The organism is Sutcliffiella sp. NPDC057660, assembly GCF_042800035.1.
In the GTDB taxonomy this organism is placed as follows: Bacteria; Bacillota; Bacilli; order Bacillales; family Bacillaceae_I; genus Sutcliffiella_A.
In genome coordinates this window covers 56,151-113,821 of record NZ_JBHVHV010000016.1, presented here as the reverse complement: position 1 = coordinate 113,821, position 57,671 = coordinate 56,151, and the positions used below count along the sequence as shown (strand labels likewise).

The window sequence follows — 57,671 nt, the reverse complement described above, 5'->3', positions numbered from 1 at the left end:
TCCTGAATATCATTAAGCTGACGCTCCACCTTCTGGCACCGTTCTATCTCAGACTGCAAATACAGCAGCCTATCCATCGTCTTCAACTGCTCCGCCACCGCCAAATCAAACCTATCCATGCACATTCCTCCCAGCTCTAATCTCTTCCTATGTAACATTCTTTCCCCACTCCTCAAACCCTTTGACAACATCTGTAGACACATTAGAACTTTTGTCGATATAAAAAATTTTTCAATAGGGGGCCAGACCCCGGCAGGAATTTTCTCCTCGACCACGACGAAGGGCACTCCCCATCGGTAGGATAAGGAGTGCCCTGATTTGTTACATATTAAGAGTTTTGTTGGTTTTGTTGGTTTTTCTGCGCTTGAGATTGAGCGTTTTGTTGTCTTACTTGTTGAGCGTTAGTTTCGCTCGCGAACTCAGCACCATACTGTTGTTGTTGGTTTTGAGAAGCGTTTTGTTGTTTTACGTGTTGTACGCTAGTACCAGATGCAGTTTTACCTGCTTGGTTTTGTTGGTTGTTGTTTGCCATTGTTTATCACCTCCACGAATTTTAAGATAACCAAGAGGTGATAAAACTATGTCAAAAAATTTAAAAATTCTTTTGGTATATTTTAGACGAGTAGGGACCTTCCTCCGTCCACAATGATTGTCTGGCCACGAATCATGCTTGCCTGATCGGATAGAAGGAACAATACGGTGTTAACCAGATCTTCCGGCTCCACCATTCGCCCTGCAGGAGTATTTTTCTTCGCATCCTCCAGTAATTCTTCACGGTTCGGGAAATGCTTCAGTGCATCCGTATCCACCGCTCCACCTGAAACAGCATTGACTACAATATTCTTGTCTGCCAGTTCCACTGCCAGGTAACGGGTCAGCGCTTCGATTGCAGCTTTGGACACACCAACAGTCGTATAGTTCTTCAAATAGCGGATGGAACCCAATGAACTGATGCTGACAATTTTCCCTCCTCCAACAGCCTCCATGCGCTTAGCGGCTTCCTGCGCGAGGAAAAGGAGTGCCTTGGAGTTTATATTCATTGTCCAATCCCAGTGAGATTCCTCCAGCTCCATCACATGACGAAGAACACCTGATGCTGCATTGCTCACCAATAGGTCTAGGCGGCCAAACTCCTCATCGATCTTCACAAACATTTCCCTGATTTTCTCCGGCTGTCCTACGTTCGCTTTGACTATCAGCGTTTTCACACCCAACTGTTCGATTTCCGTAGCCGTTTCCTGTGCCGCCGTTTTGCTGCGGTTATAATTGATCACAATGTTATAGCCCTGCTTTGCCAGCTCAAGGGCAATCTTTTTCCCTATTCCTCTACTGCTTCCTGTAACTAAAGCAACTTTTTCAGTCATATACAATGCACTCCTTTATGTAAAAAAAACTTACGTAATATCTTTCAGTATAGTCTTATTTGTTTCATCGAACAATAAAGGGGTAGATTTTTAATAAGGCTCTTTTCGTAAAGTTTATTGCTTTTGACCGTAAAAAATCGGCTTTTGGATTTTTTACAGCATTTCGCCCCCTTTTATTCAAAGAGAAAATATATCTATTCCACGGGAAAAGAGCACGAAAGCAAAGTTTATTACGTGTTTACGTTGGATACGTCAAAAGCAACAATGTATGCGAAAATAGCCTTTAATAAAGAGGACCTTGAAAGATTCTCATCTATAGAGGAGGGACAAACCATGTACGTAGGCAGAGACATGACCGAACTATCCATGATGGCAAAAAAGGATTGGAAGGACAGCGAGTTGGCATATTTCCACCACTCCCTACAACAGATGGTTCCATATCTGAATGTGGAAGGACAGAGCATTCATCGCGAGATCGTTGAAGAAATCGAAGCACGCGGCGGTTTGACGCGGAATGAAGCGGATTATACGCATGGAACGAGAATGAGCTACGATTGAGCCTTTTTTTGCAGAATACGGCGGGCATTATTTGTTGCCAATGAGTGTTCGCCGTGCCATCTATGCACCTTCTAGCGATTTTTACGTAACTTCTAACGATTATTCATTACTTTCTAGCGATATTGTCCATGTTCTAGCGATTCCGCTTCCCCCCCAAAAAAAAGACCCGCCCCATCAAAGGGCAGACCCTCATAAAATCACTTTTTATACTCTTTCCACATGTTCTGATGCGAGACCGGGAAAGCATATTCCAGCATCTCTTCCTCCGTGACGAGCACAACATCCTTGCGATCCGCTGGCGGTGTTCCATGAAACCTGCCAACATACACGTTGATATCCCACACCAGGTGAGTAAAGACATGGCGGATATCACAGAGATAGTCCCCCATCTCCACTTCGAGACCATACTCTGTCTTCATCAGACTCTCAAGCTGCTGTTTGGAAGTACCAAGCTCGTCCAATTTAATGAAATTCGGAAAAGCCCATAAGTTAGCAAGCAGCCCTTCACTCGGTCTTTTATGAATCAGATATCGCCCGTCTTCATTTTTGAAAATCCCAGCAATGAGAGAGACCTGCTTAGCAGATTTCTTCTTGGACTTAATCGGTAGCTCCCTCTGGACTCCCTCATGAAATGCCCGGCAATGCTCCTGCACAGGACAAAGCATACAGGACGGCGATGTCGGCGTACAAACGATCGCACCGAGCTCCATCAGCCCCTGATTAAAGAATGATGGGTTATCGCGGGAAATCAAGTCCCTGATCACCGCTTCAAACAGCTTCCGCGTTTTCGGTTTGGCGATATCCTCTCTGATATGCAGCACACGGGAAAGCACCCTCATGACATTACCGTCGACAGCCGGCTCCGGCACTCCATAGGCGATGCTCAAAATTGCACCTGTCGTATAGGGGCCCACACCTTTTAAGGTTGAGATCTCTGCCGCATTATTCGGGACGACACCACCATAGCGCTCGTGGACCTCCCGAACTGCACTCTGCAGATTTCGTGCGCGCGAGTAATATCCTAGCCCCTCCCACGCCTTAAGCACCTTATCCTCAGCAGCGTTCGCTAAACTTTCAATGTTTGGGAACTGTTCAATAAAGGAATTAAAATAAGGAATGACTGTATCTACTTTTGTTTGCTGGAGCATGATTTCGGAAACCCATACCTTATAGGGATCCTGATCCTTTCTCCAAGGCAGATCACGTTGTTCCTGAATGAACCAATTGATTAGATCGTTGCGAAAGCCGGCAATCTCAAAACCCTTAAGCAACTCGTGTTGTGTTTGTTTGTTATCCAAAATAAACCTCCGGGATTAGCTTATAATTTTTAAACCGATGTATTGTATCGCACCTCTTCTTGTATCCATACATTGTGAGAGGTCATGGAATACTCCATCAATTGCCGAAGCCCTCAGCTCCTTCATTGCAAAATAATGAGACTCTGTCGGCAATAGAAAAGTTTCCGTGTAATAAGTGTTGCCGCTGTTCTGGTATGATATTTTCGTCCAGCGAATCTCTTTTGCACCAAGTTCTTTCATGACACCAATGACATTTTTCATCGTCGCTTCATATTTTTGTATGACAGTATCCTTTATAGGATATTCGATGAAAATTTGCAACGGTTTTGTTACCATGTTTGAAAACACCCCTTTTGTTTAACAATAACAAGAAAAGAAAGTTCGTACAGCAAGGTGAAAAGTCACACTATAAAGGAGGCCGACCATTGGATACTGGAACACATGTGGTGATGGGAATAGCACTTGGATCCATGGCGACCATCGATCCTTATGTTGCAAGCAATCCCGAAACCGCTACAGCGATAATGATTGGAGCTATCATCGGGTCGCAGGCTCCTGACATGGATACGATTCTAAAATTGAAAAACAATGCAAAATATATACGAAATCACCGTGGCATCACACATTCCATCCCGGCAGTTTGCCTTTGGCCACTTGCTATCACTGCTGGAATCTATGCATTCATCCCACAAGCGGATTTGCTCTATCTATGGATTTGGACATTTATAGCCGTAATCCTGCATGTTTTTGTCGACATTTTCAACGCTTATGGAACACAGGCGCTCCGTCCTTTTACACATAAGTGGGTGGCGCTTGGAATCATCAATACATTTGACCCGATAATCTTCAGTCTGCATATCGTTGGATTTATACTGTGGGGATTCGGTTTTCATCCAGGTTACACCTTCCTGGTAATTTACATCATACTTGTCGGATATTATGTGCTTAGGTACTGGATGCAGCAAAGGGTGATCCAGCAGGTGCGGAATGTGATTCCGAACATGACGAATACCATTATCTCGCCAACTCTGTATTTCAATCAATGGCATTTGGCCATTACGGCAAAAGAGAGCTTCTATGTGGCCCGTGCGGTGAAGAATCAAATCATCATTCATGATACGTTTGAAAAGGTGCCTTTACCTGAGACTGCCGTCATCGAGGCGGCAAAATTCGATGACAACGTCTCGGCATTTCTATCCTTTTCCCCTGTTTATCGTTGGGAGATGGAGGAATTCTCGGATCATTACGAAGTCCGCTTTATCGATCTTCGCTATCGAAGCAAGGACTACTATCCATTCGTTGCAGTGGTACAGCTCGACCTGGATCTCCATATCGTCAGCTCCTACACAGGGTGGATATTCAGTGAGGATAAGCTTAGAGAAAAGTTGGAGATTATTCCAAATTAAAAAGAATGACCCGATCCTACTCATTCCAGGATCGGGTATTTATTAATGGGAAATCGAATCTCCACCGGCCTCGAGCAAATGCTTGTACTTCGGGTTTGTCGAAAGGAACTCATGAAGTGTCTCGCCGTGACGGTCAATGATGCTCGCCACCATTCTTTCAGTCATTTCTTTTCCTTTATACTCATATCCGGCTTTTGCATAGGTGCTCTCAAAATCCTCCCACAAAAGCTCGACCCACGTACGGGCCTTTTCATACGTCAACGCAGGATTCTTCCCCAAAAGCTGCTCTGCCAGGCGCTCAAAATATTCTTCCAATAAAAACACCTCTTCTGGTTTCATTTGACTGTCCCTATCATCACATATTTCGGGGGTGAAAATCCAATATTAATGATAGGGGCCTGACCCTCACCGCTTTAAAGCGCTAAGAGGGTCTGGCCCCTATCTAAAGGGAGGCGATACGATTGAGGAACAAAGCGAAGAACTTTCCTAACCCGAATGACAATAAGTTTGAAGGGGAAGGCAGAGCAAAAGCCGAGTTTGCATCTAAACGCGCGAATGGGACGATCAACACACATCCTCAAGAGAGAATGCGTGCGTCCGGCGCAAGGGAAGATGGCACCTATTAGATTTCTTCTATCCTAGGAGGGACTTAGCATGGGCAAACAATCAGGTAGAGCCTTTTATAACAATCAATCCGCAACAAAAGCAAATCCGTTTCCACAGCCTTTTGCGAGCGTGAAGCATGCGTATAACCAAGTGAACGGCCAGACAACACAGGCCCAAAATACGCAGATCCTGGAAGTTCAGACCCGCAAAAGATCTTAACTGTAGGCTCTTTTCCTAAAGTTTGAATTTTTTGTCCTTGTTATAAGAACAAAAAATTCAAATAAAAAAAGCGAACAAACCGGAAAAGAGCACGAAAGTAAAGTATATTGCGTGTGTATGTTGCATACGTCAAAAACAACAATGTATGCGAAAACAGCATAACTGTAAAAGAGTAGCAAAAGAGGCATATCCCCTCTCTGCTACTCTTTTTTCATTAACATCGATATCGGCAGTCCCTCTTCGTCCCTGCTGACCACGTTTCCGCGAACTCTGTGCCCCCATGCAAACACACCATTCATATAATCTATTTCAAAGAATACACCAGGGTCCCCTTCAATTTCGTACATCTCTCCAGACTTGTAGTCATCCGGATTAAGCATATATGCTTTTGCCATTGTTATCTTTCGTTCGAGTACGGCAAATTCATTGACTATGCCGAGCTGCTCTGCTTTTCGCGCCTTTTCCTTCAATGTTGAAATCTCCTGATGCAGTTCATGCGGTGTCATTTGGCTGTATCGTTTATCCTGTTCCACTTGCTTTCCCCCTACATTTTCTATATAAAGTAAGAATAGCACGGTTATTTGGCAAAACAAAGCGAAATTGCCTCAGAAGGATAATACATAGAGGAGTGTTGCACAACATGAAAACCATTCTTATTACTGGTTCCGGGACAGGTCTGGGTAAAGAACTTGCACTTGGATATGCGAAAAAAGGGCATAAGATTATCCTGACAGGAAGACGGGAAGCGCCTTTAAAAGAGGTACAACAGCTTATCCTTCAAGGGGGAGGCCATGCTGAGGTCTTCACCCTTGACCTGACCAAGCATGAATCTATCCAAAAGGCAGTTTCCGCCATCATAAAAAATCATTCTGTATCCTTTCTTATCAATAATGCCGGCGCCGGCTGCTTTGGTCCTTTAACGGAGTTATCAATAGCGGAAATAGACCTTGCCGTACAGACCAATGTTCTTGGCACCATATATCTGACAAAAGAATTTCTTCCTCACCTGTTGGAACAGAACGAGCCGAAGATCATGAACATCATCTCGACTGCAGGGCAAAAAGGGAAGGTCAATGAAAGCGTGTATGTAGCAAGCAAGTTTGCCGTACGCGGCTTTACCGAGAGTCTTCAAAAGGAGCTCGAAGGCAGGGTTACCATTACAGCCACTTATATGGGAGGCATGGACACGCCATTCTGGGATGAAACAGACCACATCAAGGACAAGTCACGCCTGAAATCACCACAGCAGGTGGCCGAGATTATTATCAGTCAGGACAGTCAGTTGGAGATTAATGTGTAAGGAATCTTGAAAGTACTATACTAACAAAGAGGTCTTCAGTTAGATGAAGACCTCCTTGTTAGTATTCAGCCGCTTCGTTTTCCTCAAGCCACCGATCAATCAAATCCATTGTGAAGCCCTTGCGGTAGAGGGCTCCCTTCATTTTCATCTTATACTCATAGCCCTCAAGCTTCGCGTATTTGCGATGGTATTTGTCCGCCTGCTTGTTAATCGCGTCCCATTCTTCAGAATCATCCTCTGCAAGGGAAGCTTCCTCTATGGCCACCTTGATGACAGAAAAAGAATAGCCCTTTCTCATCAATGCCTGCTCCACCTTCTGGATCATGATTTTAAAGGCATCGTTTTTATATTTCGGACTGTATTTATGGACCAATTTTATCGCATGCTCAAGCTCCTCTTCTTCGCTGTATTCCATTAGGGCGTCTTCAATCGTATTTTTTGCCACCCCTTTTTCCATCAACTCCTGTGAAATGACCTGTCTTCCCTTTAAAGTGGTCTGGACTTGGGTCCGGACATAGGCAACTGCAAACTCTGCATCATTCAAATAGCTCTGCTCCTTCAGCTTGACGATGATTTCTTTTATGACAAACGGTTCGATTTCCTTTTCATTCAGATACACCTCTATCTCCTTCTCCGTTCTCATCCGGAAGGAAAGGTAATGTACAGCTGACAAATAGGCCTTATTGATCTGGTCGCTGTAAAGGATTTCTTCTATATCAAGCTCATCGATTTCTTTTCCTTTTACAAGCTGGAACTTCAGGAGTGTCGACTCATAAACTGCAAATGCGTATTCTCCGTCAAGAAAAATATTGAAGCGTTCCTTGTTTTTTTGCTGAACCGATATTTTCGTAATTTTTTGCATAGCGTTTTTCACCCCGTTTTTGGTATGTAGCACATTGGTACGTATTGAATAAAGGATATTTAGGGAAAAGGACTAATAGTATAAGTAAGATATTTTAGAAAGAGAGGATGAATGAGATGAAGATCGCGATTGCAGGCGGAACTGGGCTTGTAGGATCAGCCTTGACGGACTATTTAGTGGAAAAAGGACATCATCTATATATTTTAACGCGAAACAGCTCGAATAAAAAGCAAAAACCTGAAGTACGGTTCGTGGAGTGGCTAAAAGATGGCACCACTCCGGAAAAAGAATTGGAAGGAATCGAGGCTTTTGTCAATCTGGCTGGGGAATCCATCAACAGTGGACGATGGACCGATGATCAAAAACGCAGAATTGTCGAGAGCAGAATCTCCTCCACCAAAGAGATCAACCGTATAATTGGATCACTCGGAGAAAAACCGGGGGTCCTGGTCAACGCAAGTGCCATAGGTTATTACGGAAACAGCGAAGACAAAACCTTTACCGAAAGTGATACCACGCCAGGATCCGGCTTTTTGGCGTCAACAGTCCTTGCGTGGGAAAAGGAAGCGGAGCATGCCAGGCAGCTTGGAGTCAGAACCGTCTTTACCCGATTCGGGATCGTATTAGATAAAGAGGAAGGCGCCCTTCCAAAAATGCTTCTCCCTTATAAAATGTTCGTTGGCGGAAAAATTGGAACCGGTGAGCAATGGATGTCATGGGTGCACATCAAGGATGTTGTCGGTGCCATTGCTTTCTGTCTGGAAAACAAGGAATTGGATGGCCCCGTCAATGTTACTGCTCCCTCCCCGATGAAAATGAAGGATTTCGGGAAAACACTTGGGAGAGTGATGGGCCGTCCGCATTGGTTCCCGACTCCCGGCTTTGCTCTTAAAATCGCTTTAGGTGAGATGAGTGAGCTTGTGTTGGAGGGACAAAAAGTGCTGCCGAAAAAACTGGAGCAGTACGGCTATAAATTCTTTTATATTCATCTTGATGACGCTCTGTCCGACATATTACAATCAAAATAAAGACAAAAAAAGTAGGAGCTTCATAATGAATATAGTTATTTTTAAGCATGCAACCATCTATCCGATCACCTCACCGCCTCTATACGATGCAGATGTGAGAGTCGAAAACGGTAAGATAATGGAGATAGGAATCGGTTTACCGCTCCCGCCTGAAGGGGTAGTTATTGAATGTAGGGGGAAGTATCTGTTCCCCGGTTTTATTGATGTCCATACACATCTTGGCCTTTATGATGAAGGAACGGGCTGGGCCGGCAATGATGCCAATGAAACCATCGAGCCGCTAACGCCCCACATTCGGGCATTGGACGGGGTGCATCCCCTTGATCAAGGTTTCCAGGACGCGATCGGGGCAGGTGTGACAACCGTTCATATTATGCCCGGGAGCGCCAATGTGATAGGCGGCACCACCTCTGTCATCAAAACTCGTGGTGTTAATATTCAAAAGATGCTGTTGAAGGAGACTGCCGGATTGAAGGTCGCTTTTGGGGAAAATCCAAAGCGAATCCACAGTCACGGCAACAAGGATTCCATCACAAGAATGGGTATTATGGGCATGCTTCGTGAAGCGTTCCATCAAGCTAGGCACTACGATAATACGGATAACTTGCGAGTCAAGCCAATCATTATGGCATTGGAACGTAAGATTCCCGTAAAAATCCATGCTCACAGAGCGGATGATATCATTTCCGGTATCCGTTTTGCAGAGGAATTCGATCTCAGATTTACGATTGAACACTGTACAGAAGGGCATTTGATTGTAGACGAACTCAAAGACAGAAATTTGCGAGTCTGTGTCGGACCTACCCTTACCCGCAAGTCCAAGATCGAGCTGAAAAATAAAAGCTGGAAGACCTATCAAAGTCTCGCTGACAATGGTGTCGAGGTTTCCATTACCACCGATCATCCATATACTCCGGTTCAGTACTTGAATGTCTGTGCCGCCCTGGCAGTGAGAGAGGGATTGGATGAGCAAAAAGCACTGGAAGGAATTACGATCACGGCTGCAAAAAACATTGATGTAGCGGACCGGGTCGGGAGCATTGAAATTGGCAAGGATGCCGATTTGGTCCTATGGTCCCATCACCCTTTCCAATTCCTCGCAAAGCCTGTCGTGACAATGGTTGAAGGTGAAATAATTTACCAAAAAATTTAACAAAAAAGTAGTATCTTTTTCAAATAGAATCGAGTATGATACGTAAGTAAACAAAATTAAATCAACTAACAATTTGTTTCTAAAATGTTAGGGAAGGCAAATGGTGCGCCACCAGTTTTATCTGGTTCTAGTGGGTTCGATTCCCACCCCGAAATTTTTTGTAATTTAAAAAATTTCGAGGGTGGGCCAGTCTTCACGTTACGTGACATTTCTGCCCTCAATTGGAGGGATAAGACATGCTTAAAAAACGTGATACTCACGAATCTCAGACTCTTTATGAGTTGATGGTGCACCCTGAAGTCTTCCCTTTTGTGCGTCAAAAAGCGTATTCCCACGATGAGTTTGTATTCTTGACAAAGCAGACAATCGAAGCGGAAGAGCGCGGAGAATTGATTTCACGTACCATTCTTGATGAATGGGGCACTCCAATTGGGACAATCAATCTTTTTGATGTACAGGACGGAGCCGGATTTCTTGGAACATGGCTGGGCAAGCCATACCACGGCAAAGGCTACAATCAGATTGCAAAGGATCAGTTCTTTGATGAGCTTTTCTACGAACTGGATATCCAATCCATTTTCATGCGCATACGCAAAGTGAACATCCGTTCCATGAAAGCTGCGGAAAAGCTACCTTATGTAGTCCTGGCTAACGAAACGCGCAAAAGCCTCCTTGACGAGATCAACGGCGGCGAAGACATCTACAACCTATACGAAATCTCAAAAGATCTATATACCCTAAACAAAATGCGTACGCACCACGAAGTTGTCGAAGAGCATCAGCTCCGCGAAGCTTAGTTAACCATAACGGGGCCTGACCCTCAACGCTTTAAAGCGTTGAAGGTCAGGCCCCATTTTTATATTTTGGCTCTGTTACTGTCTGTGTTGATTTAAGAAGAATCTAACTGTTGATTGGAGCAAAAGGCGGAGACTCCTGCGGGAGATGGCGTTTAGTGGAGACCCCACAGGCGAAGCCGAGGAGCATTCCATCAACGCCCCGCGGAAAGCGCAGCCTTTTGCGGAAATCAACAGCGATGTTTAACAGAGCCTACATTTAATTAGTATATTTTCCCACACTTTAGAGGAAACTGTAGATAGTACATATTCTAAGGAGGGTTTTGAAATGGTTGAAAAGAAACGAAAAGAAAGAGTAAAAAACTCATTAAGCAGCATGCAGGAAGTGACCTACTCCAGAGAATTCAAAGCGGCTGATCGCGTTGGCGGCTATTCGCAGAAGCGCCGTTAAAACAAGTTAACAACCATTAACTCCCTCTTATCACGATAAGGTTTATTGGTGAAGCTACAGTGGAGGACATGAAGGGTATCTTCTTATGTCCATCACCGTCTCTGGAGGGATTCGAATGGGTCGTTCACGTGGACACAAATCAGGTGGTAAGAATAAATCTTCTCTTCCCCAAGTACCAAAAAACATGAAGACTGCAAACCAAGATGCTGAGTTTGCAAAAGAACACGGTGCAGATAACGAGATTTTAGAAGCTCAGGCCCGTGCAGCAGCTGCAGGCATTAAACGCAACAGCAAAAAGGATACATTCAAATAGGCAAGATGAAAGACGAAGGCACCACCCATCAAATTGGGTGATGCCTTTTATTTAATGTGTAGTCACGTGTTTGTTGTTCATTCCATGATCCTTGTCTTTTCGTCGCTCCTCCATTTTTTCCTTCAACACTCGAATTGCAAATCTATCTACACCGTAGAAGTGAGCCGCTGCACCTGCTGCCAGTAGGAGGATCGCTGCAGTGTATAGGATCGGGTTCGTGCTTACGGTACCGGCCAACAGGAAGTTCAAGTTCATGAATGCTGCTGCTATCAATGCCGGTACGGTCGCTAGGCCAAGGATGAGTGCTATTCCGACTAATACTTCCCCCCATGGGATGAGAATGTTGAACAAGGCTACGTTTGGCAATGCCACATTTTCAAGGAATCCGGCATACCATGCTTGGACTGCGGGGTGTGCTCCCTCCGCTTTTGCAATGGCACCGTGTAAGAATCCTTCTGCATCAAAGCTGCCGATTTTCGGAAGCCCCGCCTTCAACCATTGAATACCAAGCCAAACTCTCAAAACTGTCCATAGAATCGCCATTTGGGGTCCTCTTAACCATTTCATAACTCATTCCTCCTAAGGTTTTGCATGTGAATGTTTTCACATACATCTGTAAAAAAATATGAATTTGGTGATTAGCCGGCTAGCTGAAAAATTTTCCTAGAAAGTTTGTGAAATTCTTCACTTACTTTCTATCTTTACTATAATCCTTTTTTCCAGTTCTTACAATAGGTTTGAGCAACAGTTCACAAATAGTTCAAAATATTTATATATGTTAACAAATGTTGTCCACACTCTTGTGGATAGTGTTAATAAATTAGATAAGACCTATTATATCAATATATTTTAAAATTATGATTGTGAATAATATTTCGTGGAAAACAGAACTCTAGCCTGTTGATAATGTGGATAAACGTGTGTATATCTTATTTCCCAGCACTTCTGCTTGTTGATAACTCTGAGAAACGCTGTGAATGACCAAATTTACCCTTTCTCTAATGCTGCTTTTTGCCTATTTCTAAATAATTATAAATTTTCTAACTATTTTCCAGTGATACTAAAAATATATAAGCCAAACTAAGAGAGAGATTGCCCAATTTAAGGTAAAATAGAAGTATCCATTGAAATTGCAAACGGAGTGTTGTTATGAGCAGATTTATGATCGGACTAGATATCGGAACAACCACCGCAAGCGCAGTTATTTTCACACCACAGGGCGAGGTTGTTTCGGAATATGAATGCGCCTATTCCACCTATCATCCTAAGCCAAGCTGGTCGGAGCAAAATCCTTTGGAAGTGGAGAAGGCGGCACGTGAAGCCATTACCAATTCCATGCGGCAGAACAATCTCATTGCCTCTGACATTATCGGCTTAAGCATCTCAAGTCCCATGCATTCTTTATTATGTATAAATGAAAAAAACGAACCGATTTCACCGTTAATAATTTGGTCTGACAGCAGAAGCTATCCGCAGGCTGCCATTATGAATGAGACATATGGAAAAGGGATATATGAAAATACCGGTACACCCGTTCACCCAATGTCTCCCTTCGTCAAGCTGATCTGGATGAAGGAATCGCAGTATGGTCCATATTATGAAGCAAGCCGATTCGCATCCATTAAAGAATACATTATATACAAATGGTGCGGACAATGGAAGGTAGATTATTCCATCGCTTCTGCAACCGGATTATTTAATATCCATACTCTTGAGTGGGACAGTGAAGCTCTGACGATTGCAGGCGTCCACCCTACCCAGCTTTCAACTGTCGTCCCATGCACGGAGCAGGTTGGACCGTTAGCAGCAAAGGTCGCCGATGACCTGATGCTGACAGCTGAAACACCCATTATCATCGGCTCAAGTGGCGGCGTATTGGCCAATATCGGAATCGGGGCCATTCATGATACTGAAACAGCCTTAACAATCGGATCGAGTGGAGCGATAAGAAGATTTACAACAGAACGCAAAACAGATGATCAAAAGCGTACCTTTCAATATATTTTCACAAAAGAGCACAGCATTATTGGCGGTGCTTCGAACAATGGAACAGCTGCCCTAAAATGGCTTGCACGACAATTTTCCACCCTCACCAAAAGGGATACCATTGAGACGGCTGACCTGGAATCTCTGGCTGCCACATCAAGTGCTGGTGCGAACGGCCTTTTCTTTATGCCCTATCTAGCTGGGGAACGCGCGCCAAAATGGAATGCCAAAGCAAAAGGCGGCTGGATCGGGCTGACGCTTTCCCATAATAGTGCCGATATGATCCGTAGCGTGATGGAAAGTGTAATTTTTAATATGTATGAGATACAGGAAGCGTTAACAGAGAAAGCAGGGCCAACCAAGAAACTTCTCATCAGCGGCAGCTTTGTCCACTCCCCACTCTGGGTGCAGATGACAGCTGACATCTTTCATAAAACCGTCCTGCTTCCAAAAAGTGACCACGCAATCGCATGGGGGGCAGCGTGGCTTGGGCTCTATGCGCTAGGGAAGGTGAACTCCATGGATGAAATCAAGCAATATATTCCTATCCAGCAGGAGGTTCTACCTTCTGTAAAAAACGTCGTCATCTACGAGGAGCATTATCACCTTTTCAAGGAGCTCTACGTGAAAAATAAACCATTGTTTGCGGATTTGGATCGCTTGCAGCAATAGAATTTTTTAGCCTTTTGCGGAATTTCTTCCTGCTGAAAGGCTTTTTTGCGATTTTTGATGTGCAGTAGCAACTATAGGGTGACTAGGTTAAGCGGGGAAGCATTATTTGGTTGCTATATCAGCCGGATCACATATTTCCTCTTTAAAAACAAAAAATCGTATCAAACCGCCTCCATGAGACTGTTCGATACGATTCCCCTATATTATGCTTCTTCAACGCGGTCGCGCTTTTTGATACTTATTCCCGTAAACCCATAAAACACGCTGATCAACGGACTGAGCAGACAGAAGAATGCAAATGGCAGGTATTCCAAAACCGGCACTCCAAGTACACCTGCCATGAATACGCCACTGACTCCATATGGGATCAGGGGATTGATGACAGTCCCTGCATCCTCTAAAACCCGGGCGAGGTTCTTTTTGGAGATGCCCTGCTTTTCAAATTCCTTTTCAAAGGCATGACCTGTCAAAATGATGGACATGTATTGCTCCCCTATCGTGACATTCACTCCGATTGCGGTTGCAACAGCCGCGACGACCAGCTTTCCAGTTGATGAAATGAAGGATTGCAGCATCAGCATCACCCTATTGATGATACCAAGCTTCTGGATCAGTCCGCCCATGCTCAATGTCAATAGCACCAGGGAAACGGACCACATCATGCTTTGAATGCCACCGCGAGAAAGTATGTTATCGATGCTTTCCTCCCCTATTTCACTCTTATAGCCATTTTGCATCACATTCATGAGCTGCGTGATGGTCGTTTCAGGTTGAAGAATAAATGCCACTACTGTTCCAGTCAGAATACCAATGATCATGACAAAGATCGCCGGTACTCTTTTCATGGCAAGGCCGAACATGATCACTGCCGGCAGCAAGGCAAGCGGATGAACCAATCCGGCCGCTTTCAGTTTTTGTGGAAGCTCGGAAACCTCTCCCACCGCCCCGAGCTCAGCGGGTTTCCCGATAATGCTGAACAACACGACACATATTATAAATGCTGGAACCGTCGTCCACAGCATATGCTTGATATGGTCGAACAGGTCCACCTTGCAGACAGCCGATGCAATATTCGTTGTATCCGATAAAGGGGACATTTTATCTCCTAGAAACGCTCCTGAGATAATGGCACCAGCCACAATGGCCGGATTAAAGCCCATTGCCGTACCAAGTGCGATGAACGCAACGCCAACAGTCGATGCCGTCGTAAAAGCACTGCCGATACAGGTCCCGATGATTGCAGTCACGATAAACACGCTTGGTAAAAAGAAATCCACCGAAATGATTTGGCTGCCGAAGAAAATGAAAGTCGGAATGGTGCCGGACAGCATCCACACCCCTATCAATATTCCAATCAGAATAAATAGGAAAATCGGAATGAGCCCTTCCTTCAGGCCGCTTTTCAATCCCTCTTCAATAAATGTCCAGGACAGCTTCTTAATCAAAGCGTATACCATCAGCACGATGATAGCCACAAAGATGGGAATGTGCGGCTCCGCTTTAAATGTAAATAATGAAATCCCGATAATTAATAAAATAAGTGCAATAATGCCGATCGCCTCAAAACGGCGGATACGAAATGCTGTATGATGTTGTTCCATGTTGAATCCTCCAGTTGTTATAAAAATAGTTTGTCCTACATCTAATAGTTCACTCACATGATCAAGCCAATAAAAAAAGCCCCTCCATTCCCTAGAAACTAAGGGACGAAGAAACTCCGCGGTACCACCCTAATTAGCAAAAATACTTTGCTCACTCAGTAAAATCAATAGCTCCTGAAAACTATGTACGGTAATTCATCCATCACTGGCCTAGATTCACACTACCCATCTAGTCTCTGCTTGCTGCCCACATGATAGACTACTAAATACAAACGCTATCTTCCTATATTCCATTGCTCTACTCGGCTCAACTAACCTCTAAAAAAAGTTCGCTAACACACTTAAACGCTTAAACGCTTTTAGGTGTTAAAGTATATGTTTAAAGATATTATAGATTCTAGGGCTTGTCAATGGGAAATTTTAATAAGGTGCCTGACCCGCTCCGTATTAAAGCACTAAAGCATCACCCTCCCCGGACGCCAGAATTGACCAGTTTCTACAACCTCATTTCCTATTTTATAGGACTTTTCATCTATTTAGAGGATATGGATTGTTTATGGAGAACATAAAGGAGTGCAGATAAATGGCAAAGGGAGGAATAGATTTTTGTGCTTATTTTTCGGAAGTTCATCAATAGCATCAACAAAATAAATAATGTTTTCCTATTTTTTATGACTGTTCTGACGATCGGGGTCAGCACAATCGTCATGAGAGCATTGGAGCCAGACACCTATCCTAGTTGGTTTGATTCGTTGTGGTGGGTAATGACCACCATGACAACAGTGGGATATGGAGACTTTTATCCGACCTCTGTAGCCGGAAGGGTGTTTGCGATGGTACTATACATAATCGGAATCGGGATCTTGGGGGTCGTCATCGGGAAGATTGTGGATTCATTCAGTACGTTCAAACGATTGAAGGGGGAAGGAAAATTGAAGTTTAAGGGAAAGAATCATATCGTCATCATCGGCTGGTCCAAGAAGTCCGAGTATGCCATTAAGGGAATACTTAACAAACAGAAGTGCGAAGTGGTCATCATTGATGACTTGGAAAAAGAGCCATTTATTCACGACAGAGTTCATTTCATCTCTGGTGATGCGGCTACAAAATCGGTTGTAGATATGGCCAATGTACAGGAAGCAAAATCCGTCATCATTTTTGCAGACGATAAAATTGATAATCCCCTGCTTGTGGACGGGAAAACGATGATTTTGGCTGCGTCTGTCGAGCAGTATGCTCCTAACACGAAAACCATCATTGAAGTCCAAAAGGAAGAGCACCTAAGAAGCTTTGCCCATGTCAAAGTCGACGAATTCATCCTTTCCAATGAAGTGGTTTCCAATATGGCAGTAGATTTTTCCGCATAAAAAAAGGGCTGATCGATTCGCCCTTTTTTGCTTTTAAAAGATTTTTTATGACCTTGGCGAAAAGAGCATCACAGAGACACCGATCAGGCAGATTCCTGCTCCGATCCAATCGTAGAGGTCGGGGGCCTTTCTGTCGATTCCCCACCCCCATAATACGGATAGAACGATAAATACCCCACCATACGCAGCATAGACCCGTCCAAAAGTCGGAAAGGCCTGATAGGTTGCAATTATTCCATAAAGGACAAGCGCTCCGCCTCCGAAAACGGCCCAATACCACGGCTTGCTTTCCCGTAATGAGAGCCAGATCAGATATCCCCCTCCTATTTCCGCTAATCCTGCTAATAAAAATAAGATAATGGTGTTCAGCAAATACCAACACTTCCTCTATCTGGTTTCAAACTTTCACAAACACCGGCACCTTTAAAACAAAGCTTGTCTGCTCTTCCGTAGAATGGCAATAGATCTCTCCATCATGCTTCTCGATGAGTTTTTTGCAGATATAGAGTCCTATTCCAGTTCCAAGGTCCTTTGTTGTAAAAAATGGTTCAAAGATGGCATGAATCACATCTTCTGTTATTTTCGGGCCATTGTTGATAATTTTCAATTCAATAGCATGTTGCACTGCCTTACATTCAACTTTAATCAGCCGTAGATCTTTCTTTTGCTGAAGCGCATCAATGCTATTCAGGATAAGATTCAAAAATACCTGTCTGAGTTCATCCTTGTTGCCGTTAACGGTCAGCGTCGGATCGGCATCCAACTCAAGGGTAACGTCCCCACTCAATAGACTGGGATATAAAAACTCTGTCAGCTCCTGTAGCAAAAAGGACAGGTTGACTTCCTCCTTCCTGCTTTCAATCAAATCTTTTCGTGAAACGTGCAGAAATTGTGAAATTCGATAGTTCAATTGATCCAGTTCATGCTGCATGATGTCTAGATAAGGCAAATGAGGGTAATCATTCTGAAGCAGCTTCGTAAAACCAATTATGGCTGTAAGGGGATTACGAAATTCATGAACAAAACTTGAGCTCATCTGTCCCAAAATGGTGAGACGCTCCTTGTGGGTCTGATGGATATAGGAATTCTTTTCCTGGAGCTGCTGTTCCTTGATTTCTGTATATTTCCTCACAGTATGATAGGAAAATTCATCAAATAGCGTATTGATTTTCTCAAAAAGCGGACGCAAATCGTGGAGGTCGATTCCAGAATTTCCTACCCATCTGATAATCTCACTTTTCCCGATATTAACGTTATAGACAAACTCACTGATATTAACATTCGCCTCTACCCGTTCCCTTGCCAGTTTATAGGCAAGCTGCTTCATTTCTTCGTCTTTAAATGGCTCTATAAGCGCCATTTTAACAAGCTTAAACATCTGGGTACCGTTACGAATCACTTCTTCCCTATAAGGATCATCTTCGGAAACAACACTTTTTTTGCGCCAATTAAGTATATATTCTTCTGCGTTCTTTTCTAAAAATAATGTTAATTTTTCCGAAGCATCCATCATCAACCAGTCACCCTTTATTATTATTTTCTTTCTTACATCATAACAGAATTCGTGAAAATAATAGGACTTTTGTGCGCTGCTTCCCTACTTTTCTCCTTACAATTTCAGGAGTTTAGAATCATGATGAATTATTTGTAAAATTTGCAACTTAATTCTTGACGATGGAGTTCGGATATATTATTCTATATTCATAGCAGAAGAATTTACGCTGCGCTAACTAGAATACTCCAAAGGGGAGTAGCTTACAGTTATGTCGACAATACGTGATTAACAATCACCGGCTTAACTGGCAACCTAAACGTTGTTTGCGAGACCTTTGCCATAACGGTAAAGGGATAATACTGAATTTTTCAAACCTTTACCAGCATTTTGGTAAAGGTTTTTTGTCGTCTATAAGGAGGAGAAAAAAGATCTAGAATCCATTCAAACCGGGTATCTAACTATTATTCTATCTACATTTACTTTAAAGGAGAAAATGAATTAATTGGACATCGATTTGCAAAAAAGATTACTAGTTTGGTTGACTTTTATTGTCACATTAAAATTATTCCTTGTTTCGATGATGACGTTGGAGGCACATAACCCACCAAGAAACCTGTCATTACAGAATCCTTCTAGTTAAATGAACCTTGTTTTACATGATATGAAAAAATAAACCACTTTTAACGGAGGTACTTTTTACATGATAAAAAAAATGATGAGCTATATAAAAGGCGGTTCCCCGAACGTGGACCTGATCTTGAAAAAAAGTGAAATGAAGCCTGGTGAAACTGTCACCGGCGCCTTCCACGTGGAAAACGGATGGACCAGGCAGGAAATAAAAAGATTGGAATGTGACCTAGTGAAGGAATTGCAAGGAAACAAGGTGGTAACCGTAGATTCTGTCACGACCATCCTGATGTCTGAGATAATGGAAGCAAAGGAGAAGACAAAATATCCTTTTAGCTATCAGCTTCCTGAAGACCTCCTTCCTACATCAGAAGGGCTCACCTATCGCTTAAATACTAGACTTGTGTTAGAAGATGATATTAAGAGAAACGACCATGATGAAATTGTCGTACTTGGCTAAAAACAATTAGGAGGAAGATAGATGGACATCGGATTATTATTGGAATATGGATGGGTGCTGCTCATCCTGATCGGGTTGGAAGGAATTCTTGCTGCAGATAATGCACTAGTCATCGCAACGATGGTAAAGCATCTGCCGGAGAAACAACGGAAGAAAGCTTTGTTCTATGGCTTGGCAGGAGCTTTCCTGTTCCGCTTCGGATCTCTCTTCATTATTTCGTACCTGGTGCACATTTGGCAGGTGCAGGCGGTTGGAGCACTATACCTGTTGGGAATTGCCATTTACCATATTTTGAAAAAGCATGTACTTCAGCCGAAGCTTATGAAAGCGGCTGGTGAGAGTAAAGGATCAGGTTTCTGGATGACGGTTGTAAAAGTCGAGCTTGCGGACATCGCGTTTGCCATTGACTCCATACTGGCAGCAGTTGCCCTTGCGGTTATGCTGCCTGAAACCGGTCTTCCTACAATCGGTGGATTGGACGGCGGCCACTTTGCGGTCATCCTTGCCGGAGGAATCATCGGACTTGTCATTATGAGATTTGCCGCAGGCTTTTTTGTAGAATTGCTTGATAAGAGGCCCGGCCTCGAAACGGCAGCCTTCTTCATCGTAGGGTGGGTAGGTGTGAAGCTTGGAATCTATGCCTTGTCCCATCCCGAGCTTGCCATCCTGTCAGAAGGATTCTCCAAAGGGGCTCCTTGGAAAATCACCTTCTGGTCAGTCCTTCTTCTCATCGGTGTCACCGGATGGTTCCTGTCGAAAGAAAAGCCGAAGGAATCTGGTGAAGTCAAAAAGGTGGTCTGATCGTTTATCGCATGGCAACTTTAAAAAGAGGGCCAGACCCCAACCAGTTTAAATCGGTTGGGGTTTGGCCCTCTCAATCTATTACTTACCATGATGGAATGGACATTTCCCCTCGATCGGCTCTGAATCATCCCCGATGAAGTACATCTTCCACTCCCTATGCTCCGGGTCGCCGTAGTGACTGATGTTCGGATGCTTGGGCAGCTGATCCCATTTTTCCACGCGCTCCCTCACTTTTTCACGGGACATGGCACCTCCTTGGGAAGTACCTTCCAAGCCTTCAAAAATACGTCTGGGTTGAAAACCGAGAACCAGGCTGTTGCCAAGATCCCTTGTTTTACGCTGCTTGTATGCCGGAGCGTTTCCGAACACAAAGTATGGCTCACCAGCGAACGAAAAGGCCCACAGATGATGATCAGGGTCAGTCGGATAATCCTTTGGCCATGGCATGTCATCCTGTTGATGCAGATATTGCAGAATATCCCAGAAATATTGGCGATAATGTGGAATGGATTTTTCTTCATTTTCCGGCTCCACAAATAAAAATAGACCATGCCTGATGAGCGGTTTATCCGGGTCAAATAAGGCATTAAAATCCTTCAGCGTTTCAGGGAGATGCTTCCAATCGTGGTGTGTAATATACGAATAACGCAACTCCCCCTTCTTCTCTCCAGCCATCCCGAAATAGCATGGAAAGGTTTTGTCAGTTACAACCTCATGGAAATTCCTGTATTCACGAATGACCCACTCCGGTACAAGACTCGGATCTGTCATATTTTCTTTTGTTAATAGTTTACCTTTCGTCCCTTGAACTGCCGCTTCCATTTCATCACCTCAGGATTTAAGTTTATTGATACATACGAAGATACCCTGAAGGAATATATGCTAAACATCCATAAGGGTTCCAAATTAGATAAAGCTAGTAACTTAAGGTACAATGAAACGGAGGAAAGTTTTACTAATCATATAGAATGAAAATGGTTTATCTGAGTCTCAGACAGGGTATTAATAGTGAGGGCTATTCCATTACAAATAATAGAATACATAGATATACAGTAGAGGAGAAACCATTCATGGGCATTTTAATTGTGGATGACAATCAGGTGAATCTGTTTGTCATAGAAAATATATTAAAAAGAGCCGGCTATAAAGACTATCAATCTTTCACCTCTGCCAAAGAGATGTTCGATTATTTGAAAATTGATAGTTCGGGACCATTGGAGAAGCCGGTCGATATCATTTTAATGGATATTATGATGCCTGAGATCGATGGAATCGAAGCATGTCGCAGACTCCAGCAAATACCCCATCTAAAAGATATTCCGGTTGTTTTTGTCACCGCATTGGAGGACTCAAATAAAGTGGCGGAGGCGTTGGATGCCGGCGGGCTGGACTATGTCATGAAGCCCATCAACAAGACCGAGCTGCTTGCACGTATGCGTGTGGTGCTCAGGCTTAAGCATGAAAAGGACAAAAACAAGAAGCAGGCGGAGAAAATCAGGAACCAATTGGACCTCTCCATGCAGGTTCAAAACAGCCTCCTGAGCGAGCCTATCTTCGAGGATCACCTGACCGTGAGAGCCTCCTATATACCAGCCTATAAGCTGGCCGGAGATATGTATTACTGGTATAAAATTGATGATTCCAAATATGCCGTGATAATATTGGATATGATGGGACATGGTATATCCGCATCCCTTGTCTGTATGTTCATCTCTTCTGTTCTCCGCGACTCCATCCGGAATTGTGCAGACCCCGAATATGTGATGAGTGAGCTGAATCGTTGGATGTACGCATTGAATACTCGAAACCAGCAAATCCCTTACTATTTTACTGCCATTTATCTCGTGATTGATACAAAAGAGAAAACGATGGAATATGTGAATGCCGGACATCCCGCCGGATTCGCTCTGGTGGATGAGGATGAAGTGGTTGAGCTATCAAATCGGACATGTGCTGTCGGCTTTTTCGAAAAGGTGGATATCACCAAGACGACTATTTCCTACCAGGATTCCGTTCAGGTCCTTCTTTATACAGATGGTGTGGTGGAGACAATGGAAAAAGTGGGAATTAACCAATATCCGCAGTTCCTGAAATCTGCATCGAAGCTTTGGGACCTTCCAAATATACAAGAACCCATCAATCTAATTCTTTCAGAGGAGCTGCAGGCAGAAGCGGCAGATGACATGTGTGTTGTGTTTATACAGGCGAAATGAATATTACATAACCAAAAAAGCTGAGAGTTAAGGGAACAAACCCTTAGTTCTCAGCTTTTTTTCGATAGATTTTATCCATGGTATCAAACTCCTCAAAGCTCGGATGAACATCGGTCCTGAGGACTTCCTTGCTTCCAAGGCCAAGGAAACCGTCCGAACTCAGACTGTCCCGGAAAAGCTCGATGACGTTAAACTGCAAGTCCAGGTTGAAGTAGATCAGGACGTTGCGGCAGACTATGATATGAAACTCGTTGAAGGATCGATCTGTGACCAGGTTGTGCTGGGCAAAGACAATTTTACTTAACAGTTCCGGATGGAAATAGGCAAATTGATGATCAGTATGATAATACTCGGAGAAGGAATTCTTCCCCCCTGCCTGTATATAGTTTTTCGTGTAGGCCTGCATTTTGGAGAGTGGGATGACGCCTTTTTTTGCCTTATCCAATATTTTCTCGTTCATATCGGTCGCATAGATTTTTGTTTTATGACCCAGCCCTTCTTCTTGCAGGAGTATGGCCATGGAATAGGCTTCTTCCCCTGAGGAACAGCCTGCGTGCCAAACCCGGATTTCCGTCAGCTCTCTTAGTCTCGGAATCACTCTTTCCCTGAATGCCAAAAAGAATGAGGGATCGCGGAACATTTCAGTCACATTGATGGAGAAGTCATCCAGCACTTTGTTCAAATAGGTTTCATGATGGATGACTTTTTCCGTTAGTTGGCTGATATTGTCCAATCCTTCAAGACGCAGACGGTTCTCGACTCTTCTTGTAATGGATGAGAGCATATATTTTCTAAAATCGAAGCCTGATAACTTGTAGACGGCCTGCAGAAACAATTCAAGTTCTAAATCCTCTTTGTTCACGTTTTTTCCTCCAAAAAGCTCAATTCTTGCAAAAAGGAAACGGCTACCTCATCCAAAGATTTGTAACCGTTCCCTCGTATTTATACCTTAATTTTTTGCAACCCAAACGCGCATCGCAGAAAGTAGCTGATCTAATTTCAACGGTTTGCTGATATAATCGGAAGCGCCTACTTCCAAGCACTTCTCTCGATCACCTTTCATCGCTTTCGCAGTAAGGGCAATTATTGGAACGTCTTTATGTTTTTCCAGGTTGCGGATGGTCTTGATCGCTTTGTATCCGTCCATCACCGGCATCATGATATCCATCAGGATGATGTCCACATGCTCTGTTTCATGCAGGATATCCAAACACTGCAAGCCGTTTTCAGCTGTCAGGATGTTCATATCCTCTTTATTCAATGCATTGTTAAGTGCATAGACATTTCGATGGTCATCGTCCACCACAATAACTGTCTTTCCTTTCAGAATATTAGACAGGTCCTCCTCTGCCGGCACATAGCTTTGAGCTTTGACTTCCTCCGCTCCAGCAGCCATATTCAAGAGCCTGTTTTCTTCCTCTAAAAGTTCTGTGTCCGTACCTGAGGCCACTTCCTGCCAAGCTGCCTCCACTTCCTTCATCTGAGGCATCCCGTTTGGAAGGCTCGGAATAATAAGCGTGAAGGTACTTCCTTTGTCCTCTTCACTCTCCACTTGCACCACTCCACCAAGAAGCGTGGAGAATTCCTTGGAAATGGATAATCCCAGTCCAGTTCCGCCGTATTTTCTCATAGTAGCTCCATCCCCTTGATGGAACGCTTCAAAGATCAATCCAAGCTTATCCTCGGATATTCCAATGCCGGTATCAGTTACAGAGATTTTCAACCATGTCTCGGCTTCGACCGGAACTTTTGCACGGAGCAGGTCCCTTCTGTTCGCCTTTTCAATCTCCACTGTCACTTTCCCTTTTTCGGTGAACTTGAAGGCATTTGATAACAGATTCTTCACAATCTGCTGAAGGCGCTGCTCATCCGTATAGAAAACTTCCGGCAGGTTGTCCCCTTGGATTATTTTGTAGTCCAATTTCTTATGCTTGGCGATATGCGTGAACTGAAGCTCCAAACGGTTCACAAACTCCATCACATTTACCTCGCCAAACATGACCTCAAGCTTCTTCACTTCCACTTTGGAAAGATCCAATATGTCATTGATCAGGTTCAACAGATCCTGACCGGAGGAATTGATGACTCTCGAGAACTCTTTTTGTTCTTCTGTCAGATTCTCATCGATGTCTTCAGCCAGCATCTCTGATAAAAGCAGAATACTGTTCAATGGTGTTCGCAGCTCATGGGACATATTTGCCAGGAACTCAGATTTATATTTAGAGCTGAGTTGCAGCTGCTTCGCTTTTTCCTCAAGCTCCGTTTTCGCCTTCTGCAGGTCGGTTGATTTTTGTTCAGCATCACGTGAGCGCTCTTCCAATTGCTCATTGATCATGCGCAGTTCCTCCGCCTGCGTCTGAAGCTCCTCGGATTGTGCCTGAAGCTCCTCGGACTGGGATTGCAGCTCTTCTGTTTGGGCCTGTGATTCAAGAAGAAGTCGCTCAACTTCCATTCTTCCTAATATGTTGGTAATAGCGATGCCCAGTGTTTCCAGCACTTTCTTTAACAGATTCTTGTGTGTGTCGCTGAACTCCGTCAAGCTCGCCATCTCTATCACGGCAATGACTTCATCCTTTATGATGACCGGAGCGATGATGATGCTTTTTGGTTTTGTATTGCCAAGGCCGGTCGTAATTAATGAATAGCCTTCCGGAACGTCCTCAAGCAGGATGGTCTTTTTATCCCAAGCGCATTGACCTACCAGTCCTTCACGCAGCTTGAACGAATCTCCACCAACGTTCCCTGCACCATCTGCATAGGTCGCCACTTTGTTAAAGGTCGAATGCTTACCTTCTCCATCCGACAGATAGAAAGCGCCAAGCCTTGCATCCATTAACGGAGTCAATGTACTGATGAACTTCTCAGCGAGCGAGTCGATAGATACATTTCGGTGATATAGATTAATGATGTCACCCGAATTCGTCTGCACCCAGTTCTGTCTGCTGATCTCCTCGGTGTATTTCTTTTCTTTTACATGATAGTCCTCAATGGAGGATGCCATCGTGTTGAATGCATTCGAGATTTCCCCTATTTCATCCTTGATTGTGGTATCCAATCGTGGCAGGGAGGAAAGATTGTCATAGTCTATGTTTGTAATCCCGGATTTCACTTCATCCAGGCGTTTGTTTGTACTGCGAATGACCCAAAGTGTCGTACCAACTATCACAATCAAGGAAACTAGTACCGTTAGTAGTAGTGAGCCAATGAGCATTTCATAGGTTGTATTCGCTTCTTCCAGATTGTCTTCCATAATGCCTTCCTGCAGCTCTTTGAATTCAGAGATATTCTCCAATAGAATTTGTCTGTTTTCCAGTTGACCGCTATAAATAGCTTGAACTTCGCTATTTTGTGCACCTGCATTAATTTGGGCAACAATGTTTCGTTCCATTTCCCAATAAGTATCATAGTTTTCTTGGATCTCTGCTAGAAGCACCTTTGTGTCGTTTCTATCCAAAGTGGCACCAAGCTCTGTTATTTCGCGCCTCACTTCCTCACGATTGATTTGCAGGGAGGAAAGATTCTCCGCAATGTCTTCATTTTCATCTCTATTTATTACATACAATAGCTGTCTATCCGTCTGATAGAATAGCTGTCTTATTTCCATTGCTTTACTTACTTTATAATAGCGGTCCTCCACTATCTCCAGCATATTCGTTTTCATGGAATTGGCCATAATGATAATTACAGATAATAAAAATACAAGAAAAAAGACCGTAATCCCTAATCCAACAAATTGCTTTTTCCTAAAGCTCACCATAACGCCTTCTCTCATCATTTATTTCAAGTCATGTACATATGTCTCCATGTTCCTAATATAACAGGTGTTGGTAAATGGTGCTAATTTAAATTGGCACATTTGAAATGTTTATTTTGTATTTTCTCGTTAGCGTAATATTTCAAGGGCAAATACCGCTATGACGAGCTTTTTCATAGATTTCGGGTTGCAAAAAGCCCTTCAACGAGGCCATGACGAGCTTTTCCATAGATTTCGAGTTGCAAAAAGCCCTTCATCGAGGCCATGATGAGCTTTTTCATAGATTTCGAGTTGCAAAAAGCCCTTCATCGAGGCCATGATGAGCCTTTTCATAGATTTCGAGTTGCAAAAAGCCCTTCATCGAGGCCATGACGAGCTTTTCCATAGATTTCGAGGTACAAAAAGCCCTTCATCGAGGCCATGACGAGCTTTTCCATAGATTTCGAGTTGCAAAAAGCCCTTCATCGAGGCCATGATGAGCCTTTTCATAGATTTCGAGTTGTAAAAAGCCCTTCATCGAGGCCATGACGAGCTTTTTCATTGTTTTCGAGTTACAAAAAGCTCATCATCGATGCCATGATGAGCTTTTCCATAGATTTCCGGAGGAGAAACACGCTTCATCGACGCTATTCCACTCGTCCCTCCACTTCCACCTTCTTCAGATAAAACTCCGCGAGCTCTCTATTCCCTTCGAGTTCCTGCTTCCCTTTTTCGCTTATCTTATAAGTCCCTCTCTTCACTCTCTCAAACCAGCGGTAGTAGTTTTTAGTGAGAATCGAAGAGGTTTTGTCCCCTGTGCCCATTTCCTTAAGCGCCTTCGGTGACAAGGGGCCATATTGTTCAAGGTAGCAGGCGATCCTGATGCAGCTTTCCTTGTAAGCGGTCATTATCTTCGTTTTGTTGCTGCCGCCGATATTCGAATCCGAGCTGCGACCATCCATTTCCTTCAGGAGCGCTTCCCTTTTCTTTTTGTTTTGGCGCATACTTTTGCCGCGATCAAAAGGAGTGGGATGGAAAACAATCTCGGTTGTCTTGCGGTTCCCGGAGAAGGAGACGATGATCAAACCAAGCTCCAGCCGGCGGATAAGGTGGCATAAATCCGTCCAACGTTTCGTCCTTCGGTTGATATTGGGCTTTGGGATGGCGATATAGACAAGGTCTGTCAGCTTTTGCCGTTTGGTCGCCTGGATGAGCAGGTTCACATTCAGTGTGAGCTTCAGCTCCACCACGACGACCTCATCCCCTTTTACCATGGCGATATCGCAGTCGTTCACTTCCCCGTACACCTGATAGCCTTCTTTGACAAAAAGCTTCTGGATCGGTTTGTATAGGTCTGCTTCGTAGATTTTTTTCTTTTCTGCCATTTCTAAACACCTGCCAACCTTTTATATCTTTAGAATTTCTCGGATGTCCTCTTCTGTCAAAGTCGAGGACACCTTCTCCCCGGGGTCGATGATTTCTTCCACAAGATGTCTCTTTTTGTCTTGCAACTCATTTATTTTTTCTTCGATCGTGCCGTGGGAAACAAGCTTGATGACCTGGACTACATTGGTCTGGCCGATGCGGTGTGCCCGGTCTGCAGCCTGCTCTTCAACAGCAGGGTTCCACCATAGGTCATAAAGGATGACGGTGTCAGCACCTGTCAGATTGAGTCCTGTCCCTCCCGCTTTCAAGGAGATAAGAAAATAATCGCGTTCTCCCTGGTTGAACCGCTGGCAGTTTTCCACCCGTTCCTCCGATGGTGTCTGCCCATCGAGGTAAAAATACGGAACTCCTTGATAGGCCAGTTCCCTGCCGATCAGCTCCAGCATTTTCGTGAACTGAGAAAAGATCAGTACCCTTCTGCCGGAAAGCTTGGATTCCTCAATGATCCGCAAGAGCATATCAAACTTTGCCGATCCGCCACTATAGCCGTCCACAAACAGACCCGGGTGGCAGCAAATCTGTCTTAAGCGGGTCAAGCCTGCCAGAATCCGTATCTTATTCTTCCGGAGTGTGTCCTTATTCAAATGCTTCAGCGTATCTTCGCGAAGCTTGGCCAAGTAGGCAGCGTACAGCTTCTTTTGTTCCGGAAGAAGCTCTACGGATTCGATGCTCTCCAGTTTTTCCGGAAGTTCAGCCAGCACGTCCTCTTTCAGCCTTCGCAGCAAAAACGGACGAATGCGTCTGGCAATCTGTTTCCGCGTTAGATTGCTGTAATCACGCAGTCCCATGAATAGCTCCGGAAAAACCACATGAAAGATCGACCATAGTTCATCGATGGAGTTTTCCACTGGAGTCCCTGTCAATGCAAAACGATGATCTGCCTGCAGCCTTTTCACAGCACGCGCCGTCTGGGTGACAGGATTCTTGAATGCCTGCGCCTCATCAAAAAATATCGTATGGAAGCTCATGTTTTCAAACCACTTCGCATCTCTTCTTAGCAACGGATAGGAAATGATGACGACATCCATTTCCTCCACCTTTTTCAGGAGCTCATCTCGTTCTTTTTTCACGCCGTCGATGACAATTGCTCTGATTTCCGGAGCGAATTTCATCAGCTCGGCGAGCCAGTTGTACGTCAGCGAGGACGGGCAAACAATAAGTACGGGACGCTTACTGTTTCGGATACTCCCGAGCTCCGATTGGATGAATGTGATGCTCTGCACTGTCTTCCCAAGCCCCATGTCATCTGCAAGAATACCGCCAAAACCATAGTGCGCCAATGTTTTCAGCCATTTGTAGCCTTGTACCTGATAGTCCCGTAAAATGGATTCAAGCTGCGGTGGCACCTCAAAATCCATGCTGCCAGGGTTACGGATCTCCTCCAGGAACTGACGAAAGGATGATTCCGCTTTAAAGATACTCTGGTCATCAACAGTTTCAAGCAGCTTCAAGCCTTGGATAACCGGAACATTCAAGCCGCTTTCCAGGTCCTCCTCCTGAATGGGGACAGCCTGTAGAAAGCGCTGGATCTCCTCTATTTCCCTCGTTTCAAGTGACATGAGGGAACCGTTTTTCATCCGGTAATACTTTCGCTTCTCTTCAATGGCGTAAAGCAGTTCCTTGATCTGCGACTGCGGGATGCCGTCTATATCAAACTTGAATTCCAGCCAGTTCGTCCGCTCCTTTTTGACACGCACCCGGATCTTGGGTCTTGCAGGCTCACGGGCAATCCGGTTTCGGACAGCCGTTGTCGCATAGATCTGCACCAGCTTTTGAACTTTCGGCAGTTCATGATAGAGGAATTCATATTCAAGCTCTTCATTATGCAAGAAGAAGCCTTCCTCGGTCTTTGCAAATTCACCGTCCTCGAAGAATTGGAGAATACGTTCCTCTTTCTCCTTATCGCGCACTATTTTAGCGGCACCAATCGGGTCACGGGTTTCCAAAGGATTGACGATGATGTTGTCATAATGAAATTCCAGTCCTGCGAGCAGGCGGTTTTTCACACGATCCAAATATAGTTTGGCCACAAGCTTCGTCTTGGCCAGCTTTTGTAAAATGCTATCGGAAAACTGGACAGTTCCAAGCTTACGCAGACCTGGTACCACCTTTTCCAGAAACATCTTCAGCTGATCCTCGTGTATCGGAATGTGATTGGTACCAGATGCATCGAGCAGCTGCTTCAGCTCGAAAAGCCGCTTGCAATCATCTGTCTTCACCCTTATCAGCTTTCCATAACGAGAAAGAATCATGTCGTATGCGGGCAGCACCACCATTGCCTTCAGACCAGTGACAGACAGCCGATAGCCTCCTCCGTCTTTTTCTGCAAAAGTAAAATGCAAAGAGAGCGCTTCGTTCGAAACAGAGAGTTCGTCAAAGACTTGACCGTCCTGGTCCAACTTTACGCTAGGAGCTTTTTGGAGGTGAGGGAGCATTCTTTCCCATGCAGAACCTGTGATCGAGAGACCGTCACCGCTCTGCCCCTTATCATCCTCTGCAAGCTGAATAAGACATTGTAAAACAGCGTCCGTTTCATGATCAAAGCAATGCTTTCTCGGGTCATAATTACCTGCTTTAAAAGGAATCCCTTTTTCCACACTGTGCAGAAAATCCCAGATGTCCTCTATGGGTGTTCCACCCAGTTTCAGCTCCATCGCAAAGAGACGTTGTTCCACAAGCTTGCAAACAAACGTCACCTCCAGCACTTCCCTTTTTTCAAAATGACGCTGATACCCGCTTCTCGGTTTTGGGGTATCCTGAAAAAGCGTAAACACTCCTTCTGTCAGCGAATTCTGAAAAGTTGCATTCTTCCCCTGGTCGCCAATCGCAAGCAGTACACCCGCCACATGCTGGCAGTCCTTTTTCACCGAAGCAAGTTTCGGGCAGCTGCATGTCGCTACAAAGCCACCGTCCAACTTGCCTTCGATTGACACATGGAAATCCTCCACTCCACTTACAGTCGCTTCACATCGTTCGGGACTGTAGTATTCAATTGAAACCTTATCTGCGCGGTAAAAGGCTTCGCCCCTTTTGAAAGAGACGGTCCCGCACCGATCCTGGATAATCTTTTTTGTTAAAGTAATATTCAACCGTCTTGCCCCTTCTTCCATCTCGTACATTGTATTAGTACGATTGTAACATAGAGAGGAATTTTCTTATTAGTGTTATCCAAGAAAATTCTCCCGCCGGATAAATAGAAAAATATGTTAAAATGGATAAATATAGATATCGAGGGGGAATTGGATGGATAAATGGCAGCGGTTAGCTTTGTATGCTGGGTTTCTTGTTTTCTTTGCAGTAATCTTAATTGTCGGTTTAAGGTACCAAACGTACTTGTATTCCCAAGCAAAGGAGTATTACGATATACTCCCATTCTATCGATTTCGCACCTTTTTCTTTGTAGCGATTGGCATGCTACTTGCCCTCCCCCACCTCAATAGAACTCGCTCCAAATCCGGAAGATGGGGCTTTGATTGGCTGAAGTTCACCGTATTCGGCTTACCTTTATTCTATGCCTGGGTCGTTCCACTGTTATATTTCACTGAGTGGGCACCAAGCGTTAAACTGCCATTTGCCTCTTTTCTTCTTGGAGGGTATTTCGGCAATGTAGTATCCACCTCCTTTGATACCATCATCGGGGTGTTGTTTGGATATGTGATAGTGAATAGTGTGATAAAAAGAAAGAAGTTTTAAATCTGATTTTTTAATAAACACATTAAAAAAGAGAAAGTGAGCCACGTGCCTCACTTTCTCTTTTTCTATAATTCTTTCGAAGTAAAAGGGAGAAACAGCTTGATTCCCCGTTTATTGAACGGCAAAATTTTCAGGTCAGCCACCAGATGACTGATATAGGCTGCCAGACATGTATAGAAGACACCTTCAAATTGCAGGGAGGCCTCCAAATGAAAGACGATGAAGCCGAAGAACACTGTCCCTAATATGGAATGTGTGTAGCTTCGATGCGAAACAAAGGAGGCGATGATGATATATGCCCCAAACAGGATCATCCATAGCTCCTGCAGGGACACTCCTCCTATAAGCACACCGATTCCGGAGATGGTGAGCATATGCTTCTGTTTGATAAAAGAAGAGAGAATCAGCATCAAGGCACCGATCCCGATTCCCCTCAAGCGCTCCATATAGGTTCCTTCATATAGACTATACAAAATCATCAGCACTCCGATTACCTGCGCAACTGTCCTCGTCACCTTATGAGATAACGTAATTCTGCCACGCAGTGTCCCGTCTATATCCAGATCGGGGATCAAACCCGCAACTCCACCCAGTCCTACTAATATGAGTGATTCCATGGAAGTCGGTTCGAATTGATAGGTATTGGCTACCACAAACCCCGCTGCCGCTCCAATTGCTGTATGTGCTGTACCATTCACGTTTGTGTCCACCTTTAATAGAATAGTTATCTATCTATTTTACACCAAAACATTTGTTCTGTTTATGGGTTTTGGGGGAAATGGCACTTTAGTCCTTCTAAATCTTTCGATACTTCTTCAATGCGGCTACATTCACCACGCATAGTACTAACGCAATCGCTACTAAAACGAGTAAATCAAACTGGATCGCTTCCAACCCCTGGCCGCGGATCATAACCGCCTTCAGGGCGTCACCCCCGTAGTAAAGCGGCATGATCTTCGCAATAACCTGGAGCCATTCCTGTAGGGCATCCACCGGCAATAATCCGGCAAAGAAAATTTGCGGAACCACGACAACTGGTATGAACTGTACCATCTGCAGTTCTGAATCGGCGAAGGTGGAAAGCAATAATCCTAAACTTAATGCAACAAAAGCGATAAGTCCATTTGTCAAAAATACACACCAGATGCTTCCTGCTATTTGAATATCGAGCACATACGTACTGTAGGTGACAACAAGCAATGTCTGCAGGACGGCAAATATCCCGTAACCAAGCAGATAGCCGAGTACGATTTCATAACGCTGGAACGGGGTCGCAAGCAAACGGTCCAGCGTACCTGTCGTCCGCTCCCGTAAAAGGGAAATTCCTGAGATCAGGAAGACAAAGAAAAAGACAAAAAATCCGATGAGAAACGGGCTGATCGTGTCAAAAAAAGTGGTATCCTCCGATCCATGTACGTAAGTTTCATCCAGATCAAATGGTGCTGGAAGATCCCCGGACGATACCGCTCCCAGAGCAGCAGCCTTCCCAAGCACTTCCTTCACCTCTATCATGAAGCCCTGCTGTTGAATGCCGCGAAGCTTTGCTTTGATTGCCCCGACTGTGGTGGTGGCCGTTGCATCATAGGTGACAAGAAGCTTCGAACCGTCCCACACGAGGAAAGCATCGAGATCATCCTCTATGATCCGATCTTTGATATCCGTTGAACTCTCGTACTCTACAACCTTCATATCCACTTCTTCCAGCTGATCTACGAGGATCTCAGGCAAGGAAGCCGCACCAACGGTCGCTTCATTGTCCGCGTTCGTTTGAAAAAGGAAATAGACGAGCGTCAGAATCAGTAGAGGTGCCAATAGCATCAAAGCAAGTGTGCGTTTATCACGAATCAGCTGCTGCATGATCCTTCCTCCGATGGCAAAAGTACGCATCAGTCTTCACTTCCTTTCTTTTGCAGGAAAATGGCCTCAATGGAATCCGTTTGAAACCTTTCCTTCAACTCAGTTGGTGATCCTGTTGCTAATACTGTACCATCAAGCAAAAGCACAAGCCGGTCGCATCGTTCCGCTTCATCCATTACATGTGTTGTAACCAAAATGGACTTCCCCTGCTCTTTCAGCGATGTCAGCTCTGCCCATATTTCTTTTCGCAATCGTGGATCAATGCCCACCGTGGGTTCATCGAGTACAAGCAAATCTGGATTTTGCAATAGGGCCATGGCAAGACTAAGCCTGCGTTTCATCCCACCCGAGTAGTTCATCACGCGTTTTTTCATTTCTTTTTCCAAGTCCACCAACTTCATGGCAGCAACTATCCGGTCCTTCCTTTCATTATTTGGAACCTTATAAAGCTTCGCAAAAAACATCATCTGCTGCTCTGCACTCAGCTCCAGGTATAACGCATCGGATTGAGCCATATAACCGATCCTGCCCAGAACTTCCCTATCTGGCATCTTCTTCTCAAAGACGGAAACATTCCCCGCATCCACCATTTCCATGCCAATGATCGTCTTTACAAGTGTGGTTTTGCCAGATCCCGACGGTCCAATCAGGCCGACTATTTCCCCCTGATTCATTTGAAAAGTGATATCGTGAAGCACGACTGTTTTGCCAAAAGATTTCCCAACATCATTTATTTGAATAACACCCAATAGAATCCCTCACCTTCCCGGCTTTCTAAAAAAGGAACACTTGCTTATTCAACACTCTGTTCATTAATATTATAGATAGAGGTGCAAAAGTCCTTCAATATGTAGTTTTATGAGTTCTGTTGATTAATAGACATTCAATAGATTATTGTTCATTAAAGGTGGAGATAAAGTGGAGGAAAAACAGGATTTAAGAGTGGTAAAAACAAAGCGGGCTATTCGGGAAGCGCTCCTTAAGCTCGTAAAAGAAAAGGATTTCGCCAAGGTAAGTGTACGCGATCTTTGCGAATATGCTGAAATTAATCGGGGGACCTTCTATCTTCACTACCAGGATAAATTTGATTTACTCGATCGCATCGAGCAAGAGCTGCTTGATACCCTTATAGACCTGATGACAAAAAGAATGGCAAACAAAATGGAACATTTCGTCAGCCATCCGGATTTTTTGCTTCGATTTGCGACCGAGCTCTTTCGGTATGTAGATAATGAAGCTGAGGTTTTTAGTATGTTGCTTCTTGACTCTGTCAGTCCAACGTTTCCAAACAAACTAAAAGATGTCATACGCGGTAATTTTCTACGTGCCCAAAAGAAAGAATTCAACCCATCCACTCTCTCGATCCCCTTTGACTATCTCATGGCATACGCCACCAGTGCCAACGTCGGCCTGATGCAGCAATGGCTGGCAGAAGGCAGAAAAAATCCGCCGGAAAAAATGGCGGAGGTGCTTGTTACTATCACGATGATGGGGCCTGTTCGGGCAATGGGGTTTAAACATACTTTTAAAATGTCTTCAAACTCAAATAATCCAGAGTCTCATTGATGCTTTGCATGTCATAGATCCCTCTTTCCAAGAAGAAGCGGATTGCCAGGTCATATCTTTCACTTCCAGATAAGGAGTAGCCTGCAGCATTCAGGAATTCTTCCGCGTCATCGGAGTCAAGCTCCAAGGCCAAAGCAAGCGCAATGATCGTTGTTTTTCTTGGTTTGTAGTCTGGATTGGATCGGATTTTCGAGAAATGCTTGCGGTCCATTCCCGCTTTCTTATAAACATCAGCATCCTTCAGCTCCCTGTCGTCGATGTATTGAAACAGGAGCTCCTGCAAGGACGGTTTCTTGTGTTTTTTGATAAAATCATCTATTTCAAAAGAATGGCATTCCTCTAATATCGGCTCCGAATACTTGAAGCTAGATTCATATACCTCGATATGTAAATGAAATTCAATGTATTCCTTCAGTTCCTCAAGCAGCTTATGGTCGATCATTTTCTTGCCCTCCAAAATGTCGCTTTGCAGGCGACCAAATTATGGATATATCACGCTATTATTATAGCATGATGAATCTTAGGAGGATGAAAAATATGAAAAACAATTTAACGGAGATTATTTTCTTACTGGACAGGAGCGGGTCAATGTCAGGCCTTGAGCAGGATACGATTGGTGGGTTCAACACATTCATCAAAAAACAGTGCGAGCATGAAGGAGAAACGCTTCTGACCACCGTACTTTTTGATAGCCAATACGAGATCCTTTGGAACGGAGTGAATGCGAAAAGGGTAACCCTTACAGAAGAGGACTACTTTGTACGAGGGTCGACCGCCCTGCTCGATGCTGTCGGGAAAACCATACTTGATGTAGGCCACCGCCTTGCCAATACTAAAGCGGAAGATCGACCAAATAACGTCATCTTTGTCATCACTACAGACGGCGAGGAAAATTCCAGCCGCGAGTTCACCTATGCAAAGGTACGGGATCTGATCCACCATCAGCAGGAAAAATACAGCTGGGAATTCATTTTCATGGGAGCAAACATCGACTCGGAAAGGGAAGCCGGCAACCTTGGAATACGCAAAGAGCAGGCGTACAGCTTTGACGCGACTGAAAAGGGGATGGAAGTCATGTATGAATCAGTTTGTGAGATGGTGTCGGAAAAACGGATGAAAAATTAGTTGATTCATTTTAAAAGCCTCCCTAATGAGTGGCTTAGGGAGGCAGGTTAATATTACTCTATTAAACCTTGTGATATATTTTGAATATATTAATAAGTTTTATTAGTAGTTAAAAGATTCATTCGCAAACACTAGATCTACCAATGCTGGTGTTACTGAATGTTTGTAGATGATTTTAATCTTTGCTCCTGAAATAATATCATAATTGGTTGCAGTTCCATATGCCACCCTCAAGACAATCGGTTCTTTTTCTCCATCTAATAATAACTCTATCGATTTGTTATCTACTATCCCTGTAATGACAGCCCGGGATTTAACCAGTCCCGTTCCTTTAATTTTCAATCTTTGCCCAATTATTACATGTTCTGATTTTAAATTGTTATCATTCTTAATCTTTGTTGCGGTTGTATGAAACCTTTTTGCAATGCCCCAAAGTGTATCTCCAGGAGCAACCATGTAATACGCTTCTGAGACAACCTCTGTTTTGGGTGTTCCGCTTGTTACTTGCTCCTGACTTTTTGAAGGAATTGTCAATCGCTGTCCAACATAGATTTTGTCTGATGTCATCTTATTCAATTTCTTGATTTTTTCTAGGGATACTCCAAACTTGTTGCCTATAGAGTAAAGCGTGTCGCCTGAAGTGACTAGATATGTATTATTCAACGAAGTGTCATTTGATATGGTCAGATTTTGTCCAATCATTATACGATCCGTATGTAAACCATTTAATTTTTTCAGAGCGGCAACAGTAATTCCATACTTCCGGGCAATGCTAGATAACGTCTCTCCGGAAACCACTTTATGAGACATCCCCTCCACATAATTTGAACCAGGACTTTTTTCCTCCGGTATTAATAACTCTTGTCCCACTTTTATAAGGTCAGACTTTAGACCATTGGCTTCTTTCATCCCTTTAATGGTTACCCCATACTTTATAGCTAGTGAATACAAGGTATCCCCACTCTGTACTCTATGAACCAGGACATTTGCAGCCTCTTTCCCAGTAACATTCACTGTTACAAAGGCACTAGTAGCAAGCGTACCTGCAATGACATAGCTAGCAAATTTAAGCTTTTTCTTTTGTTTCAGCCTTACCCTGTGTTCATGAATTCTTTGTTTTCTCGTTTTAAACCTAGATGCCTCCACCGTACTTCCCCCTAAAATTTCCATGTATTGCATCAGTTAGCAAGTTTTGTCGAAATCACTAATTACTTCGATGCTAGTTGGTATTTTAGTAGGGTGAATTTAATAAAAGAGAAAATAGTATGATGTATTGTATTAATAAGTAAAATATTTGAGCGATTAGAATCATTTGGTGTTTAAAAGATGAAAGAGGCTCTCGTAAACCCCGCGTGTGGCTACTCTAGTGTGGAAGCAGAGTTTAACAGAGCCATTTATTAAAAGGCAATTTGTAACATTAGCAAATTATGGATATAATAATTACTATATTAATAGAAATGAGGACTTTCATGAGCATTTTTAAAAGTATCCTAAAAGGTGCAGGTAAAATGGCACTAGAAGCTGCATCTCAGAGTGTTTCAAATGCAAAGAACAATATGTATCAGCAAGCAAGTAAATCCGATGTGAAAATCGGTGGATATACGATCATGGAATGGGATTCTCAATGGCGTTATGCAGGTATACTATCCTCTTTAAACTTAACACCTTACAACAAATATGTAGGACTTTATAAAGCAACACTTGGAGGAAAAGTAGTTTACATCGGAAAAGCTACGGAATGGAATAATGGTGGATTTAGAAAGCGTTTATCCGATTATACACGTGAAAGTACCAGTGCCAGAAAACACGGTTCCGGTCAGAAAATGCATCTTCATCGAAATGAATTAAATATTGAGTTTCTGATTGTTGGTTCGAATGCATCTGCCGCAGAGTTCACCCCGAAGCTGGAAGCACTCATGATTGGAAAATATAATCCGGAATGGAATAAAGTGAAAAACTTCAATCTTTAGTACATTTCGTGCACAAATTTCGCTAAGTGGTGCAAAATTACTTTTTTGTGCGTAACAGCAAATAAGTGCATATTCTCTCTACACCGGAATAATCAACCATCCTTAGGTTTATCCAGATAAAACTAAAACAGGCAGGGAAACACTCCGTTTTCCTTGCCTGTTTTAATTTAGTGACCTTTAAGACGGACTCTTTTATTTAGCCCTAGTGGATATTCCTCTTCTTAAACTGCCCACCCTTTACATCATGCACATTCGCAATGGCGAGAAAAGCATTTTCATCAATACCATCAACGATACTTTTAAGTTTCGCTTCCTCAAGCCTAGTGATAATAGAGAAAATCACACGGCGGTCTTCCTGGGAGTAGGCTCCTTGTCCATCCAGGAAAGTTACCGCCCGGCCTAATCGGTCCATGATGGCATGAGCAATTTCCTCGTACTCGTCACTGATGATCAAAACGGATTTGGTTTCACTCATTCCTTGGACTACGACGTCCATCGTTTTCGCCGCTATGTAGTAAGTGATAAGGGAATACATGGCGGACGTCCAGCCGAATACAAAGCCCGCACTTGATAAAATAAATAAATTGATGAACATGACGATATTGCCTACAGAAAATGGCGTCTTTGAACTGATCAAGATGGAGAGAATCTCAGTACCGTCCAAGCTTCCGGAATTACGCAGTACGATTCCGACACCGATTCCAATGATGATACCCCCAAAAACCGCAGCCAATAAGGGATCTGTAGTGGCTGGTGTGGAATGATGAAAAAACACCGTAAAAATGGATGCGGCGACAATTCCATACGCACTTTGAAATGCAAACGTCTTACCAATCTGCTTATATCCTAAAAATATAAAAGGAAGATTTAATAAGACCAGGAAGATTCCAAGCTTTATCTTTGTTATTTCAGCCATCATGATGGAAATCCCGACAATCCCACCGTCCACCATCTGGTTTGGGATGAGGAATTTCTCGATCGCCACTGCAAGGAGTAAGGCCCCTAGAGTAATCAATACATAATTTTTCAGTATTTTTGCTGCTTGTACCCATTTGGATTTTTTCGTGTGAGGCAAAAGTGCTTCCCACCTTTCTTTGAAGCGGGGCCTGACCCTCACTGCATACTAGCAAGTGAGGATAACCACTCAATTATACTGCACGATTTAAAGCATACATTTATTTTGCACATTTTCCCATAAATCCGACTCCTCCAGATAATGTGCCATCTGTAATAGCAGGTCCTCCCTGCCCATTGCAGCCATGAACTGAACTCCTAGCGGCAAGCCTTCTTTTGTGATGTGCAGGGGCACCGACATTGCAGGCTGTCCTGTCAGATTGGCGAGTTGGGTAAATGGTACACGTTTGAGGCTGTCTTCTACCATCTGATCGATGATGCCCATTTTCTTTAACGGATTGGCAGTACCTATTTTCCCTGTTATTTGAAGAGCAAGCTTTTCGAAGGACTTCAGAGCATGCTCCCCAATTTTTGCAGGGGGAAAAGCAGTTGCAGGCGTGATGTAGAAATCATACTCCTCATGAAAATATTCCATTGCATATCCTGCTATGTCCCATTCCCTCATACTTAAAACAAAGTCCTGGGCAGTAATGGCTTTTCCAAGCAAACCCATCATATAAGTCGTCGGTTCCACGTCCCTATAAGAAGCTTTCCTTCCAAGCACAATTTCCATACTTGCAAGAGTGGCGCTGACCTCGGCGAAATACATCGTAAGAAAGCTGTTGGCAATTTTCTTTCCGTCCACAGGAGCATCCACTTCTTCTACTTGAAAACCGCATCTTTCCAGATAACTAACAGTCTTCTTTACAGCTTCCACGCATTCAGGATCGACGTGCGTACCAATCGGGGACTTTACCGAAAAAGCAATTTTCCTCTGTTTATCAAGTGATTTATCCATTGTCTGCAGATAGCTTCCAGCAAACGGAGGTGCTGTGAACGCAGCCCCTTTTTCCATAGCCTTCAGCTGATCCAGGACAGCAGCACTATCCCTAACCGAACGGGTCAGTACATGTTCTACAGCTGCCCCCTGCAAAAACCTGGCAAATCTCGGCCCAACTGGAGTACGTCCTCTTGAAGGCTTCAAACCAAAAAGCCCACAATACGCTGCCGGTATCCGTATCGATCCTCCTCCATCATTGGCCCCGGCAATCGGCACCATACCGGAAGCAACCGCAGCACCAGAACCCCCACTGGAACCTCCCGGTGTAAAATCATGATTCCAAGGATTTCTTGTAGGTCCGTACTCAACTGGCTCTGTATACGCCGTGATGGCCAGCTCTGGCACATTGGTTTGTCCAAGAAATAGAAAACCGCTCTTTCTCAAACGGATCACATACTCCGAATCTGACTGGGCTCTATAGTTGCGAAGAGCCTTGGAACCACCGGATTTGGGTTCATCTTTCAATTCTTGTGAGAAATCTTTCAGTAGCATGGGTACACCGGCAAATGGACCTTTGAAATCCTCTTTTGCCGACATTTTAGCCTGTTCGTACATCGTGTGGATAACTGCGTTGAGTTTGGGGTTATGCTTATCAATTTGCGAGATTGCAAGATCGACCAATTCTCCTGGGGTAACTTCCCTTGCTTTTACTAATGCAGCTAGACCAAGGCCGTCATATTTAACATATTCCTCCGTATTCAAAGCTCTCACCTCTATACATACTATTCTGTATAAGGGAAGGGTAAACCTGCTTTTTTCAATCTGACTGTTCATTCGTTTCAGGAACTCTTTCAAGATTCCTCTATTGGCTCTTCACCAATCCCAACACCACCAGAATAGCTCCAATCACCTGAATCCAGCATCCAATCATCAATATATAGTTTCCCCACTGTTCTGATCCTTTCAAAACGAAGAGCATACCACTGGAATCCAATAGGGCACCAAGGGAGATGGCGCTATATCCAAGCCCCTCCAAATCATTTTCCATCAACTCTAATATGGCTTTCGCTTCAAACGCTGCACCGAATGATTGAATGCCGCTCCCAAAAATATTGAGCTTTCTGCCTTCGGTTAACTCTCCATTAAACTCAAAGCTAGTCGCAATCGCATTGGTCGCATTCCCTCCAGCCTGCAACCAGCTTCCGGTGATGCCCTGCGTTTGGCTTTCTCCAGCCTTCAAAGACTCCTTATCTCGCGCAATAGCTTGAAGCGAATTTCCAAATGCTTCAATACCGTTACCCTTTATGATGAATCTCTTCCAATCCTCCTTAGAAGTTACAGTGAAATTCGTCTGCCCATAGGCTGTGGAAAGGGTTCCTGCAAGTACAACGACCGCTCCGGCAACTAGCAGTTCTTCAGCATTAGTATCCAAGACCCTCACCTACTCTTCACGTTTTTAGCAGTGTATTCAATGGAGACTCTTTGCGCTAAGGTAATCAATCTTCCACCATTATTTCCGCCCTCCCTACACCACAGCCCATCCCTAAACATACGCTACTATACCAAGATTCATATATTTCAGCTTGGACTTCTGGTCTTAGAAAGGAGCTTGTATAGATGGAACTTACAGCGGCGCATTGGATGTATCTTGTGGGTACGGTCGTCATAATTTTCACGATGCTCTTCCGGCAAAATGTCGTAGTACCCGCCATAGTAGTCACGTTTTTGGTGGGGTGGATTTTCAGTGGTTCGTTCTCATTTGGTCTTCAGACAATATTCAATGCCAGCTTGATCGCTGCAGGAGAGCTATTCAACATATTCCTGATCATTGCGATTATGACCGCCCTGCTTCATTCGTTAAAATCGTTGGGTACGGATGAACAGATGATCACCCCGTTTCAAAAGGTCATGAAAAATGGCCATATTTCCTTTTGGGTAATCGTTTTTGTCACTTACTCCATTTCCCTGTTTTTCTGGCCGACACCTGCCGTCCCGCTCGTTGGCGCATTGCTGATCCCTGTTGCAATAAGAGCTGGGCTTCCACCAATAGGTGCAGCAGTTGCCATATCACTCGCAGGTCAGGGGATGGCACTGTCCTCGGACTATATCATTCAGATTGCTCCTTCCTTGACTGCAAAAGCAGCCGGGGTGGACCTGGCTTCCGTGGCGGACAAAGCATTTGTCCTTTCACTAATCACAGGATTGACAGCCATCGTTCTGGCCTACCTTGCCATTCGCAAATTGATTTCCATTCCTTCCAATGATCATCTTCTAAAATGGAACAGCATAGAAAGTACGTCAAGAGGCACCGAAGATGATTCAAATTCCATTTCGGTATCAAGAAGTAAATACAGTACCCTTTTTGCAATCCTGGTTCCTGGTACCTTTCTAATAATCATTGTCTATATGATTCTCGCAAAATTTTCCGACGTCCTGCCGTCACTTGAAGGGGGCGCCGGAGCAGCACTGATTGGGGGCGCCTCGGTCATCCTACTGATTGGTGCCACCTTTTTCAAGCAGGCGCGGACCTCACTCACAAATGTAAGCGACCACCTTGTCAAAGGCTTCGTGTTCGCTTTCAAAGCCATGGGACCCGTCATCCCGATCGCTGGATTCTTCTTCATCGGCAGTGGCGAATTGGCATCAAGGATTTTTGGAACCCCGGCAGAAGAAACACCGTCCTTCCTATTTGACCTGATTCTCGCAGGGCAATCCTATATTCCGGAGAATGCATTTATCGCGGGCTTTGGCATTCTTCTAGTCGGAATGATTACCGGATTGGATGGCTCCGGGTTCTCAGGCCTTCCACTGGTCGGCGCATTATCCGGTGCACTTGGTGACAGTGTCGGCGTGGATCCTGCCACCTTAGCCGCTATCGGTCAGATGGGTGCCATCTGGGTCGGAGGCGGAACACTGATTGCCTGGTCCTCCCTCGTAGCGGTTGCAGGCTTTGCGAAAGTACCGGTGATGGAGCTTGTAAGACGGAGCTTTGTACCGGTTATTGTGGGGTTGATTGTGGCTACTGTACTGGGATTGTGGATGTTTTAGGGAATTAAAAAAACAATCGATATTGTATGAAATTTTTTTAAAAAAGGCAGCAAACAGAAAGTAGTAAACTGTTTGCTGCCTTTTTCATATCTTAATATTAATTAATTTTCAAACGTGGCAAAGTAGTGATGTCAAAAAGTAAACAAAAAACATTGGGAATTTTTGTAGTATGTGGGACTTGTCGAAAAACCAAGCATATCGTGGGAGATTTATAGGTAGTCCAGCCAGTTTCTTTTATTATGAAGCACCCTCAAGATGTTCACTGTCTGGAGTTCTTCTTCTATAACAAAGAAAACACAATAGTTCTGCACTAAAAGTCTTCTAATAGCTTTTTCGGCAAGATTCTCTTCATTTATAAACGGATACCTAAAAGGATACATTTCCAGGTTGAATATTCCTTCTGTTATTTCAGCAATTATATTCCGGGCAATATCAGGTTCATAAACCTCATTGCAATAATACTGGACTATTTCTTTCAAATCATATTCTGCAGGTTCAGTCATCAGGATTGAATATTTTATCATTCCTTCATTTCCTTTTGGATGTCATGTATTACATCGCGAAAAGGGCGGACTCTTTTCTCTTTTAATGCGTCTAACCCCTCCCCCAGAAGTTTATGAAGCTCAAACCGGCCAACCAATTTTTCATAAGTTTCCATGCTCATAACCGCAAGATCACCTTGTCCGTTTTTAGTAATAAATACAGGTTCATCATACTTATGGCATAATTCGGATATTTCATTATACTTATTTCTTAAATCTGAACTTGGTCTAATATTAGGCATCATTGTCACCTCCACATTTTTTTATATCATTATTTTATCTTAATATTGATATATATTCAATTTGGAGGAATGATTCGTCTGAAATATAATAAAAGGCTTAGAGGATAATTGTCCAATTGCGGGCGAGAAGTTTTAATATGGTTTGAAGTTTTATTTGAAGTGCGGGATAAATGGGAAACAGAAGTATGCGTCTATTAGAAACCGGAATAATTTGGAGAGCAAAATGCAACTATTTGAAATTTGCAGTATTTTAAACAATAAATGCTATTTTGGTTGTTTTCAAGGTGAAAATAGGCCTTCTTGGCAATGATTTTAGAAATTCAGACAGATTCGCAAGATATACTTCACTCTTATAGTCCCTTTAACAGGTTTGTCCCCACAGCGAAATATTGTACTGTGGGGCAGGCACCTTCCTAATTGTTTCTACGGTTGTTTTCATTCATATAAATGGCATGCTACAAAATGCTTCTCTTCTACCTCTATCCAGGATGGTTCCTTCCTGGCACAGATATCCATTGCCTTTGGACAGCGTGAATAGAATCTGCAGCCCGCTGGAATGTCAGTGGGACTCGGGACATCTCCCTTTAAGATAATTCTTTTACGCTGCCGTTCAAGATTTGGATCTGGTAAAGGTATTGCTGATAAAAGTGCCTCTGTGTATGGATGAAGCGGATTGTCATATAGGCTTTCACTGTCCGACAACTCCACCATTTTCCCCAAATACATGACCGCAATTCTGTCACTGATATGCTTGACCATGGATAGATCATGGGCAATGAATAAATAGGTGAGCCCTTTCTCTTCCTGAAGCTGTTTTAATAGATTCACAATTTGCGCCTGTATCGATACATCCAGAGTTGCTATCGGCTCATCTGCAACGATAAAATCAGGGTTCACGGAGAGCGCCCGGGCTATCCCGATACGCTGCCTTTGTCCCCCGCTGAATTCATGTGGATAGCGATCCGCATGTTTACGATTCAAACCGACTTGCTCCAAAAGGTCTGTTACCTGTTTTCTGCGCTGTTCTTTCGTAATATCGGGTTGATGGATCAATAACCCTTCTGCAATGATTTCCTCTACAGTCAGCCTGGGGTTTAAAGATGAATACGGGTCTTGAAAAATCATCTGCATCTTTTTTCTGTATTTTTTCACATTTGATTTTGACATCTTGGTATGAAGGTTTTCATTTTCAAAAAGGATCTGGCCTTTAGTCGGGGAATAGAGCTGAACCATGGTACGGCCTACGGTTGATTTGCCGCAACCGGACTCCCCGACCAATCCAAGTGTCTCCCCTTTGTAGATGGAAAAGGTCAATCCATCAATCGCACGCAATACCCTGCCTTTACCGACTTTGAAATGCTTCTCAAGTTCTTTCACTTCAATTAGTACTTCCTGGGTACTCATGAATGATTCCCCCCTACCGTTTCAAGTGCCAGATCATCAGGTACCCTTTGATCCTGGAGCCAGCATGAAACCGTGTGATGATCAGATACGGACGTAGGTTTCGGGCTGAAATAATGACATACCTTCATCGTATACGGACATCTCGCAGCAAATGGACATCCTGTTCCCAGATGGGCCAGATCCGGCGGAGAGCCGGGTATTGGTATTAAAGCTTCCGATCTTCCAACATGGAGCTTTGGCATCGATTTTATCAACCCTAATGTGTATGGATGCTGGGCATTGTAAAAAACCTCATCCACCGACCCCATTTCCACGATTTCACCAGCATACATCACCGCCACCCTATCTGCCATGTTTGCAACAACTCCAAGATCATGGGTTATCAGGATGATTGCTGTTCCAGTCTTTTGCTGCAGATCACTCATCAGATCCAATATTTGTGCTTGAATCGTTACATCAAGGGCAGTTGTCGGCTCATCCGCAATCAATATTTTAGGATTGCAGGCCAACGCCATCGCAATCACCACACGCTGCCTCATCCCTCCAGAAAACTGGTGGGGATAGGAATCGATTCGCTCATCCGGGTTAGGAATGCCTACCAATCTAAGCATATCGACGGCTCTTTGCTTCGCTTCCTTCTTTGAGACATGATGATGTTTTTGCAGTCCTTCTATAATCTGCTTGCCTATTTTCATCGTAGGATTCAAGGAAGTCATGGGGTCCTGGAATACCATGGAGATTTCAGACCCACGGATGCTTTGCATTTCCCGAACCGATAAGTTTAAGAGATTTTTATCTTCATAGAAAATCTCACCTTGGGGGATTTTTACATTATGCTTTGGCAGTAAACGCATAATCGACTTCGCTGTAACAGATTTCCCGGAACCGGATTCCCCTACAATGGCTAATGTCTCTCCTTTATGCAGGGAGAACCCGACTCCTCTGACAGCCTGTACCTCGCTTTTCTGAGTGCGGAATGAAACTTGCAGGTTGTTCACTGTAAGAATTGGCTTTGTCATATGGTCCTCCCTATTTTCTCATTTTTGGATCAAGCGCGTCTCTCAGTCCATCTCCCAGCAGGTTAAAGCAGATCATGATCGCCGAGATGATGATTGCCGGGAAAAATAATTTATATGCAAAGAATCTCATCGCCTTGTATCCGTCCTCAATCAACACTCCTAAGGAGGCAAGCGGGGCCTGCAATCCAAGTCCGATAAAGCTTAGAAACGCTTCAAAGAAGATTGCAGTCGGGATGGTGAACATGATGGTAACAATGATCGGTCCCAAGACATTTGGAAATAGATGCTTCCAGATCAACCTTGCATTTGAAGCCCCTAACGTACGGGATGCCAGCACGAATTCCTGGCTTTTAAGCTGAAGGATCTGCCCGCGGACAACACGTGCCATCCCAACCCAGCCAGTTATCACCATTGCAAGAATGATAGAGGTGATACCCGGTTCCAATATAAGAATGAAAAGGATGATCACAATTAGATTCGGGATACCGACCAGCACTTCAATGATCCGTTGCATGACAGTATCAACCCTGCCTCCGTAAAAAGCAGATAGTCCTCCATACAAAACTCCGATCACTAAATCCAGAAAGGCGGCAACCAAGGCAATATAGAGGGATATTTGAGTCCCTTTCCACACCCTTGTCCAAAGATCCCGTCCAAATTCATCGGTGCCGAACCAATAATTTGTCGTAATATTTCTCGCTTCATATTGATTGACACCATTCACATCCTTGCCGTCAAAACCTAACCATTCCAAACCAGGCAGTTTTGGCGGCAGGTTCGTATGGGCGATATTTTGGTCTTTATAGGAAAATTCATTCAAGGATGGACCTATGATTGCCATAACAGAAATGAAAAGTAGGAGAATGACGGCAATAATTGCTCCCCTATTTTTTAGTAATCTATGAAACGCTTCTCTCCAGAAGGTTACAGGTGGTCCGGCAATTTCCTCCTGTTTACTTGGATCAAGAGGCGCCCGGACGAACAGGTCGTCTGTTATTTCCTTTGGTACAACATCTAATCTTTGGATGGAGCTTTTATTAGGTGAAACATGAGTGGTCGAATTGGTATTCCTTTCGAGCTTCATGCTTGTTCCCCCTTCCCAAAGCTGATTCGAGGGTCAAGGATTCCATATAGAATGTCCACGATGAATACGACAAAAATAAATAAAGCGCTATAGAATAAGGTGATTCCCATAATGACACTGTAATCAAGAACCAGAATAGATAAAGTGAACTGTTCTCCCAGCCCGGGAACTGCAAAGATTTTTTCGATTACAAGTGTTCCTGTCATGATACTGACTGCCAGCGGTCCAAGCATGGTCACAACGGGAATCAGCGCATTACGTAACACATGTTTTGCAACGATGCTTGCTTCGCTAATTCCTTTTGCCCTGGCTGTTATGACATAATCCTGACCGATCACTTCGAGCATTTCGCTTCTGATAAATCGTGCTACCGTCGCAATAACTGTCACCGATAGAGCCAATGAAGGCAGTAGCGTGTATTCATAGCTCTCCCAGAGTGCCGGGGGCAGCCAACCAAGTTTCACCCCTATGTAATACTGAAGCAATGCCGCAAAGACGAAGGAAGGAATCGACATACCAAGGACTGCAACAGTTACTGATCCGTAGTCCAGTATGGTATTATGCCTTAATGCGGAAACAATCCCAAGAATCAAACCTGTTATTGTTCCGAAAATCAGTGCCTGGAATCCGATAAGTGCAGATGGTCCGATTCTATCGATGATCATACTGTTTACTGTACGCCCTTGATATTGAAAGGACATACCTAAGTCCCCTTGAACCAGATTCCCTAAATAGCGGATATACTGGATGGCAACCGGCTGATCCAGTCCATATTTGGCATTCAATACAGCAAGCTGGTGATCTGTTAATTTTTCCGGATTACTGTATGGTGTTCCCGGAAGGAATTTTACAAGAAAAAAAGTGGCAGTAACAACGACAAATAGTGTGATAAGCATATAAATAATTCTTTGGAAGAAAAATCTTTTCATTTTTAACCACTCATTTCTTTACATACTTTTATGATTGAAAGGATCATATAAGAGCTTAATAGAGTTGAAATTCTTCTATAAAAAAGGGTAGGATGCATATGAATATACACCCTACCCCGAACCTGCTCTATACTGGATGACTATTCAATGTAAGCCCATTTGTATGTGAAGTCAGGACCACTTGGATGTTTGATAAGACCTTTGATCTTACTGCGTTGCAGGATTGCTTCACCACGCTGATAAAGCGGAACTAATGCGGCGTCTTCTTCAAGCAGCAATCTCTCTATCTCCAGAAGCATTTCATAGCGTGCACTTAGATCCGTTTCCAATCTCGCTTTACTGACGAGTTCATCCAAATCAGGGTTATGGTAGTCCATACGGTTGGCTGAGCTTCCTTTTACCCACATATCCAGATATGTCATTGGATCACTGTAGTCCGGTCCCCACGTAGATAAGGAAATATCATACTCCACCGCTTTTTCAATTTCGAGGCGTTGTGCAAATGGGACAGCCTTCAATTCCAATGTAAAGCCTGGCAGATTATCTTGGAGCTGGGCCTGCAGATACTCTGCAGTTTTCTTCATTTCTTCCGAATCGGCAATATTGATCGAAACTGTCAGATCCTCTGCTCCAACCTCTTCAAGTCCTTGTTTGAAGAGCTGTTGTGCTTCCTCAGCAGTTCCCGTATTAAAATCACCATTCAACTCCCGGTAATCTTTTTTATCCGGTGAGAAATAGAATCCTTCCGGAACAACTCCATATAACGGAGAGGAACCATCTTTTAAAATAACATCCGTTAAGCCTTGACGATCAATGGCCATGCTGATCGCTTTTCGGATATTTTTATTTTTCAGTGCCTCGTGATTATGATTAAAGCGAAGGAACACTATTCCCGCCTGCTTTGTAATCTTGAACTCTTCGCTATCCTTGTATTGATCTACAAACGAGGTGGAGAGCTTCACACGGTCAATCGTGTTACTCTCATATAGATTGGCAGCAGTTGTCGAATCTTTTACCACATAAACATTGATGGTATCGAGCTTTACACTGTCAGCATCATGGTAATCTGGATTCTTTTCAAATTTCCAGCTTTGCTCTTGTTTCCACTCCACTAATTTGAAAGGACCATTTGATAGGATATTTTCAGCTTCCAAAGCGTATTGGTCACCTTGCTCTTCCACAAATTTCTGGTTTTGGGGAAGGAAGGTCGGGAACGTCAATAATGTTTCAAACAGAGGGTTCGGATTCTCAAGTGTTACTTCAAGCGTCTTCTCATCAACCGCCTTAACGCCCAGTTGATCTGCAGCCATTTCTTCATTCATGATCGCTTCCGCATTTTTCACACTCGCAGTCACAAACATAAAGTTATATGGGCCTGCTGTTTCGAATACTCTTTTCCATGCAAATTCGAAATCCTGTGCAGTGACAAGTTCCCCATTACTCCAAGTTGCATCACGTAGTGTAAAAGTATGTACCATTCCGTCGTCACTTACGTCATGCTTTTCAGCCATTGCAAGTATTGGTTGATGGTTTTCATCTTGTCGATATAAACCTTCGTTGTTATTATTCAAAACATCAAACGCAATTGCATCATGGGCCTGGGTAGAATCAAGGGTCGGGATATCAGCAGTGGCACTGATATTCAGCACCTGTTCACTGGCACTTGCTTTTTCCCCATCTTTCTCATTTTCCGTTCCTGTTTCTTTTGAAGAGCCGAAATTACAGCCTGCAAGAATGGTAGAAAGCATCAATACGAATAGGATAATTGGTAAAAGGCCTCTCTGTTTCATCATCTTCCCCCTTTTTATAATTTGTAGAATATACTATTCTATATCTAGTAGTTTACTTTATTCTGGTATTTCGGACAACTAGATATCTTAATTTTCTAAATAATATAAATATTAGGATTATATACCTAGACCTAAGGAGCTATAAAATGGGATTTAAAAAAATATTGTTTTGGCTGCTTTCATTACCGCTATCTTATTTCGCCATCTCTCTTTTCCACCAATCATATAATCTATTGAATTGGGTCGACTTTCTTTTCATACTTGGATTGGTCCTACTAGTCACGGGTTGCTTGATGTGCGTAGTGGCAGGAGGCTTTTTCTCCTCCTTCATTCATAGCTGCAAGGTATTCTTTGCCTCCATCAGTAAAAAAGAACAGATCATTTCAGAGATTGAAGGAAAGAAAGAACGGAGTAATATCAGCTTCCGAAAATCCTTCTTCCCCTCAAAACTAATGATTATTTTAGGCTTTGGCTACTGTATCGTAAGTCTGTTTTTGTCAATTTTGATTGTGAACAGTTGAAATCTTTGAGCAATAGTCCAAGAAGTTTTGGTAGGCAAATCCTTTTACCATCTCTTCGGAGTAATGCTTTAATAGGGCATTTATAAGATTTTGATACTTGGAGGCGTCTTCTAGGTCTTTCACATACGTATTAATTCCATCAAAATCAGAGCCCAGACCTACTTGTTTACTTCCACCAAGACTACAAAGATGATCAATATGATGGATCAAATCGGATAGATCTGCCTTCCCATCTTTTTTCACAAAAGGTGGACAGTATACAACGTGAACCATTCCACCTTTTGTGAACATCGCTTTTGCTTGGTCGTCATATAGGTTTCTTGGATGATCACAGATCGCTCTCGCATTGGAATGGCTCGCGATCGGGTATTCAGCAAGCACCATCACATCCCAAAAGGCTTTTTCGCACAAATGGGAAACATCCGTAAGCACGCGGTTCTCATTATTGATCCGGACAATTTCTTTACCGAACAAGGTTAACCCCGCACCACGCGGTTCACCTGCACCATCTGCAGCCAAATTGGCATTATTCCAGGTCAGGCCTACCGAACGAACTCCCAATTGATAGAGAATACTTAGTTTATGTAGATCGTTTCCGATTGCGTCCACTCCCTCAAGTGTCAGCACGGCACCGATTTCGCCTTCTTTTAACAGGGATATATCTTCCCATTGCTTGATATGTTTCATTTCTGGATTCTTCGCAAGTACTTCCTTATAGAAATAATCAATTTGATCCAATGCCGCCTGGAATTTCTGTTCCGCTTTCATTTCAGGATAGACAAATACGGCATAGCATTGAACCCATACTTCCCCTTTTTTCAAGCGCTCTACATTTGTATCCAATTCTTCAGCATTTGAATAGTTTAACTTTCCCTTTGATTCCCACAACTTTAATAATGCATCACAGTGCAAATCGATGATTTTCATTTTCTTCTCTCCCTCCACTTTTATTAACAACTTTGGACAAATCGATTGAAAATATTTTTCGAAATACTATCACCATGTACAGCCAATGGCTCCGGGTGCCATTGGACACCTAACACAAACGAATGCTCCACACTTTCAATGGCCTCGATGATACCATCCGATGAGCGGGCTGATACGATAAAAGGCTTAGGAACATGTCGAACAGCTTGATGATGATAGGAATTGACTTTAAATTTCGCTTGCCCTGCGATATCCCCCAGTAAACTATTTTCATTTGCCATGACATAATGAGACAAATGGGTACGTGTTGCTTTTTGGGAGTGTTGCAGCAAAGGTTCATCCTTTTGACTATAAATATCCTGATACATGTCTCCTCCAATAGCAATGTTCAGGATTTGAATACCGCGACAAACAGCAAGGATCGGCTTATTGGCAGCCAGCATTTTTTCTATAATCGCCAGCTCAAAGCTGTCTCTCCCAGGTGAAATCATTCCTAAATTAGGATGAGGCTCTTCACCGAACAGCATGGGATCAATGTCTCCTCCCCCTGCCAAAACAAGCCCATCGATCTTATCCGCCAGCTGCGCAACATCAGAATCCACCCCTATTGGTAAAATAACTGGTATTCCACCTGCCTGGATAATGGATTGAACATAATCATTTGAAAGACTATACTTGTAATCCAGCTCCACGTGAGAGGTAATTCCAATAATCGGTTTTTTCCCCATAATCAACCCTCTTCCCTCGTTTTTATTAATTTTATTCATTTAAGGAAGGTGCATGCCCCCACGTTGCGGATCAAACACCAATAATCTTTTTCATCACATGAAACTTCCTCGTAATCTCAAACCCATTCTTCTTATAAAGATGCCCTGCTGTCGTCTGCTCGCCCGTCCAAAGGAACCAGGCTGTGTGAAGACTTTCCGCTCGCATGCTTCGAAGGCAGTCGGCCAGAAGGATCTTCCCAAGCCCTTTCCCCTGCTGATCCGGATCGACGCCAAACGGTCCAAACCGATCTGGCACTCCTTCATACCCGCCATACATACAGAAGCCGACTACCCGGCCACCATCCCGGGCAACGAGAATCCTATCCAGTGGCAGACCTTGCAGAATCCCCTCGCGGATGGCGCGTCCCCAATCCGGATTGAACTTCTCATTGGCAAAATGAATCACTTCATAGAGGTCCTTATCTTCTGCTTTTGTGAAAGTGTATCCCTCTTCCTGCCTGCTTCGCTTCAATGCTTTTACAGACTCGGAAATCTCGTACCCTAGCAAGCTTTTATCCATGGCGACAGGGGAATAGAGCCTTGCAAATCCTTGACTCTGCAGGAAATCATATGCTTCCGGATAAGCCTCCTCATCGATTCCAGGTAAAATGTAATTTGGAGCATAGGAGGAAAAGAAAATATTGGAGCGCCCATCATTTTTCAGAAAAGCGACCGCATCCTCCATCAGTCTCCTCCCCACTCCTTTTCTCCGCACATCAGAATCGACAAAAAAGAACGGGATCCAGCCATTGTCCGGCTCAAGGTCAGTCCCATACATCGGCAGCAATCTTTGTACCGCATACAAACAGCCGACAAGCTTTTCACCTTCAAAAGCCAAACGAAGGCCGAGCGGATCAAAGTTTGCATCAAGCAGCACAAGATTACGAAAACGTTTGGAGGTAATCGGATCCTTTCCAAGAATTGCGTTCCACAACTCCACAATCTGTTTTTCGTCCCCCGATTGATAATACCGATAAGTTGCCATTTTCATATACGCCTCCTCATAGATCGAACCCCGGAATGGCAGGGCCTTTTCTTACGTTTAATCCTGTAGGATATTTCAGTGTCTGCGCATACTTTGTACGGTTCACACAGCCTCGTACCGTACAAAGTGCCTGGTAGTAGTCATAATAGCGGAACGACTTGGAATTCATCACGAACCAATACTGGGACAGCGCTTTAAGATATGTATCAAACTCCTCCGACACATCCACAAATATATCCGGCACATAACCCTCCATGTCCTCCCAGTTCTCACTATGAAAATAGTTATAAAAATGGGCAGGCAATCCGTCGAGATCGAAACCTGGCAGCCCCGTCTTCAACTGGGCTGCCAGAACAATCTGCGCACACAGGGCGTGATCGGGATGAATGCTGTTCTCCCAGTGGGTAATCACCGTTTTCGGCTTCAGCTCGCGCATCAGCGTCGCAACCCGTGTCACAATCTCATCATTAAAGGTAAGCTCTGCATCCCTGTAATCCAGCGTGATTGTTTCCACTCCGAGAACAGCAGCCGCTCTCTCCGACTCCCTGATTTTCTGCTCCCTGTATTCCTCAATCGAAATTCCTGGAGGATTCCCCTTTTCCCCTGCAGTCAAATGGACAAATGTCACCCTATGACCAGCCTTTGCATACTTGTGCGCAATCGCACCCGCTTGTATTTCAGCGTCACCGCAATGTGCACCTAGAACGACTAGATTCATAATCTGCACTCTCCTTTTTCTTTCGTTATACTAAATATTCCTTGTAAAAGAGAAAAGTCCTTTAATAAAATCTAGGGGCCTGACCCTCAGCGCTTTAAAGCGCTGAGGGTCAGGCCCCTTCATTGTTGATTACGTTATTCCACTGGCAGTTCCATCACATATCTGCCAAACCCATTCTCACTTTCGCCATCATAGCGAATGACGTTACTTTCCGGTAGTGAGTCTACAGCATCCACAGAAGAATTGAATGATACATCCACTGCTCCGCCCACTGGTGCGAATGTCCAGTTGCCGTCTGCAGATGGATCGATGGTTCCAAGCTCACGGATATAGTCGATGATCGCCTGACGGTTCTCGTCTGGATAAAGCTCCACTCCCGTGTTATTTCTCACGCCTGGGAAGGCTCCGCTTGCTCGATAGTTATTCGTTACGACGATAAATTCCTGAGCAGGATCAATCGATGCACCGTTGTATTGCAGATTTTTGATACGGTTTGCATCCGCGTTGATGACTTTTCCATCCTTGTCGTATTTCGCAGGCTCTGTTACGTCGATTTCATACGTTACACCATCAATGACATCATAGTTGTAGGTCGGAAAATCATTGTTGATCAGCTGCTGTACACCAGAGTCACTTGGATCGATCTGCTTGAACTGGCCCGCAGACATCTCCAGCCACTCCGATACGTCAGCACCTGTGACTTTAACTGTAGCAACTGTGTTTGGATACAGATAAAGATCTGACACATTTTTGATTGCGATTTCCCCTTCAGGAATATACGTGTAGTAGCTCGCACCGTTTCTTCCGCCCGCTTTAAAAGGTGCACCTGCAGACAGGATTGGTGTATTTTCATCCGCTGTTCCCTGCAGTTGCTTTTCGATATACCATTTTTGAGCGTTTGTTACAATCTGAATGGATGGATCATCCTGCACAAGGGCGAAGAAGCTGTGGATATCAGCTGTTGTTGTCCCCACAGCCTGACGGACATAGTTGACCGTTCCTTCATGCGCTTCTTTTACCGCAGCCAACACAGCAGGATCGGGATCAGCCAAACTGTTCTTATCCTTATCCATGATCGGCTTCAGACTGGACACTGAATCCTTAACCTTCCAATCACCTTTCACCCTGGAAATCGTCAGGTCCATTACACCAAGCTGGTTGCCCCAGTTACCAGGCATCACAACAGGCACGCCATTGATGGTCCCTTTTTCGTTATCAACACCCGGCAGATCCTTGAATCCGCCAGGGAAAGTGAGATGGCTATGTCCAGTGATGATCGCATCCACACCTTTTACCTTTGTTAGATCATATGTCGCATTTTCTTCCATCTCCGCATACCCCGCATCACCTATTCCCGAGTGGGCAAGAACGATGATAAGGTCCGCACCATCCTTTTTCATCTTAGGTATGTTTGCCTCCACAGACTTTACGATATCCTTCGTAATGATTTTACCTTCTAGGTGCGCCTTGTCCCATTGAGTGATTTGCGGTGCCACCACCCCGATCACGCCTACGCGAAGCATCTTTTTCTTCCCTCTTTGATCGACCACCTTCTTCTTGATGATATGGTAAGGCTTTATGTATGTTTTATCGTTTTTCGGATTGTTGTCCCCATCATATTTGAACACATTGGCACTTACATATGGGAACGGTGCATCATCAAGCACCTCTTCCAAATAGTCCATCCCATAGTTGAATTCATGATTTCCTAAAGTCGCGGCATCATAATCCAACAGCTCCATCGCTTGAAAAACTGGATGCATTTCCCCGTCCTCGAGCACGTCCACTTTCGCTTTGTAGTCACCAAGCGGGTTGCCCTGGATCAGGTCCCCATTATCAAACAACAAGGTATTTTTCGCTTCTTCTCTTGCCTCTTTAATCAATGTCGCTGTCTTTGCCAGACCGAACTCATTCGTTTCCGCATCCTTGTAATAGTCATAGTTGACCAGATGCGTGTGAATATCCGTTGTTCCCAAAATTCTCAGTTCCACATCATGCTTCCCCTCCTTGTCCTTATGGCCTTTAGGTGCAGCATCTACTGCACTTCCTATTGCAGGAATAGCCAGTACCGATAAAGCCATCGTCCCAGCCAAAACATTTTTTCCAAGCTTATGAAAAGTCTTTTTCAAGGTAAAACAGCTCCTTAGAATGTGTAATAGTCATACACTTCTAATTATAGATAAGATTACTATTTACAAAATAATCAAATAGAACCGAATTAATTTCCATAATTAATGATTATCCCGGAAATGTAGGAATAAATGATTATTTTTGTAAGCGCACTGATAACAAAAAAATAGATATTTCTAAAGGAAGATGTACAAACATATCTTCGTCCAAGTGAATAGCTTGTTAGTAGCTAATGTGAAAGGAGTGGCCGCATGATTAAAGTTTGGAGAGTATTGGGTGAAAAGAATCTCGTCGCAGAAGAAATATTGAAATGCAAAAAAAAATTCGAAAAGAAATGCGAAAAGAAACGCGGAAAAAGATGCGAAAAGAAATGTGAAAAAAAATGCAAAAAGAAAAAAACCAAAATGAAAATCTGGAAATGCATGTTCCATTAATTTTTAGTGGTATTAAAATACTTTGAAAGCGGCCTGACCCTATCGCTTAAAGGAGGTGGGGGCCAGGCTACTTTTCTATATCACTTTTCCGCTCAAGGCGTCGACATATCTTTTTGCGGACCGCTGTACTGCTCCGTGGGCATCCTCCTTCACCACACGATGGAAGGCATTGTACAATCTATCAAACTTCAATTCTTTCGTTTTGGCTGCTATCTTTTCCACTGAGGCGGCGGGGAGGGGTATCAGGTTCGGATAGCTGTACATGAAGCTGACCCAATTGCGATCTGCCACAACTTGTATGACATCGCCCGTAAGCAAGATCCCTTTGTCTTCATTTCCGGTCCTCCACTCAAGCACCGCTCCCCCCTTGAAATGTCCACCTAAACGATACAACGTAATGCCAGGGGCCAATACCAGAGATTCTCCTGACCAGAAAACAATCTGTCCACTCTGACGCATCACCCACTCCCTATCGTCCTCATGGATATAGACCGGCACATTGAAGGTTTCTGCCCACTCCACTTGGGTTGAATAGTAATGCGGATGCGACAGTGCAATGGCATCAATCCCGCCAAGTGCTTCTATCTTTCTAACTGTTGCTTCATCTAAAAAAGTGATGCAATCCCAAAGGACGTTAAAACCATCTCGTTGCACAAGGTATGCAGTCTGTCCGATGCCAAACTCAGGCGAGGTTTTTATACTGTACAAGCCTTCCTCTTCGTCTTGGAGCACATTTTCATATCCCTTTTCTTTCATTTCTTCCAATGTAGTCCATGACTGTCCATCAGGGCTGACATACTGCCTTTCTTCTGTACATATATCACAGGAATCCGGGTGATGTGACATTCCTGTATACTGGACTCCACATGTTTCACAAATGTAATTCGTCATCATAAATCCCGCCTTTTCAATTTTCTAATTATGTAAGCCGTTTTCGCAGAACTTGTTGTCAAGATACCAAGCCTCAGAGAGACAAATTTATCTTCCGCAAAAGCTTCAATTTCTCTGAAAATAGCCTTAATAAAAGAATAAGGGGTTTGCAAAACGATTGCTTCCGGAAATGGATCGAACTTTTGTAAGACTTTCGATGTATCAAAACGAAACCTGCGACTCGTTTCAAACGTAAGTTAGAAAAAAAGGGGCGATGTTGATGAAATATCTATATATTGGCGTTGGGCTATCTGCTATCGGAGCGTTGGTGTCGTGGTTCTTTTTGGGGTCAGGCCAAGCATATCTTATTCCGGGAGGCCTTGCTGCATTTTTTCTCGGA

The 57,671-nt window shown here is 43.8% G+C and carries 60 protein-coding genes (2 of these 60 cut by a window edge); 22 read left to right on the top strand and 38 right to left on the bottom strand.

Annotated elements, in window-relative coordinates:
* The 3 genes from ACFVAD_RS18590 to fabL form a co-directional block, all read right to left on the bottom strand.
* Positions 1-119 carry the 5' portion of a YgaB family protein gene (locus ACFVAD_RS18590; RefSeq protein WP_386643494.1) on the bottom strand. 133 nt of this gene lie to the left of the window's left edge, so 119 of the gene's 252 nt are visible here — the first part of the coding sequence; its start codon is at positions 117-119; the stop codon falls past the left edge of the window.
* Between the two features lie 209 nt (positions 120-328).
* A complete protein-coding gene (locus tag ACFVAD_RS18585; RefSeq protein WP_386643492.1) occupies positions 329-532 on the bottom strand; it encodes a gamma-type small acid-soluble spore protein in 204 nt (67 codons plus the stop codon).
* Between the two features lie 82 nt (positions 533-614).
* Positions 615-1,364: an enoyl-[acyl-carrier-protein] reductase FabL gene (gene fabL, locus ACFVAD_RS18580; protein ID WP_386643489.1), complete on the bottom strand. Its 750-nt coding sequence runs from the start codon at positions 1,362-1,364 to the stop codon at positions 615-617.
* Between the two features lie 333 nt (positions 1,365-1,697).
* Between fabL and ACFVAD_RS18575 the strand changes: the two genes are divergently transcribed.
* Positions 1,698-1,922, top strand: coding sequence for a hypothetical protein (locus ACFVAD_RS18575; RefSeq protein ID WP_204414744.1), 225 nt, complete (start codon positions 1,698-1,700; stop codon positions 1,920-1,922).
* 197 nt (positions 1,923-2,119) lie between these two features.
* On the opposite strand, the gene mutY is transcribed toward ACFVAD_RS18575, so the two are convergent.
* On the bottom strand, positions 2,120-3,220 hold the full coding sequence (gene mutY, locus ACFVAD_RS18570) for an A/G-specific adenine glycosylase (RefSeq protein ID WP_386643486.1): 1,101 nt from the start codon (positions 3,218-3,220) through the stop codon (positions 2,120-2,122).
* Positions 3,221-3,235: 15 nt separating this feature from the next.
* Positions 3,236-3,556: a hypothetical protein gene (locus ACFVAD_RS18565; RefSeq protein ID WP_386643483.1), complete on the bottom strand. Its 321-nt coding sequence runs from the start codon at positions 3,554-3,556 to the stop codon at positions 3,236-3,238.
* 89 nt (positions 3,557-3,645) lie between these two features.
* Here ACFVAD_RS18565 and ACFVAD_RS18560 point away from each other — a divergent pair, with 89 nt between their 5' ends.
* Complete coding sequence (locus ACFVAD_RS18560; protein ID WP_386643479.1) at positions 3,646-4,626, top strand: metal-dependent hydrolase; 981 nt, start codon at positions 3,646-3,648, stop codon at positions 4,624-4,626.
* Between the two features lie 42 nt (positions 4,627-4,668).
* Here the strand turns inward: ACFVAD_RS18560 and ACFVAD_RS18555 are convergent, their stop codons facing one another.
* The gene (locus ACFVAD_RS18555; protein WP_386643476.1) at positions 4,669-4,965 is read right to left on the bottom strand and encodes a YfhJ family protein; all 297 of its coding nucleotides are present in this window, start codon (positions 4,963-4,965) and stop codon (positions 4,669-4,671) included.
* A 122-nt stretch (positions 4,966-5,087) separates the two neighbouring features.
* On the opposite strand from ACFVAD_RS18555, the gene ACFVAD_RS18550 reads away from it, so the two are divergent.
* Together ACFVAD_RS18550 and ACFVAD_RS18545 are read left to right on the top strand one after the other, a co-directional pair.
* Positions 5,088-5,252: a small, acid-soluble spore protein K gene (locus tag ACFVAD_RS18550; RefSeq protein WP_204414750.1), complete on the top strand. Its 165-nt coding sequence runs from the start codon at positions 5,088-5,090 to the stop codon at positions 5,250-5,252.
* A 28-nt stretch (positions 5,253-5,280) separates the two neighbouring features.
* Positions 5,281-5,451 (top strand): YpzG family protein, encoded by a 171-nt coding sequence (locus ACFVAD_RS18545; RefSeq protein WP_204414752.1) that lies wholly within the window; start codon positions 5,281-5,283, stop codon positions 5,449-5,451.
* Between the two features lie 200 nt (positions 5,452-5,651).
* On the opposite strand, the gene ACFVAD_RS18540 is transcribed toward ACFVAD_RS18545, so the two are convergent.
* Complete coding sequence (locus tag ACFVAD_RS18540; protein WP_386643472.1) at positions 5,652-5,984, bottom strand: YfhH family protein; 333 nt, start codon at positions 5,982-5,984, stop codon at positions 5,652-5,654.
* Positions 5,985-6,091: 107 nt separating this feature from the next.
* Here ACFVAD_RS18540 and ACFVAD_RS18535 point away from each other — a divergent pair, with 107 nt between their 5' ends.
* Positions 6,092-6,751, top strand: a complete 660-nt coding sequence (locus ACFVAD_RS18535) for an SDR family NAD(P)-dependent oxidoreductase (protein WP_386643469.1) — start codon at positions 6,092-6,094, stop codon at positions 6,749-6,751.
* A 58-nt stretch (positions 6,752-6,809) separates the two neighbouring features.
* Here the strand turns inward: ACFVAD_RS18535 and recX are convergent, their stop codons facing one another.
* On the bottom strand, positions 6,810-7,613 hold the full coding sequence (gene recX / locus ACFVAD_RS18530; RefSeq protein WP_386643466.1) for a recombination regulator RecX: 804 nt from the start codon (positions 7,611-7,613) through the stop codon (positions 6,810-6,812).
* 116 nt (positions 7,614-7,729) lie between these two features.
* On the opposite strand from recX, the gene ACFVAD_RS18525 reads away from it, so the two are divergent.
* The 5 genes from ACFVAD_RS18525 (at position 7,730) to ACFVAD_RS18505 (ending at position 11,352) form a co-directional block, all read left to right on the top strand.
* Positions 7,730-8,641 (top strand): TIGR01777 family oxidoreductase, encoded by a 912-nt coding sequence (locus ACFVAD_RS18525; RefSeq protein ID WP_386643463.1) that lies wholly within the window; start codon positions 7,730-7,732, stop codon positions 8,639-8,641.
* 25 nt (positions 8,642-8,666) lie between these two features.
* Entirely contained in the window at positions 8,667-9,794 is a 1,128-nt protein-coding gene (locus ACFVAD_RS18520) for an amidohydrolase (RefSeq protein ID WP_386643461.1), read from the top strand.
* Positions 9,795-10,030: 236 nt separating this feature from the next.
* Positions 10,031-10,591: a GNAT family N-acetyltransferase gene (locus ACFVAD_RS18515; RefSeq protein ID WP_386643458.1), complete on the top strand. Its 561-nt coding sequence runs from the start codon at positions 10,031-10,033 to the stop codon at positions 10,589-10,591.
* 325 nt (positions 10,592-10,916) lie between these two features.
* Complete coding sequence (locus ACFVAD_RS18510; protein ID WP_386643456.1) at positions 10,917-11,039, top strand: YfhE family protein; 123 nt, start codon at positions 10,917-10,919, stop codon at positions 11,037-11,039.
* A gap of 115 nt (positions 11,040-11,154) precedes the next feature.
* Positions 11,155-11,352, top strand: a complete 198-nt coding sequence (locus tag ACFVAD_RS18505; protein WP_386643453.1) for a YfhD family protein — start codon at positions 11,155-11,157, stop codon at positions 11,350-11,352.
* A 51-nt stretch (positions 11,353-11,403) separates the two neighbouring features.
* Here ACFVAD_RS18505 and ACFVAD_RS18500 read toward each other — a convergent pair whose 3' ends face one another.
* The gene (locus tag ACFVAD_RS18500; RefSeq protein ID WP_386643450.1) at positions 11,404-11,919 is read right to left on the bottom strand and encodes a DoxX family protein; all 516 of its coding nucleotides are present in this window, start codon (positions 11,917-11,919) and stop codon (positions 11,404-11,406) included.
* A gap of 582 nt (positions 11,920-12,501) precedes the next feature.
* On the opposite strand from ACFVAD_RS18500, the gene ACFVAD_RS18495 reads away from it, so the two are divergent.
* Positions 12,502-14,010 carry a gluconokinase gene (locus ACFVAD_RS18495; RefSeq protein ID WP_386643447.1) on the top strand — a complete coding sequence of 503 codons (1,509 nt, stop codon included), beginning with the start codon at positions 12,502-12,504 and terminating at the stop codon, positions 14,008-14,010.
* Positions 14,011-14,213: 203 nt separating this feature from the next.
* Here ACFVAD_RS18495 and nhaC read toward each other — a convergent pair whose 3' ends face one another.
* Entirely contained in the window at positions 14,214-15,611 is a 1,398-nt protein-coding gene (nhaC, locus tag ACFVAD_RS18490) for a Na+/H+ antiporter NhaC (RefSeq protein ID WP_386643444.1), read from the bottom strand.
* A gap of 608 nt (positions 15,612-16,219) precedes the next feature.
* Here nhaC and ACFVAD_RS18485 point away from each other — a divergent pair.
* Positions 16,220-16,978, top strand: a complete 759-nt coding sequence (locus ACFVAD_RS18485; RefSeq protein ID WP_386643442.1) for a potassium channel family protein — start codon at positions 16,220-16,222, stop codon at positions 16,976-16,978.
* Positions 16,979-17,023: 45 nt separating this feature from the next.
* Here ACFVAD_RS18485 and ACFVAD_RS18480 read toward each other — a convergent pair whose 3' ends face one another.
* A complete protein-coding gene (locus ACFVAD_RS18480) occupies positions 17,024-17,350 on the bottom strand; it encodes a YnfA family protein (RefSeq protein ID WP_386643440.1) in 327 nt (108 codons plus the stop codon).
* A gap of 25 nt (positions 17,351-17,375) precedes the next feature.
* The gene (locus ACFVAD_RS18475; protein WP_386643437.1) at positions 17,376-18,491 is read right to left on the bottom strand and encodes a histidine kinase N-terminal domain-containing protein; all 1,116 of its coding nucleotides are present in this window, start codon (positions 18,489-18,491) and stop codon (positions 17,376-17,378) included.
* A gap of 682 nt (positions 18,492-19,173) precedes the next feature.
* Here ACFVAD_RS18475 and ACFVAD_RS18470 point away from each other — a divergent pair.
* Positions 19,174-19,560: a sporulation protein gene (locus tag ACFVAD_RS18470; RefSeq protein ID WP_386643434.1), complete on the top strand. Its 387-nt coding sequence runs from the start codon at positions 19,174-19,176 to the stop codon at positions 19,558-19,560.
* Positions 19,561-19,581: 21 nt separating this feature from the next.
* Positions 19,582-20,361, top strand: a complete 780-nt coding sequence (locus ACFVAD_RS18465) for a TerC family protein (protein ID WP_386643431.1) — start codon at positions 19,582-19,584, stop codon at positions 20,359-20,361.
* 81 nt (positions 20,362-20,442) lie between these two features.
* Here ACFVAD_RS18465 and ACFVAD_RS18460 read toward each other — a convergent pair whose 3' ends face one another.
* Positions 20,443-21,186 (bottom strand): YqcI/YcgG family protein, encoded by a 744-nt coding sequence (locus ACFVAD_RS18460; protein ID WP_386643428.1) that lies wholly within the window; start codon positions 21,184-21,186, stop codon positions 20,443-20,445.
* Positions 21,187-21,434: 248 nt separating this feature from the next.
* Here ACFVAD_RS18460 and ACFVAD_RS18455 point away from each other — a divergent pair, with 248 nt between their 5' ends.
* Positions 21,435-22,577: a SpoIIE family protein phosphatase gene (locus ACFVAD_RS18455; protein WP_386643425.1), complete on the top strand. Its 1,143-nt coding sequence runs from the start codon at positions 21,435-21,437 to the stop codon at positions 22,575-22,577.
* A gap of 43 nt (positions 22,578-22,620) precedes the next feature.
* Here ACFVAD_RS18455 and ACFVAD_RS18450 read toward each other — a convergent pair whose 3' ends face one another.
* From ACFVAD_RS18450 to ACFVAD_RS18435, 4 genes are all read right to left on the bottom strand, one after another.
* The gene (locus tag ACFVAD_RS18450) at positions 22,621-23,439 is read right to left on the bottom strand and encodes a CheR family methyltransferase (RefSeq protein ID WP_386643422.1); all 819 of its coding nucleotides are present in this window, start codon (positions 23,437-23,439) and stop codon (positions 22,621-22,623) included.
* Between the two features lie 87 nt (positions 23,440-23,526).
* Positions 23,527-26,334 (bottom strand): ATP-binding protein, encoded by a 2,808-nt coding sequence (locus ACFVAD_RS18445; protein ID WP_386643419.1) that lies wholly within the window; start codon positions 26,332-26,334, stop codon positions 23,527-23,529.
* Between the two features lie 623 nt (positions 26,335-26,957).
* Positions 26,958-27,695 carry a DUF2161 domain-containing phosphodiesterase gene (locus ACFVAD_RS18440; RefSeq protein WP_386643417.1) on the bottom strand — a complete coding sequence of 246 codons (738 nt, stop codon included), beginning with the start codon at positions 27,693-27,695 and terminating at the stop codon, positions 26,958-26,960.
* A gap of 21 nt (positions 27,696-27,716) precedes the next feature.
* Positions 27,717-30,845, bottom strand: a complete 3,129-nt coding sequence (locus ACFVAD_RS18435; RefSeq protein WP_386643414.1) for a DEAD/DEAH box helicase — start codon at positions 30,843-30,845, stop codon at positions 27,717-27,719.
* Positions 30,846-30,999: 154 nt separating this feature from the next.
* Here ACFVAD_RS18435 and ACFVAD_RS18430 point away from each other — a divergent pair, with 154 nt between their 5' ends.
* Positions 31,000-31,449: a hypothetical protein gene (locus ACFVAD_RS18430; protein WP_386643411.1), complete on the top strand. Its 450-nt coding sequence runs from the start codon at positions 31,000-31,002 to the stop codon at positions 31,447-31,449.
* 65 nt (positions 31,450-31,514) lie between these two features.
* On the opposite strand, the gene ACFVAD_RS18425 is transcribed toward ACFVAD_RS18430, so the two are convergent.
* From ACFVAD_RS18425 to ACFVAD_RS18415, 3 genes are all read right to left on the bottom strand, one after another.
* Entirely contained in the window at positions 31,515-32,147 is a 633-nt protein-coding gene (locus ACFVAD_RS18425) for a metal-dependent hydrolase (protein WP_386643408.1), read from the bottom strand.
* Between the two features lie 97 nt (positions 32,148-32,244).
* The gene (locus ACFVAD_RS18420; protein WP_386643405.1) at positions 32,245-33,336 is read right to left on the bottom strand and encodes an ABC transporter permease; all 1,092 of its coding nucleotides are present in this window, start codon (positions 33,334-33,336) and stop codon (positions 32,245-32,247) included.
* Positions 33,336-34,055 (bottom strand): ABC transporter ATP-binding protein, encoded by a 720-nt coding sequence (locus tag ACFVAD_RS18415; RefSeq protein ID WP_386643402.1) that lies wholly within the window; start codon positions 34,053-34,055, stop codon positions 33,336-33,338. The genes ACFVAD_RS18420 and ACFVAD_RS18415 overlap by 1 nt, the downstream gene beginning before the upstream one ends.
* Positions 34,056-34,224: 169 nt before the next feature.
* Between ACFVAD_RS18415 and ACFVAD_RS18410 the strand changes: the two genes are divergently transcribed.
* Positions 34,225-34,872: a TetR/AcrR family transcriptional regulator gene (locus ACFVAD_RS18410; protein WP_386643400.1), complete on the top strand. Its 648-nt coding sequence runs from the start codon at positions 34,225-34,227 to the stop codon at positions 34,870-34,872.
* Here ACFVAD_RS18410 and ACFVAD_RS18405 read toward each other — a convergent pair.
* Positions 34,832-35,314: a hypothetical protein gene (locus ACFVAD_RS18405; RefSeq protein WP_386643397.1), complete on the bottom strand. Its 483-nt coding sequence runs from the start codon at positions 35,312-35,314 to the stop codon at positions 34,832-34,834. The genes ACFVAD_RS18410 and ACFVAD_RS18405 overlap by 41 nt on opposite strands.
* Positions 35,315-35,409: 95 nt before the next feature.
* Between ACFVAD_RS18405 and ACFVAD_RS18400 the strand changes: the two genes are divergently transcribed.
* Positions 35,410-35,997: a vWA domain-containing protein gene (locus ACFVAD_RS18400; RefSeq protein WP_386643394.1), complete on the top strand. Its 588-nt coding sequence runs from the start codon at positions 35,410-35,412 to the stop codon at positions 35,995-35,997.
* A 102-nt stretch (positions 35,998-36,099) separates the two neighbouring features.
* Here the strand turns inward: ACFVAD_RS18400 and ACFVAD_RS18395 are convergent, their stop codons facing one another.
* On the bottom strand, positions 36,100-37,143 hold the full coding sequence (locus tag ACFVAD_RS18395) for a LysM peptidoglycan-binding domain-containing protein (RefSeq protein ID WP_386643391.1): 1,044 nt from the start codon (positions 37,141-37,143) through the stop codon (positions 36,100-36,102).
* 323 nt (positions 37,144-37,466) lie between these two features.
* On the opposite strand from ACFVAD_RS18395, the gene ACFVAD_RS18390 reads away from it, so the two are divergent.
* Positions 37,467-37,967, top strand: a complete 501-nt coding sequence (locus tag ACFVAD_RS18390) for a GIY-YIG nuclease family protein (RefSeq protein WP_386643388.1) — start codon at positions 37,467-37,469, stop codon at positions 37,965-37,967.
* A gap of 202 nt (positions 37,968-38,169) precedes the next feature.
* Here the strand turns inward: ACFVAD_RS18390 and ACFVAD_RS18385 are convergent, their stop codons facing one another.
* From ACFVAD_RS18385 to ACFVAD_RS18375, 3 genes are all read right to left on the bottom strand, one after another.
* Complete coding sequence (locus ACFVAD_RS18385; RefSeq protein WP_386643386.1) at positions 38,170-39,042, bottom strand: YitT family protein; 873 nt, start codon at positions 39,040-39,042, stop codon at positions 38,170-38,172.
* An 87-nt stretch (positions 39,043-39,129) separates the two neighbouring features.
* Positions 39,130-40,623, bottom strand: coding sequence for an amidase (locus ACFVAD_RS18380; protein WP_386643384.1), 1,494 nt, complete (start codon positions 40,621-40,623; stop codon positions 39,130-39,132).
* Positions 40,624-40,723: 100 nt separating this feature from the next.
* Positions 40,724-41,293: a DUF6944 family repetitive protein gene (locus tag ACFVAD_RS18375; RefSeq protein WP_386643382.1), complete on the bottom strand. Its 570-nt coding sequence runs from the start codon at positions 41,291-41,293 to the stop codon at positions 40,724-40,726.
* 185 nt (positions 41,294-41,478) lie between these two features.
* Between ACFVAD_RS18375 and ACFVAD_RS18370 the strand changes: the two genes are divergently transcribed.
* On the top strand, positions 41,479-42,909 hold the full coding sequence (locus ACFVAD_RS18370) for a hypothetical protein (protein WP_386643380.1): 1,431 nt from the start codon (positions 41,479-41,481) through the stop codon (positions 42,907-42,909).
* Positions 42,910-43,118: 209 nt separating this feature from the next.
* On the opposite strand, the gene ACFVAD_RS18365 is transcribed toward ACFVAD_RS18370, so the two are convergent.
* The 7 genes from ACFVAD_RS18365 to ACFVAD_RS18335 form a co-directional block, all read right to left on the bottom strand.
* Positions 43,119-43,433 carry a type II toxin-antitoxin system RelE/ParE family toxin gene (locus ACFVAD_RS18365; RefSeq protein WP_386643377.1) on the bottom strand — a complete coding sequence of 105 codons (315 nt, stop codon included), beginning with the start codon at positions 43,431-43,433 and terminating at the stop codon, positions 43,119-43,121.
* Positions 43,430-43,696, bottom strand: a complete 267-nt coding sequence (locus ACFVAD_RS18360; protein WP_386643375.1) for a type II toxin-antitoxin system prevent-host-death family antitoxin — start codon at positions 43,694-43,696, stop codon at positions 43,430-43,432. Before ACFVAD_RS18360 ends, ACFVAD_RS18365 begins: the two co-directional genes overlap by 4 nt.
* Positions 43,697-44,128: 432 nt before the next feature.
* Positions 44,129-45,097, bottom strand: coding sequence for an ABC transporter ATP-binding protein (locus ACFVAD_RS18355; protein ID WP_386643372.1), 969 nt, complete (start codon positions 45,095-45,097; stop codon positions 44,129-44,131).
* Complete coding sequence (locus ACFVAD_RS18350; protein WP_386643369.1) at positions 45,094-46,116, bottom strand: ABC transporter ATP-binding protein; 1,023 nt, start codon at positions 46,114-46,116, stop codon at positions 45,094-45,096. Before ACFVAD_RS18350 ends, ACFVAD_RS18355 begins: the two co-directional genes overlap by 4 nt.
* Before the next feature lie 10 nt (positions 46,117-46,126).
* Positions 46,127-47,200, bottom strand: a complete 1,074-nt coding sequence (gene opp3C / locus ACFVAD_RS18345; protein WP_386643366.1) for an oligopeptide ABC transporter permease — start codon at positions 47,198-47,200, stop codon at positions 46,127-46,129.
* Positions 47,197-48,129: an ABC transporter permease gene (locus tag ACFVAD_RS18340; protein WP_386643364.1), complete on the bottom strand. Its 933-nt coding sequence runs from the start codon at positions 48,127-48,129 to the stop codon at positions 47,197-47,199. The genes opp3C and ACFVAD_RS18340 overlap by 4 nt, the downstream gene beginning before the upstream one ends.
* Positions 48,130-48,269: 140 nt before the next feature.
* A complete protein-coding gene (locus ACFVAD_RS18335) occupies positions 48,270-49,922 on the bottom strand; it encodes a peptide ABC transporter substrate-binding protein (RefSeq protein ID WP_386643361.1) in 1,653 nt (550 codons plus the stop codon).
* A 143-nt stretch (positions 49,923-50,065) separates the two neighbouring features.
* On the opposite strand from ACFVAD_RS18335, the gene ACFVAD_RS18330 reads away from it, so the two are divergent.
* A complete protein-coding gene (locus ACFVAD_RS18330; protein ID WP_386643358.1) occupies positions 50,066-50,440 on the top strand; it encodes a DUF3899 domain-containing protein in 375 nt (124 codons plus the stop codon).
* Here ACFVAD_RS18330 and ACFVAD_RS18325 read toward each other — a convergent pair.
* From ACFVAD_RS18325 to ACFVAD_RS18300, 6 genes are all read right to left on the bottom strand, one after another.
* On the bottom strand, positions 50,417-51,367 hold the full coding sequence (locus ACFVAD_RS18325; RefSeq protein ID WP_386643355.1) for a dipeptidase: 951 nt from the start codon (positions 51,365-51,367) through the stop codon (positions 50,417-50,419). The genes ACFVAD_RS18330 and ACFVAD_RS18325 overlap by 24 nt on opposite strands.
* 23 nt (positions 51,368-51,390) lie before the next feature.
* Complete coding sequence (locus tag ACFVAD_RS18320) at positions 51,391-52,095, bottom strand: gamma-glutamyl-gamma-aminobutyrate hydrolase family protein (RefSeq protein ID WP_386643353.1); 705 nt, start codon at positions 52,093-52,095, stop codon at positions 51,391-51,393.
* 70 nt (positions 52,096-52,165) lie between these two features.
* Positions 52,166-53,119, bottom strand: coding sequence for a GNAT family N-acetyltransferase (locus ACFVAD_RS18315; RefSeq protein ID WP_386643536.1), 954 nt, complete (start codon positions 53,117-53,119; stop codon positions 52,166-52,168).
* A 16-nt stretch (positions 53,120-53,135) separates the two neighbouring features.
* Entirely contained in the window at positions 53,136-53,837 is a 702-nt protein-coding gene (locus ACFVAD_RS18310) for a PIG-L deacetylase family protein (protein WP_386643350.1), read from the bottom strand.
* 134 nt (positions 53,838-53,971) lie between these two features.
* Complete coding sequence (locus tag ACFVAD_RS18305; protein WP_386643533.1) at positions 53,972-55,918, bottom strand: bifunctional 2',3'-cyclic-nucleotide 2'-phosphodiesterase/3'-nucleotidase; 1,947 nt, start codon at positions 55,916-55,918, stop codon at positions 53,972-53,974.
* Between the two features lie 558 nt (positions 55,919-56,476).
* Entirely contained in the window at positions 56,477-57,295 is an 819-nt protein-coding gene (locus tag ACFVAD_RS18300) for an MBL fold metallo-hydrolase (RefSeq protein WP_386643347.1), read from the bottom strand.
* Between the two features lie 256 nt (positions 57,296-57,551).
* Here ACFVAD_RS18300 and ACFVAD_RS18295 point away from each other — a divergent pair, with 256 nt between their 5' ends.
* Positions 57,552-57,671: the 5' end (the start) of a DUF5316 domain-containing protein gene (locus ACFVAD_RS18295; protein ID WP_386643344.1), read on the top strand. The gene runs 168 nt beyond the window's last position; the window shows 120 of its 288 coding nt (coding positions 1-120); its start codon is at positions 57,552-57,554; its stop codon lies beyond the right edge, outside the window.

Coding starts and splice junctions, on each gene's coding strand:
- opp3C (WP_386643366.1), bottom strand. CDS start 47,200: ATGAAGCTCGAAAGGAATACCAATTCGACCACTCATGTTTCACCTAAT.
- ACFVAD_RS18515 (WP_386643458.1), top strand. CDS start 10,031: ATGCTTAAAAAACGTGATACTCACGAATCTCAGACTCTTTATGAGTTG.
- ACFVAD_RS18440 (WP_386643417.1), bottom strand. CDS start 27,695: ATGGCAGAAAAGAAAAAAATCTACGAAGCAGACCTATACAAACCGATC.
- ACFVAD_RS18525 (WP_386643463.1), top strand. CDS start 7,730: ATGAAGATCGCGATTGCAGGCGGAACTGGGCTTGTAGGATCAGCCTTG.
- ACFVAD_RS18330 (WP_386643358.1), top strand. CDS start 50,066: ATGGGATTTAAAAAAATATTGTTTTGGCTGCTTTCATTACCGCTATCT.
- ACFVAD_RS18305 (WP_386643533.1), bottom strand. CDS start 55,918: ATGGCTTTATCGGTACTGGCTATTCCTGCAATAGGAAGTGCAGTAGAT.
- ACFVAD_RS18300 (WP_386643347.1), bottom strand. CDS start 57,295: ATGATGACGAATTACATTTGTGAAACATGTGGAGTCCAGTATACAGGA.
- ACFVAD_RS18510 (WP_386643456.1), top strand. CDS start 10,917: ATGGTTGAAAAGAAACGAAAAGAAAGAGTAAAAAACTCATTAAGCAGC.
- ACFVAD_RS18405 (WP_386643397.1), bottom strand. CDS start 35,314: ATGATCGACCATAAGCTGCTTGAGGAACTGAAGGAATACATTGAATTT.
- ACFVAD_RS18420 (WP_386643405.1), bottom strand. CDS start 33,336: ATGCGTACTTTTGCCATCGGAGGAAGGATCATGCAGCAGCTGATTCGT.
- ACFVAD_RS18555 (WP_386643476.1), bottom strand. CDS start 4,965: ATGAAACCAGAAGAGGTGTTTTTATTGGAAGAATATTTTGAGCGCCTG.
- ACFVAD_RS18320 (WP_386643353.1), bottom strand. CDS start 52,095: ATGGGGAAAAAACCGATTATTGGAATTACCTCTCACGTGGAGCTGGAT.
- ACFVAD_RS18470 (WP_386643434.1), top strand. CDS start 19,174: ATGATAAAAAAAATGATGAGCTATATAAAAGGCGGTTCCCCGAACGTG.
- ACFVAD_RS18370 (WP_386643380.1), top strand. CDS start 41,479: ATGGAACTTACAGCGGCGCATTGGATGTATCTTGTGGGTACGGTCGTC.
- ACFVAD_RS18565 (WP_386643483.1), bottom strand. CDS start 3,556: ATGGTAACAAAACCGTTGCAAATTTTCATCGAATATCCTATAAAGGAT.
- ACFVAD_RS18545 (WP_204414752.1), top strand. CDS start 5,281: ATGGGCAAACAATCAGGTAGAGCCTTTTATAACAATCAATCCGCAACA.
- ACFVAD_RS18325 (WP_386643355.1), bottom strand. CDS start 51,367: ATGAAAATCATCGATTTGCACTGTGATGCATTATTAAAGTTGTGGGAA.
- fabL (WP_386643489.1), bottom strand. CDS start 1,364: ATGACTGAAAAAGTTGCTTTAGTTACAGGAAGCAGTAGAGGAATAGGG.
- ACFVAD_RS18335 (WP_386643361.1), bottom strand. CDS start 49,922: ATGATGAAACAGAGAGGCCTTTTACCAATTATCCTATTCGTATTGATG.
- ACFVAD_RS18315 (WP_386643536.1), bottom strand. CDS start 53,119: ATGGCAACTTATCGGTATTATCAATCGGGGGACGAAAAACAGATTGTG.
- ACFVAD_RS18460 (WP_386643428.1), bottom strand. CDS start 21,186: ATGGAAGCGGCAGTTCAAGGGACGAAAGGTAAACTATTAACAAAAGAA.
- ACFVAD_RS18400 (WP_386643394.1), top strand. CDS start 35,410: ATGAAAAACAATTTAACGGAGATTATTTTCTTACTGGACAGGAGCGGG.
- ACFVAD_RS18340 (WP_386643364.1), bottom strand. CDS start 48,129: ATGAAAAGATTTTTCTTCCAAAGAATTATTTATATGCTTATCACACTA.
- ACFVAD_RS18430 (WP_386643411.1), top strand. CDS start 31,000: ATGGATAAATGGCAGCGGTTAGCTTTGTATGCTGGGTTTCTTGTTTTC.
- ACFVAD_RS18455 (WP_386643425.1), top strand. CDS start 21,435: ATGGGCATTTTAATTGTGGATGACAATCAGGTGAATCTGTTTGTCATA.
- ACFVAD_RS18355 (WP_386643372.1), bottom strand. CDS start 45,097: ATGAGTACCCAGGAAGTACTAATTGAAGTGAAAGAACTTGAGAAGCAT.
- ACFVAD_RS18585 (WP_386643492.1), bottom strand. CDS start 532: ATGGCAAACAACAACCAACAAAACCAAGCAGGTAAAACTGCATCTGGT.
- ACFVAD_RS18520 (WP_386643461.1), top strand. CDS start 8,667: ATGAATATAGTTATTTTTAAGCATGCAACCATCTATCCGATCACCTCA.
- ACFVAD_RS18465 (WP_386643431.1), top strand. CDS start 19,582: ATGGACATCGGATTATTATTGGAATATGGATGGGTGCTGCTCATCCTG.
- ACFVAD_RS18360 (WP_386643375.1), bottom strand. CDS start 43,696: ATGATGCCTAATATTAGACCAAGTTCAGATTTAAGAAATAAGTATAAT.
- ACFVAD_RS18495 (WP_386643447.1), top strand. CDS start 12,502: ATGAGCAGATTTATGATCGGACTAGATATCGGAACAACCACCGCAAGC.
- ACFVAD_RS18475 (WP_386643437.1), bottom strand. CDS start 18,491: ATGATGGATGCTTCGGAAAAATTAACATTATTTTTAGAAAAGAACGCA.
- ACFVAD_RS18445 (WP_386643419.1), bottom strand. CDS start 26,334: ATGGTGAGCTTTAGGAAAAAGCAATTTGTTGGATTAGGGATTACGGTC.
- ACFVAD_RS18505 (WP_386643453.1), top strand. CDS start 11,155: ATGGGTCGTTCACGTGGACACAAATCAGGTGGTAAGAATAAATCTTCT.
- recX (WP_386643466.1), bottom strand. CDS start 7,613: ATGCAAAAAATTACGAAAATATCGGTTCAGCAAAAAAACAAGGAACGC.
- ACFVAD_RS18535 (WP_386643469.1), top strand. CDS start 6,092: ATGAAAACCATTCTTATTACTGGTTCCGGGACAGGTCTGGGTAAAGAA.
- ACFVAD_RS18390 (WP_386643388.1), top strand. CDS start 37,467: ATGAGCATTTTTAAAAGTATCCTAAAAGGTGCAGGTAAAATGGCACTA.
- ACFVAD_RS18575 (WP_204414744.1), top strand. CDS start 1,698: ATGTACGTAGGCAGAGACATGACCGAACTATCCATGATGGCAAAAAAG.
- ACFVAD_RS18350 (WP_386643369.1), bottom strand. CDS start 46,116: ATGACAAAGCCAATTCTTACAGTGAACAACCTGCAAGTTTCATTCCGC.
- ACFVAD_RS18365 (WP_386643377.1), bottom strand. CDS start 43,433: ATGATAAAATATTCAATCCTGATGACTGAACCTGCAGAATATGATTTG.
- ACFVAD_RS18500 (WP_386643450.1), bottom strand. CDS start 11,919: ATGAAATGGTTAAGAGGACCCCAAATGGCGATTCTATGGACAGTTTTG.
- nhaC (WP_386643444.1), bottom strand. CDS start 15,611: ATGGAACAACATCATACAGCATTTCGTATCCGCCGTTTTGAGGCGATC.
- ACFVAD_RS18310 (WP_386643350.1), bottom strand. CDS start 53,837: ATGAATCTAGTCGTTCTAGGTGCACATTGCGGTGACGCTGAAATACAA.